Source organism: uncultured Paraglaciecola sp., from assembly GCF_963977085.1.
Lineage (GTDB): Bacteria > Pseudomonadota > Gammaproteobacteria > Enterobacterales > Alteromonadaceae > Paraglaciecola.
The window spans coordinates 57,672-114,787 of record NZ_CAXBNC010000009.1; the positions used below are offsets into that span (position 1 = coordinate 57,672).

63 protein-coding genes and 1 tRNA gene (1 of these 64 only partly in view) are annotated in these 57,116 nt (G+C 40.5%); 30 read left to right on the forward strand and 34 right to left on the reverse strand.

Translation table 11 applies throughout. The features are described from left to right. From AAC000_RS12265 to AAC000_RS12275, 3 genes are all read left to right on the forward strand, one after another. On the forward strand, positions 1 to 151 hold the final stretch of the coding sequence (locus AAC000_RS12265) for a Rid family hydrolase (RefSeq protein WP_339723078.1). It extends 320 nt beyond the left edge of the window; the window shows 151 of its 471 coding nt (coding positions 321–471); its start codon lies off the left edge, out of view; its stop codon occupies positions 149 to 151. Positions 152 to 300: 149 nt separating this feature from the next. Beyond that, entirely contained in the window at positions 301 to 624 is a 324-nt protein-coding gene (locus tag AAC000_RS12270; protein WP_339723079.1) for a hypothetical protein, read from the forward strand. A gap of 242 nt (positions 625 to 866) precedes the next feature. Continuing rightward, the gene (locus AAC000_RS12275) at positions 867 to 1,337 is read left to right on the forward strand and encodes a Rid family detoxifying hydrolase (protein WP_339723080.1); all 471 of its coding nucleotides are present in this window, start codon (positions 867 to 869) and stop codon (positions 1,335 to 1,337) included. A gap of 15 nt (positions 1,338 to 1,352) precedes the next feature. Here the strand turns inward: AAC000_RS12275 and AAC000_RS12280 are convergent, their stop codons facing one another. After that, positions 1,353 to 1,799, reverse strand: a complete 447-nt coding sequence (locus AAC000_RS12280; protein ID WP_339723081.1) for a hypothetical protein — start codon at positions 1,797 to 1,799, stop codon at positions 1,353 to 1,355. 170 nt (positions 1,800 to 1,969) lie between these two features. Here AAC000_RS12280 and AAC000_RS12285 point away from each other — a divergent pair, with 170 nt between their 5' ends. Beyond that, positions 1,970 to 2,515: a helix-turn-helix transcriptional regulator gene (locus AAC000_RS12285; RefSeq protein ID WP_339723082.1), complete on the forward strand. Its 546-nt coding sequence runs from the start codon at positions 1,970 to 1,972 to the stop codon at positions 2,513 to 2,515. Positions 2,516 to 2,708: 193 nt separating this feature from the next. Beyond that, complete coding sequence (locus AAC000_RS12290; protein ID WP_339723083.1) at positions 2,709 to 4,559, forward strand: choice-of-anchor I family protein; 1,851 nt, start codon at positions 2,709 to 2,711, stop codon at positions 4,557 to 4,559. A 104-nt stretch (positions 4,560 to 4,663) separates the two neighbouring features. On the opposite strand, the gene AAC000_RS12295 is transcribed toward AAC000_RS12290, so the two are convergent. Next, complete coding sequence (locus AAC000_RS12295; RefSeq protein WP_339723084.1) at positions 4,664 to 5,101, reverse strand: DUF3010 family protein; 438 nt, start codon at positions 5,099 to 5,101, stop codon at positions 4,664 to 4,666. A gap of 148 nt (positions 5,102 to 5,249) precedes the next feature. Between AAC000_RS12295 and AAC000_RS12300 the strand changes: the two genes are divergently transcribed. From AAC000_RS12300 to AAC000_RS12310, 3 genes are all read left to right on the forward strand, one after another. Beyond that, positions 5,250 to 5,909 carry a glutathione S-transferase gene (locus tag AAC000_RS12300; protein ID WP_339723085.1) on the forward strand — a complete coding sequence of 220 codons (660 nt, stop codon included), beginning with the start codon at positions 5,250 to 5,252 and terminating at the stop codon, positions 5,907 to 5,909. 78 nt (positions 5,910 to 5,987) lie between these two features. Then, complete coding sequence (locus tag AAC000_RS12305) at positions 5,988 to 6,182, forward strand: CPXCG motif-containing cysteine-rich protein (protein WP_339723086.1); 195 nt, start codon at positions 5,988 to 5,990, stop codon at positions 6,180 to 6,182. A 111-nt stretch (positions 6,183 to 6,293) separates the two neighbouring features. After that, complete coding sequence (locus AAC000_RS12310) at positions 6,294 to 7,250, forward strand: hypothetical protein (protein WP_339723087.1); 957 nt, start codon at positions 6,294 to 6,296, stop codon at positions 7,248 to 7,250. A gap of 132 nt (positions 7,251 to 7,382) precedes the next feature. On the opposite strand, the gene AAC000_RS12315 is transcribed toward AAC000_RS12310, so the two are convergent. The 9 genes from AAC000_RS12315 to AAC000_RS12355 all read right to left on the reverse strand — a co-directional run bounded on the left by AAC000_RS12315 (position 7,383) and on the right by AAC000_RS12355 (position 17,928). Next, complete coding sequence (locus AAC000_RS12315; RefSeq protein WP_339723088.1) at positions 7,383 to 8,090, reverse strand: FadR/GntR family transcriptional regulator; 708 nt, start codon at positions 8,088 to 8,090, stop codon at positions 7,383 to 7,385. Between the two features lie 325 nt (positions 8,091 to 8,415). Next, complete coding sequence (gene larB, locus AAC000_RS12320) at positions 8,416 to 9,087, reverse strand: nickel pincer cofactor biosynthesis protein LarB (protein ID WP_339723089.1); 672 nt, start codon at positions 9,085 to 9,087, stop codon at positions 8,416 to 8,418. Further along, positions 9,080 to 9,880, reverse strand: coding sequence for a hypothetical protein (locus AAC000_RS12325; protein WP_339723090.1), 801 nt, complete (start codon positions 9,878 to 9,880; stop codon positions 9,080 to 9,082). Before AAC000_RS12325 ends, larB begins: the two co-directional genes overlap by 8 nt. A gap of 27 nt (positions 9,881 to 9,907) precedes the next feature. Further along, entirely contained in the window at positions 9,908 to 11,113 is a 1,206-nt protein-coding gene (locus tag AAC000_RS12330; RefSeq protein WP_339723091.1) for a LarC family nickel insertion protein, read from the reverse strand. A gap of 39 nt (positions 11,114 to 11,152) precedes the next feature. Continuing rightward, on the reverse strand, positions 11,153 to 12,442 hold the full coding sequence (locus AAC000_RS12335; RefSeq protein WP_339723092.1) for a lactate racemase domain-containing protein: 1,290 nt from the start codon (positions 12,440 to 12,442) through the stop codon (positions 11,153 to 11,155). Further along, a complete protein-coding gene (locus AAC000_RS12340) occupies positions 12,439 to 12,924 on the reverse strand; it encodes a gluconokinase (protein WP_339723093.1) in 486 nt (161 codons plus the stop codon). Before AAC000_RS12340 ends, AAC000_RS12335 begins: the two co-directional genes overlap by 4 nt. A 336-nt stretch (positions 12,925 to 13,260) precedes the next feature. After that, the gene (gene uxaC, locus AAC000_RS12345; RefSeq protein ID WP_339723094.1) at positions 13,261 to 14,694 is read right to left on the reverse strand and encodes a glucuronate isomerase; all 1,434 of its coding nucleotides are present in this window, start codon (positions 14,692 to 14,694) and stop codon (positions 13,261 to 13,263) included. Between the two features lie 51 nt (positions 14,695 to 14,745). Beyond that, complete coding sequence (locus AAC000_RS12350) at positions 14,746 to 16,230, reverse strand: mannitol dehydrogenase family protein (RefSeq protein ID WP_339723095.1); 1,485 nt, start codon at positions 16,228 to 16,230, stop codon at positions 14,746 to 14,748. Positions 16,231 to 16,530: 300 nt separating this feature from the next. Next, entirely contained in the window at positions 16,531 to 17,928 is a 1,398-nt protein-coding gene (locus AAC000_RS12355; RefSeq protein ID WP_339723096.1) for a PhoH family protein, read from the reverse strand. Between the two features lie 248 nt (positions 17,929 to 18,176). Between AAC000_RS12355 and rapA the strand changes: the two genes are divergently transcribed. Both rapA and AAC000_RS12365 read left to right on the forward strand, forming a co-directional pair. Further along, on the forward strand, positions 18,177 to 21,011 hold the full coding sequence (rapA, locus tag AAC000_RS12360; protein WP_339723097.1) for an RNA polymerase-associated protein RapA: 2,835 nt from the start codon (positions 18,177 to 18,179) through the stop codon (positions 21,009 to 21,011). 10 nt (positions 21,012 to 21,021) lie between these two features. Further along, positions 21,022 to 21,678: an RluA family pseudouridine synthase gene (locus AAC000_RS12365; protein ID WP_339723098.1), complete on the forward strand. Its 657-nt coding sequence runs from the start codon at positions 21,022 to 21,024 to the stop codon at positions 21,676 to 21,678. 18 nt (positions 21,679 to 21,696) lie between these two features. On the opposite strand, the gene AAC000_RS12370 is transcribed toward AAC000_RS12365, so the two are convergent. Next, positions 21,697 to 22,260, reverse strand: coding sequence for a GNAT family N-acetyltransferase (locus AAC000_RS12370; protein WP_339723099.1), 564 nt, complete (start codon positions 22,258 to 22,260; stop codon positions 21,697 to 21,699). A gap of 95 nt (positions 22,261 to 22,355) precedes the next feature. Here AAC000_RS12370 and AAC000_RS12375 point away from each other — a divergent pair, with 95 nt between their 5' ends. Beyond that, positions 22,356 to 23,294, forward strand: a complete 939-nt coding sequence (locus AAC000_RS12375; protein ID WP_339723100.1) for a DUF3530 family protein — start codon at positions 22,356 to 22,358, stop codon at positions 23,292 to 23,294. A 205-nt stretch (positions 23,295 to 23,499) separates the two neighbouring features. Continuing rightward, positions 23,500 to 23,766: a hypothetical protein gene (locus AAC000_RS12380; RefSeq protein ID WP_339723101.1), complete on the forward strand. Its 267-nt coding sequence runs from the start codon at positions 23,500 to 23,502 to the stop codon at positions 23,764 to 23,766. On the opposite strand, the gene AAC000_RS12385 is transcribed toward AAC000_RS12380, so the two are convergent. From AAC000_RS12385 to rppH, 6 genes are all read right to left on the reverse strand, one after another. After that, positions 23,763 to 25,028, reverse strand: a complete 1,266-nt coding sequence (locus tag AAC000_RS12385; protein WP_339723102.1) for an AmpG family muropeptide MFS transporter — start codon at positions 25,026 to 25,028, stop codon at positions 23,763 to 23,765. The two genes, AAC000_RS12380 and AAC000_RS12385, sit on opposite strands and share 4 nt — an antisense overlap. Positions 25,029 to 25,092: 64 nt before the next feature. Further along, a complete protein-coding gene (locus tag AAC000_RS12390) occupies positions 25,093 to 26,046 on the reverse strand; it encodes a GGDEF domain-containing protein (RefSeq protein ID WP_339723103.1) in 954 nt (317 codons plus the stop codon). A gap of 11 nt (positions 26,047 to 26,057) precedes the next feature. Next, a complete protein-coding gene (locus AAC000_RS12395; RefSeq protein ID WP_339723104.1) occupies positions 26,058 to 27,074 on the reverse strand; it encodes a response regulator in 1,017 nt (338 codons plus the stop codon). Between the two features lie 41 nt (positions 27,075 to 27,115). After that, positions 27,116 to 27,949, reverse strand: a complete 834-nt coding sequence (locus AAC000_RS12400; RefSeq protein ID WP_339723105.1) for a thymidylate synthase — start codon at positions 27,947 to 27,949, stop codon at positions 27,116 to 27,118. A gap of 28 nt (positions 27,950 to 27,977) precedes the next feature. Then, positions 27,978 to 30,266 (reverse strand): phosphoenolpyruvate--protein phosphotransferase, encoded by a 2,289-nt coding sequence (gene ptsP / locus AAC000_RS12405; RefSeq protein WP_339723106.1) that lies wholly within the window; start codon positions 30,264 to 30,266, stop codon positions 27,978 to 27,980. A 42-nt stretch (positions 30,267 to 30,308) separates the two neighbouring features. Beyond that, the gene (gene rppH / locus AAC000_RS12410; RefSeq protein ID WP_339723107.1) at positions 30,309 to 30,839 is read right to left on the reverse strand and encodes an RNA pyrophosphohydrolase; all 531 of its coding nucleotides are present in this window, start codon (positions 30,837 to 30,839) and stop codon (positions 30,309 to 30,311) included. Between the two features lie 103 nt (positions 30,840 to 30,942). Between rppH and mutH the strand changes: the two genes are divergently transcribed. Further along, positions 30,943 to 31,638, forward strand: a complete 696-nt coding sequence (mutH, locus tag AAC000_RS12415; protein ID WP_339723108.1) for a DNA mismatch repair endonuclease MutH — start codon at positions 30,943 to 30,945, stop codon at positions 31,636 to 31,638. A 58-nt stretch (positions 31,639 to 31,696) separates the two neighbouring features. Here the strand turns inward: mutH and AAC000_RS12420 are convergent, their stop codons facing one another. From AAC000_RS12420 to AAC000_RS12430, 3 genes are all read right to left on the reverse strand, one after another. Further along, complete coding sequence (locus AAC000_RS12420; RefSeq protein ID WP_339723109.1) at positions 31,697 to 33,127, reverse strand: aldehyde dehydrogenase family protein; 1,431 nt, start codon at positions 33,125 to 33,127, stop codon at positions 31,697 to 31,699. Between the two features lie 24 nt (positions 33,128 to 33,151). Beyond that, positions 33,152 to 34,792, reverse strand: coding sequence for an acetolactate synthase large subunit (locus AAC000_RS12425; RefSeq protein ID WP_339723110.1), 1,641 nt, complete (start codon positions 34,790 to 34,792; stop codon positions 33,152 to 33,154). A gap of 258 nt (positions 34,793 to 35,050) precedes the next feature. Then, positions 35,051 to 36,061 (reverse strand): CYTH domain-containing protein, encoded by a 1,011-nt coding sequence (locus AAC000_RS12430; RefSeq protein ID WP_339723111.1) that lies wholly within the window; start codon positions 36,059 to 36,061, stop codon positions 35,051 to 35,053. Positions 36,062 to 36,326: 265 nt separating this feature from the next. Here AAC000_RS12430 and AAC000_RS12435 point away from each other — a divergent pair, with 265 nt between their 5' ends. The 9 genes from AAC000_RS12435 (at position 36,327) to rpoS (ending at position 43,102) form a co-directional block, all read left to right on the forward strand. Next, on the forward strand, positions 36,327 to 36,872 hold the full coding sequence (locus tag AAC000_RS12435; protein ID WP_339723112.1) for a TIGR04211 family SH3 domain-containing protein: 546 nt from the start codon (positions 36,327 to 36,329) through the stop codon (positions 36,870 to 36,872). Positions 36,873 to 37,008: 136 nt separating this feature from the next. Beyond that, positions 37,009 to 37,287, forward strand: coding sequence for a cell division protein FtsB (gene ftsB, locus AAC000_RS12440; RefSeq protein ID WP_339723113.1), 279 nt, complete (start codon positions 37,009 to 37,011; stop codon positions 37,285 to 37,287). 5 nt (positions 37,288 to 37,292) lie between these two features. Continuing rightward, positions 37,293 to 38,006, forward strand: coding sequence for a 2-C-methyl-D-erythritol 4-phosphate cytidylyltransferase (gene ispD / locus AAC000_RS12445; RefSeq protein WP_339723114.1), 714 nt, complete (start codon positions 37,293 to 37,295; stop codon positions 38,004 to 38,006). A gap of 21 nt (positions 38,007 to 38,027) precedes the next feature. Beyond that, positions 38,028 to 38,528: a 2-C-methyl-D-erythritol 2,4-cyclodiphosphate synthase gene (gene ispF, locus AAC000_RS12450; protein ID WP_339723115.1), complete on the forward strand. Its 501-nt coding sequence runs from the start codon at positions 38,028 to 38,030 to the stop codon at positions 38,526 to 38,528. Next, complete coding sequence (truD, locus tag AAC000_RS12455; RefSeq protein WP_339723116.1) at positions 38,519 to 39,562, forward strand: tRNA pseudouridine(13) synthase TruD; 1,044 nt, start codon at positions 38,519 to 38,521, stop codon at positions 39,560 to 39,562. The genes ispF and truD overlap by 10 nt, the downstream gene beginning before the upstream one ends. Positions 39,563 to 39,618: 56 nt before the next feature. Beyond that, on the forward strand, positions 39,619 to 40,257 hold the full coding sequence (locus tag AAC000_RS12460) for a protein-L-isoaspartate(D-aspartate) O-methyltransferase (protein WP_339723117.1): 639 nt from the start codon (positions 39,619 to 39,621) through the stop codon (positions 40,255 to 40,257). Next, on the forward strand, positions 40,254 to 41,201 hold the full coding sequence (locus AAC000_RS12465) for a DUF368 domain-containing protein (protein WP_339723118.1): 948 nt from the start codon (positions 40,254 to 40,256) through the stop codon (positions 41,199 to 41,201). Before AAC000_RS12460 ends, AAC000_RS12465 begins: the two co-directional genes overlap by 4 nt. A 56-nt stretch (positions 41,202 to 41,257) precedes the next feature. After that, positions 41,258 to 42,052, forward strand: coding sequence for a peptidoglycan DD-metalloendopeptidase family protein (locus AAC000_RS12470; protein ID WP_339723187.1), 795 nt, complete (start codon positions 41,258 to 41,260; stop codon positions 42,050 to 42,052). 66 nt (positions 42,053 to 42,118) lie between these two features. Beyond that, the gene (rpoS, locus tag AAC000_RS12475) at positions 42,119 to 43,102 is read left to right on the forward strand and encodes an RNA polymerase sigma factor RpoS (RefSeq protein ID WP_339723119.1); all 984 of its coding nucleotides are present in this window, start codon (positions 42,119 to 42,121) and stop codon (positions 43,100 to 43,102) included. A 97-nt stretch (positions 43,103 to 43,199) separates the two neighbouring features. Here rpoS and tpx read toward each other — a convergent pair whose 3' ends face one another. Beyond that, positions 43,200 to 43,694, reverse strand: coding sequence for a thiol peroxidase (gene tpx, locus AAC000_RS12480; RefSeq protein ID WP_339723120.1), 495 nt, complete (start codon positions 43,692 to 43,694; stop codon positions 43,200 to 43,202). A gap of 126 nt (positions 43,695 to 43,820) precedes the next feature. On the opposite strand from tpx, the gene AAC000_RS12485 reads away from it, so the two are divergent. Continuing rightward, positions 43,821 to 44,348 (forward strand): hypothetical protein, encoded by a 528-nt coding sequence (locus AAC000_RS12485; protein WP_339723121.1) that lies wholly within the window; start codon positions 43,821 to 43,823, stop codon positions 44,346 to 44,348. Here AAC000_RS12485 and folA read toward each other — a convergent pair. The 4 genes from folA to rplU form a co-directional block, all read right to left on the reverse strand. Further along, positions 44,323 to 44,844, reverse strand: coding sequence for a type 3 dihydrofolate reductase (folA, locus tag AAC000_RS12490; protein WP_339723122.1), 522 nt, complete (start codon positions 44,842 to 44,844; stop codon positions 44,323 to 44,325). The genes AAC000_RS12485 and folA overlap by 26 nt on opposite strands. A gap of 103 nt (positions 44,845 to 44,947) precedes the next feature. Next, on the reverse strand, positions 44,948 to 46,105 hold the full coding sequence (gene cgtA, locus AAC000_RS12495) for an Obg family GTPase CgtA (protein ID WP_339723123.1): 1,158 nt from the start codon (positions 46,103 to 46,105) through the stop codon (positions 44,948 to 44,950). A gap of 144 nt (positions 46,106 to 46,249) precedes the next feature. Continuing rightward, entirely contained in the window at positions 46,250 to 46,504 is a 255-nt protein-coding gene (gene rpmA, locus AAC000_RS12500; RefSeq protein WP_007622901.1) for a 50S ribosomal protein L27, read from the reverse strand. Positions 46,505 to 46,519: 15 nt separating this feature from the next. Beyond that, entirely contained in the window at positions 46,520 to 46,831 is a 312-nt protein-coding gene (gene rplU, locus AAC000_RS12505) for a 50S ribosomal protein L21 (RefSeq protein ID WP_339723124.1), read from the reverse strand. A gap of 253 nt (positions 46,832 to 47,084) precedes the next feature. On the opposite strand from rplU, the gene ispB reads away from it, so the two are divergent. After that, a complete protein-coding gene (gene ispB, locus AAC000_RS12510) occupies positions 47,085 to 48,056 on the forward strand; it encodes an octaprenyl diphosphate synthase (protein WP_339723125.1) in 972 nt (323 codons plus the stop codon). Between the two features lie 104 nt (positions 48,057 to 48,160). Here the strand turns inward: ispB and AAC000_RS12515 are convergent, their stop codons facing one another. From AAC000_RS12515 to AAC000_RS12525, 3 genes are read right to left on the reverse strand one after another with little or no spacing between them, the layout of a single operon-like run. Beyond that, entirely contained in the window at positions 48,161 to 49,111 is a 951-nt protein-coding gene (locus tag AAC000_RS12515; protein WP_339723126.1) for a hypothetical protein, read from the reverse strand. 25 nt (positions 49,112 to 49,136) lie between these two features. Further along, entirely contained in the window at positions 49,137 to 49,628 is a 492-nt protein-coding gene (locus AAC000_RS12520; RefSeq protein ID WP_339723127.1) for a hypothetical protein, read from the reverse strand. Next, entirely contained in the window at positions 49,621 to 50,187 is a 567-nt protein-coding gene (locus tag AAC000_RS12525) for an RNA polymerase sigma factor (protein WP_339723128.1), read from the reverse strand. Before AAC000_RS12525 ends, AAC000_RS12520 begins: the two co-directional genes overlap by 8 nt. 99 nt (positions 50,188 to 50,286) lie before the next feature. On the opposite strand from AAC000_RS12525, the gene AAC000_RS12530 reads away from it, so the two are divergent. After that, positions 50,287 to 50,922 carry an MOSC domain-containing protein gene (locus tag AAC000_RS12530; RefSeq protein WP_339723129.1) on the forward strand — a complete coding sequence of 212 codons (636 nt, stop codon included), beginning with the start codon at positions 50,287 to 50,289 and terminating at the stop codon, positions 50,920 to 50,922. A 15-nt stretch (positions 50,923 to 50,937) separates the two neighbouring features. Next, positions 50,938 to 51,468, forward strand: coding sequence for a DUF5655 domain-containing protein (locus AAC000_RS12535; RefSeq protein WP_339723130.1), 531 nt, complete (start codon positions 50,938 to 50,940; stop codon positions 51,466 to 51,468). 68 nt (positions 51,469 to 51,536) lie between these two features. Here AAC000_RS12535 and rplI read toward each other — a convergent pair whose 3' ends face one another. Genes rplI through rpsF form a run of 3 tightly spaced genes read right to left on the reverse strand, consistent with a single transcriptional unit; the run spans position 51,537 to position 52,652 of the window. Beyond that, positions 51,537 to 51,989 carry a 50S ribosomal protein L9 gene (gene rplI, locus AAC000_RS12540; RefSeq protein ID WP_339723131.1) on the reverse strand — a complete coding sequence of 151 codons (453 nt, stop codon included), beginning with the start codon at positions 51,987 to 51,989 and terminating at the stop codon, positions 51,537 to 51,539. Positions 51,990 to 52,005: 16 nt separating this feature from the next. Beyond that, positions 52,006 to 52,233 (reverse strand): 30S ribosomal protein S18, encoded by a 228-nt coding sequence (gene rpsR, locus AAC000_RS12545; protein WP_158966663.1) that lies wholly within the window; start codon positions 52,231 to 52,233, stop codon positions 52,006 to 52,008. Then, positions 52,233 to 52,652: a 30S ribosomal protein S6 gene (rpsF, locus tag AAC000_RS12550; RefSeq protein WP_339723132.1), complete on the reverse strand. Its 420-nt coding sequence runs from the start codon at positions 52,650 to 52,652 to the stop codon at positions 52,233 to 52,235. Before rpsF ends, rpsR begins: the two co-directional genes overlap by 1 nt. A gap of 530 nt (positions 52,653 to 53,182) precedes the next feature. Between rpsF and vapB the strand changes: the two genes are divergently transcribed. Together vapB and AAC000_RS12560 are read left to right on the forward strand one after the other, a co-directional pair. After that, positions 53,183 to 53,410, forward strand: a complete 228-nt coding sequence (vapB, locus tag AAC000_RS12555; protein WP_339723133.1) for a type II toxin-antitoxin system VapB family antitoxin — start codon at positions 53,183 to 53,185, stop codon at positions 53,408 to 53,410. After that, the gene (locus AAC000_RS12560; protein ID WP_339723134.1) at positions 53,407 to 53,826 is read left to right on the forward strand and encodes a type II toxin-antitoxin system VapC family toxin; all 420 of its coding nucleotides are present in this window, start codon (positions 53,407 to 53,409) and stop codon (positions 53,824 to 53,826) included. Before vapB ends, AAC000_RS12560 begins: the two co-directional genes overlap by 4 nt. Before the next feature lie 204 nt (positions 53,827 to 54,030). Here AAC000_RS12560 and AAC000_RS12565 read toward each other — a convergent pair. Then, a tRNA-Arg gene (locus tag AAC000_RS12565) sits at positions 54,031 to 54,107 on the reverse strand. 145 nt (positions 54,108 to 54,252) lie between these two features. Here AAC000_RS12565 and AAC000_RS12570 point away from each other — a divergent pair. Together AAC000_RS12570 and AAC000_RS12575 are read left to right on the forward strand one after the other, a co-directional pair. Further along, complete coding sequence (locus AAC000_RS12570) at positions 54,253 to 54,708, forward strand: GNAT family N-acetyltransferase (RefSeq protein WP_339723135.1); 456 nt, start codon at positions 54,253 to 54,255, stop codon at positions 54,706 to 54,708. Between the two features lie 331 nt (positions 54,709 to 55,039). Then, a complete protein-coding gene (locus AAC000_RS12575; protein ID WP_339723136.1) occupies positions 55,040 to 55,837 on the forward strand; it encodes a hypothetical protein in 798 nt (265 codons plus the stop codon). Between the two features lie 89 nt (positions 55,838 to 55,926). On the opposite strand, the gene AAC000_RS12580 is transcribed toward AAC000_RS12575, so the two are convergent. Further along, complete coding sequence (locus AAC000_RS12580; RefSeq protein WP_339723137.1) at positions 55,927 to 56,814, reverse strand: MipA/OmpV family protein; 888 nt, start codon at positions 56,812 to 56,814, stop codon at positions 55,927 to 55,929. Positions 56,815 to 57,116 lie beyond the last annotated feature (302 nt).

Genomic DNA, 57,116 nt, shown 5'->3' on the forward strand with positions numbered 1-57,116 from the left:
AGCGGATATAAAAGATTGGCCTATTTTTAATGAAGTCTATAAAAGCTACTTCTCCAAACACTTTCCTGCTCGCAGCGCTTTTGCAACTAACGGTTTAGGCCTAAATGCACGACTTGAGTTAGAATGTATTGCCGCGTTTAGTAGTCAATAATGACTGCTCAGATATATTTGATTCAATAAGGATGTGTATTTAAATACTCGTATTAAATTGTGATTAAGAGGCATTCCTCCTAGATTTTTTGCTCGCTTTAGATAGATGATAAGCATTAAGGAATTCATCATTTTAGGTAGTAGCACATTATGGAAAATATTATTGCTTGGTTCTTCAGAGTCACTAACATTCAATTGATTATGATTATGTGTGTGACCTATTTAATATTTCCCTTGTATTTGTTACCCAATATTATTAATACCGGCAACATGGAGCCACTCGTCTTACTCTTTTGGTATAATCATGACACCCTCTATCAGATGTTAACGAGTTATGGCGAAGCTACTCGTGGCAGATATATCATTGGATTATTTACTGCTGATCTGGCCTATCCCATTTATTACGGCACTTTATTAACAATGATATTTGCTTTGGTCTATAAAAAACTCGCGATCCCATTTTCTAAAAAATGATTCTTATTCCTTATTCTGTGGTACTTTTTGATTTAACTGAAAACTCCCTTTTAATGTACTTACTGAGTACTTACCCTAATAAGCACCTAAAAATTGCAAATTTAGCCGGCTATGCCACAGCTACAAAGTGGAGTGTTATGGGGTTCATCGCTACGTTCATAGTTTATATAGTGGTTTACGGTATAACTAGCAGGAAAAGGAAAAGTAAAACTACAACTAATAACATCTGATAAGGAGCCATAATGAAACACTCAAATGTGCGAACAACCCCATACTTATTTGCTGTGTTGATCAGCATCTTTTTTTCGCAACAAACCATTGCGGAGCCCATAGAATATTTTTCGTCACAACGAAATATTGATAACCATTACCCATTTTCAAATGCGGTTCGGGTGGGTGATTTGTTATTTTTATCAGGTGAAATTGGCACCCAGCCTAATTCCAGTAAACTGATTGAAGGCGGCATCCAAAATGAAACTAAACAAACCATGGAGAATATTCAGGCGAGTTTAGCTAAACATAATTTAACCATGAATAACTTAGTAAAATGCACAGTAATGTTGGCAGACATAAAGGATTGGCCCGCCTTTAATCAAGTATACAAAGACTTTTTCCCAAAACATTTTCCAGCTCGTAGTGCTTTTGCTACAAACGGTTTAGCATTGAACGCGCGAGTTGAAGTGGAATGTATTGGAGCCTTTGGCGCCAAATAGACTTCGCTACACTTCTCAGGGGTGCTCAACTACTTCACCCTTAATCATAATAAAATAGCGCCAGTCTGTATTTGATACCCTCCAATGCATCTCAGCGCCCATACTGATATTTGGAATAGATGAACTCATAACCTGAACCTCGTCAACATTGGTTTGTTTTTGACTAATCGAGACGGCGTAAAAAGTCGACTCAAGATCTGATTTAAGGGCTATCTCAAGAGTCCGTATGTCTTGAACTCCTATTTCAATTTTGGCCTCTTCATTTGGTTTAACTAGTAAAGTCGGTTGATGTATCAAATCACTACGCTTTATCAATTCAACCATTTCAACGCTAGCAATATCACCTTTGGGAAGTTGATATATTTTTACTTGATAACTAATCATCTCTTGAGCCAATACAGGCGATATTGAAAAGATCGTTAGCGACAGAATAGGCAAGAAGGTTTTAGTCAAAAATTCCATTATTTGCTCCTTTGATTTGAGTGTCTCAAAGCATAAAGTTTTTTGTCAGCATTTAAAGCTAAGTAACTAATATTCAAGATATTCATATTAATGAATATTTGATTGCCCCTATTCATTTCGACGAATTTCGGGAATAATTTAATCAATGAAAATGACAATAATTAGGCGATATGGAAATAGGTGAGTTTATTCGGAATGCAAGGAAGTCGAAAGACTGGACACAGGCTTTTGCAGCTCGCGAGATTGGTATTCAACAATCTTATTTATCTAAAATAGAGAATAGCCAATTGGTTCCCTCGCTGGATGTTTTGGAAAAAATCCAATTAGCATATGGTTTGCCAGATTCTAGTTTTAAGTCATTTTTCAATGAAACAGCACCTAAACCCTCGTTGAAAAAAAGCTACTTTTTCACTTTTATTGTAGGTTTTTTCATTTTAAGCAGTGGCTTTCTAGAATTATTTTTTCATCAAACCTATTACACCTACAAAGCTGAAAACTTGAACACATCCAATGTTGTGAGTTTTCATGTTACAGACCAGTATCTAGGTGAAAGCTACCATGAAGTATTTGCCAAAATTCCCTACCAATACTCGTTAATTGGAGCACGAAACATTCCCCGTGCCGAAAACAATTGGTTAAAAGCCATAGGGCTTTTATTAGCTTCGTTTGCAATATGCGCGGTTGTACGAGACAACTGGTCATATGTTATCAAATGACAAAAGTAAACGGATAGTGGTAATTTTCTGAACCAACAAGTTCCAAAATAGTTAATGTAGAAGCACTTGGCTTGACTAACCATTCATATAAACGACTTTTGAATGTCATAAAGCTGTCATTTCTCTTTCACATTAATGTCATCGCACTTTCATATGCTGCATCTAATCAAAACAGCATATAAAGGAAAAAGTGATGCAAGTAGTGAAGTGTTCTAAGTTTTCTGCCCTTGCCTTGGCAATGAGCTTATCTCTAACGGGTTGTTTCTTAGAAGGTGATGATGGCGAACCTGGCGCGATTGGTACTCAAGGTGAAGTGGGTACTCCTGGTGTAGATGGCGTTAATGGCAGTGATGGTCAAGACGCCAATGCAGGTATCAGCCTGAGTTTAGTGGGGCGAATTCAACTTAACCCCAGCGATCCAGAAGGTGCTGCGGAAATTGTGCAGTTTCACCCTGCCTCCAACACTATCTATGCAATCAATAGTGCCGCAGATGAGCCAACCATTGAAGTGATTGATGCCTCATCTTTGACCTCTGACGCTTTGTCTAATCCTTTATCGAACGAAAATCTAACATCTACGGCATTAGTCTTACCTACTGAGCTAAATGGCGTAGCTTTAGCTGGCCCCACCAGCGTGGCAGTTTCTGGAAACTGGATGGCTGTGGCCGTTCCTGCCGCAGATAAAGCCACCAATGGTTTAGTATTGTTTTATAGCGGCCTTGATACCTCCTCGCCCACTTTTGTAAAAGCAGTGGAAGTAGGTAATTTACCCGATATGGTCACTTTTACACCGGACGCCAGCAAAGTATTAACGGCGAATGAAGGTGAGCCCAGTGGAGATTACAATATTGACCCAGAAGGATCGATATCAGTTATTACTATTGCAAATGGCACACCCAGCGACACAGCAACCACTATTAGTTTTTCTGACTACAATGGCAAACAAGCTGAACTTGAAGCACAGGGCATGCACTTCCCTAATCCATCAGGTCGCACTATCAATGGCACGTTAATCAGCACTACAGTGGCCCAAGACTTAGAGCCAGAATACATCACCACTACTAACGACCTTGCCTATGTCACATTACAAGAAAACAACGGTTTAGCCATTGTTGATTTAACCGACAATAGTGTAAAAGTCATAGGCCTTGGTTTTAAAGATTGGAGTGATTTTCAGATTGATGCCATGGAAGATGGCACTGTAAGTTTTGGTCAATATGACGATCTGTACGGTATGTACATGCCTGATACTATTGCCTCATATCAGTGGAAAGACGCTAACTTTTTATTGACCGCAAACGAAGGTGATGCACGGGAATACTTCTTTGACACCTTAAATGTCGACGGCGAACAAGACGAAGATTTATGCGACGCGGCCGGTGGACAAGACTTTGACGAAGATGACGGCTGTTTGTCTTACACTGACGAAACCCAAGGGCGACGTCTTGACTATGCGCCAGGCTCGAACCTTGAAACTATCGCCGGTGATGATCCAGAAGACTTTGACTTTACTGCTTACCCACTTGGGCGCTTAACAGTGACCACAGCATTGGGTGACAGTGACAATGATAGCGAATATGAAGCGCTATACGCCTACGGCGCGCGTTCATTTACTATCTGGGACAGTAACGGCTTAGTGGTATTTGATTCGGGTGATGACTTTGAGCGTATTACAGCATCGATTCATGGCAATGAGTTTAATAACAATAACGATGAAAATGAAGGTGATTCACGTTCTGCTAACAAAGGGCCTGAGCCAGAAGCATTAACCGTTGGCCAAGTAGGTGATAAAACCTATGCATTTATTGGAATGGAACGTTTGGGTGGGATCTTTGTTTATGATGTTACTAACCCTTATGACGCTAAGTTTGTTGATTATGTGATTAACCGTGACCTTACCGAAGGTGGTGACATAATAGGTGACAGCGCCCCTGAAGGCATGGTGTTTGTTGACGCAACTAACAGCCCAACAGGCAACGCTTTGGTCATTATTGGTAATGAAGTGAGCGGTACAGTGTCGGTTTGGCAAATTACTGAGAACTAAATGTTAGCTAGTTTAGGCTAGTTTTTACTGCACTAAAAAGCGGCGTTATTTCTGTAAATAACGCCGCTTTTTAATCTTTGTTGTTGTCTAAAATAACGCGGCCCTTAGAGGGCATATTTATCTTTCATCAAATAGGCATACGCCGTATTAAACGCTACTTCTTGGAACATTTTCAACCCAGTTTCAGGCATAGGTACGAGTACTGGGTTACGCTTTAACGATTCTTTTATCGCAGTAGGTGACAATACAACCACTTCTACATCACTCAACAATTCTAATGCCGCTTCTAATTTAAAACCAACTGCGCCACCTGCAAATTTACCTTTCATGGGACGCTGTCGAATAACAATCTCGTCAATTTTGTAGTCTTTCACTAATTGCCCAAAAGTTTTTTGAAAATAACGTAAATCTTTGGCCTTTGCATCCTTGGGCAAGGTTAATTTACGGGTACGGCAATCTGGAATTTGAAACACTTCATCTGCCAAAGACAACAAACACACATTTGCATCATTACCACTTAATTCAACACCGATTACACGCATAACTCTCTACCCTTAAATTTGAATGTGAGGATTATAACTTAAATCCAAATAATCAGTGATAGCAAACCATCAATAAAACGATGTTGAGTCAATTACTGAGTTGTACCAACATACAACAGCCCTAAATATCGAATACTAAGGAATAAAAATGTTAACTCTGTATGGTTTTGATGTCAGCAACTACTTCAATATGATAAAACTGGCACTAGCAATAAAAGGGATTGACTATAAAACCGTCATTCTCTATCCCAATCAATCAGCAGAATACTTAAGTAAAAGTCCAATGGGTAAAGTCCCAGCCCTAGAGACCGAAGATGGAATTTTGACTGAAACCAATGTCATTCTCGAATATCTAGACGAAGCTTATCCAGACAAACCTTTATATCCAGGCAATACCTTTGAAAAAGCCAAGATTAGAGAATTAGTCAAAATGGCAGAGTTATATTTAGAGCTACCCGCCAGACGTTGTCACTCAGAGGCGTTTTTTGGACAAAAAGTCGATGAGCTGACAAAAAAAGAAGTGAAACGCGCTTTATATAAAGGTATCGAAGGGTTGGCGCGCTGCGCTCAATTCAATCCTTATCTGGCAGGCGAGCAATTAACGGCGGCAGATATAGTGTTTCTTTATAGTGCTGACTTAGCAGCAGCGGTTGCTAAAAAATTATTTGCTATAGATTTACTTGAAATGGCACCAGGTGCGAAACAACTATTAAGTCAATTAAATCAACGAGAAGATGTGATAAAAATTGCTGACGATAGAAAACTCGCGAATGTCGCATTTCAAAAATATCTCGCCAGTCACAGTTAAGGTTTCAGCAAGGGGCCACTAATGAGCTATTATTGTATTAGCTAGTAATTGAATCATAGCTTTTTTAAGGAAGAAAAAATGAGCCTAACCGCATATGCAGAATTTAGTTGCCCTTATTGTATGGTCACCAACAACATTGAAATTGATGAGGACAACGATTTAAATCAGCAACAAATTGTCGACTGCCGAATTTGTTGTTCACCTATTGAAATAGTGGTTACTGCTGGTATTCATGACAAGTTCAATATTATTGCAACTACTGACAGTGAATAACCAAAAGGTGGATTAATAAACCAATTCAAAGTCACCAAGGCAACTTGTTGTTTTTGTTTACTTGGTGATAACCTAAAGGTGTTTGATTGCCTATAAGATAACTTCGTAATTATGATCGGAATAGTTCGCAACTCAATTAAAATATTAACAATGGCGTTGTTGACAGTTCATCTTTCTGGCATTGCCCAACAGTTAGCCTTTAATAAGTCAAAACAAGATAACCAGTTAATTTTTAATTACAGCTGGTCTGATAATCAAGAAGTCAGCAGAGACTTAAGCTTCACATTACCAGCTCGACAACTGAATCGACAAAATCATAAAAAATTCATTCCTGAACTTGCCCAACAATATGTCTATATTGAATTGCACAAAGCGGCACGTAAAATCGACCCTAGAGAAGCCAGAGTACAAATTCAGCGTCGAGGCAACGATATTAGTATTCTAGTTAGCAGCAGATCAGACAAACTTTTACAAAGGTGGCAACGGTCAATGCAGCAAAGTAAAACAAAGGCACTCGAGCAATATCTACGTGATAATTATTACAGTCAGTTTCGTTCACATTTAGGCCAAGAAGGCATCAAACCTGATCACTTGCGTTATATTAAAGAAAACCAAGCCGCTTTGCTGCCAATAGCACAGGCTGTGTATGACAAACTGCCTAGCAACAGTGAGACCCGTGCTTACGTAAACTTAGTGCTCAGTTGGGTACAGAGTATCCCCTATAATGAGTTAAAAAATCGAGTGACGTCTAACGGAGCGGGTTACTTACCCCCACTGTCTGTGGTGGCCAATAACCATGGCGACTGCGACAGTAAAACCGTATTGATGGCAAGCCTCATTCGTTCATTATTGCCAGACGTAAAAATGACCATGGTTTACCTACCTAATCATGCATTGTTAGGTGTGGTTTTGCCATTTAGAACTGACGAACAAACCTTAGATATAAACGGTTTGGACTATTTATTAATGGAGCCAACCGGCCCTGCCAAAATCCCCCTAGGTGAGATAGCCACCAGCAGTGCCCGTGATATAGCAGGCAATATGTATAGTCTTGAAGAAATTTTATAAAAGACTGCTCTTACAAATAGAAATTAACCTTCTTAAAGACTCGGCCATTTTATGTATAAGCAATGCTGTTTTTCTAGTTTCAAACTTCGCTACTCCCACAACAACCTTTATATTTGGCTAGGATTTACGCTACTATTTTTCAAAATGTCTTGCGGCATTTACCGTCGCGTTATCAATATGATTTTTCATTGCCACCAGAGCTCTTTCTGGGTTTCTCTGGGCTAAGGCACTGGCTATTTTTTTATGATCATCTATCGAAGGATGTACGCCTTCTTCTCGAATGACTTTCAAAAAAGAATCACTTAAGACAGACTTATTTCTTAAATCCCATAACCATTTAACCGATTGATACATGGCACTATTTTGTGAAGCTTCTGCTATCAGCATATGAAACTCTCCATCGGCTTTTTCAGAAGAATTAGGTTGTTTTTCTTCCACTTCCATTTCTTTAATAAGTTGATTTAAACGCTGAATTTGTTCATCAGTAATTCTTTGCGCAGCTAAAGCGCAAATTTCAGGCTCTAGTGCATAACGCATTTCTAATATATCAAACGGGCCTATGCCTTTATCAGTCAGCTGAAGCGTGGGTACACTTTTTTTGTCTGACACATAAATACCCGATCCGCTGCGTATTTCGATTATTCCTGAAATCTCAAGGGCAATCATAGCTTCACGAATGGTTGGACGACTGACACCTAACTTTTCAGCTAATGCACGTTCAGCCGGAAATCGGTCCCCTGGGTTGTACACTTCTGCTTCAATTAAACTTCGTAATTGCTCAGCAATTTTTACATAAAGCCTATCTGTGGTAATTACTTGAAATTGATCAAGTCCTTTCATTTTCGATCTCTCCAACTCTGATTGGCAGATAGTATCAGCCGTTTTCTTATCGCATATTACAACAACTCTAGTAAATTCACCTTACCAGTTTACCAATACTGCAGTCACCTTAGCTTTCGTTGGTTCTAATACAACTATCCCCTAATACAGCAGTTAACCTAACGCTGATTTACATCAATTATTATTGATGCATATAATTGGCCTTACCAGTAACTTGGGGTTTGAGGGGAACGAATATTTATCCTAAATGTTGTGTGGCCATGACCACAAAATCCATCCCCATGAAAGATACTCAAAATCAAGTCTAAAAGAACGACACCTATTATCAGGATCGGATTTTCACAGGAGCAAATTGTTTCATTATTTTTATGGCCGCATTGGCCGCACCAAAACCGTTATCGATATTGACTGTTAATATTCCAGGTGAACAGGATGACAAGGCGCTGTCTAGGGCGACCTTACCACCAGCAGACACGCCATAACCAACAGAGGTAGGAACAGCAATAACAGGGGCGCTAACAAGGCCTGCCAGCACACTGAATAACGCCCCTTCCATTCCAGCTAATGCAATAATGATGTTATGTTGCCTGATGTCGTCTATTTTATCTAATAAACGCCACAAACCCGCTACCCCAAGATCTGCATAAATAGGGGCCTCAAAACCATTAAAGTGTAAGGTGCGTTGTGCCTCTTTTGCGACAGCTAAATCTGATGTGCCAGCGGAGACAATGCACACTCCAGTTTGTTTCGCTGTCTGCTGGTCAACATTAAGCATGGCAGTTTGAGAAACTTCATCATAATCAAGATGTTGGCTTAACTCTGCAGGTAAGGATTTCCATAGTGTGGGAGCCAATCGGGTTAGCAGTACTGCTGTGTTATGCTTCAAATTAAAGTGAATAATGTCACACAAATCACCCAAGTTTTTATTCACACAAAAAATCGCTTCCGCTACACCGGTACGAGACTTTCGGTCTTTATCCCAAACAAAATTATCCATGGGCAACACCATTAATAAATGCAGACCCTTTTTGATAGGTTCTAATGCCTGAAAATATGCGCCCTTCCTGTTCGCACAGACTGCTTAGAGTATTTGATAAACCTCGAAAAAGCGTATTCTCTGGTAACACATCTATTTCTAGAAAGGTTCCTTGATGAGTAATTCGGCAACGAATATTTTTCATCTCGGGTAGTAGTTGTCGTGTTTTTTCTTCCATTTGATTAATAAACCCCAAATCATCTGCATTAATCTTTATCCCAGTTTCCACACGACTAGCTAAACAAGGCTGTGCTGGCAATACATGCAACTGATTCAAACCATAGTGTTTTGCTATGGCGTATATTGTGGTTTTATCTATACCCACTTGTACATAAGGGTGTTTAACATTTTGTTCTTTGGCCGCCTCTAATCCCGGACGATAATCCGCTAGATCATCTAAATTAGTACCTGAAAAAACCACACCTTGGCTATGCTCAGAAATTCTCGTATACAAGTTACTTTTGCAAAAATAACAACGATTAACCGGGTTGTTGATATAGTTAGGGTCATCAAATTCGCGGGCATTGATAATCTGTAAATCCCATTGATAACGTTTGGCATGCTCTTTCACTCGCTCCAAGGCAGCTTCTGGCACCGCTGGAGAGAAGGCATGTACTGTCTTAACCTTAGCTTTAGAAAAACGGTTAGCAATATAAGCCAATAACATGCTGTCAATGCCACCACTCACTGCGATAGAAAAACGCTCAAACTGATTAAAGTAAGCAACCAGCTCTTTGACTTTTATGGATGTCATAATTAATACCTAATGATAGTGACTTAGCTAAGACGACTCTATCTTGTTTTTTTTCATTCGGCGCTTTTGTAAGGTCGTGATTGAGGCTAACTGATCATGCTCTATTTTTATGGTTTGACTGCCATCTGGGCGTGTCACACTTTTGTAGGCATCGCCATCAATATCGTGAAGCTCTCTATTCAAATACCGTCTAGTTTCAAAACGATAACGCAAACCAATAGTAGTGGTTTGTAGAAAACAATAATCAATAATTGTTTGATAATATTCACTGTTAGCTAAAATACGAATTAATTCTACAGCTCTATTTTTTTTGCCTCTGGCAGTCTGCACCACCACATCAACAACACCTTGGTAGGCTCTAATCAAATCAACCGATAACGCCAACTCTTCAGCGGTCATATCATCCACGTCAAACTCTATTAGCACCACTGTCTCTTGTTGTTCATCAGTCTTTTTTTGTTTATCAAATGTCATAACACGTAAAATGTTCGGCATACCGGGAAAAACTTTCGTTCCCAGACCATAACCTGTGGCCCTTAAAACCCCTTGTTGTGGCTGAGTTATTAATGCTTTATCAGACAAATAACGTAAAATTGCAGCCCCAGTTGGGGTAATACGCTCCCCTTGAATGCCATCATCAAAAAAATCGAATCCCATTAATATTTCAGCTGTTGCTGGGGCAGGAACCGGAATAAGGCCATGTTGAGTTTGGACTAAACCACCACCCAAAGGTAACTTTGAAATACTCCAAGAACATTGGGAAAGCGTACTTAAGATAGTGGCGCTTGCTACAACATCCATCAAAGAATCCCAATCGGCTAACTCATGAAAGTGCACATCCTCTAGGGTCTTGCTATGAATTTTAGCTTCTGCCTTGGCAATAATAGTGAATATGTCAATCGCCACTTCAACAACCTTGGCCTCAAGGGAACTCTGCCTCAGCAACTGACATAGATACTGATAGGTTGTATGATGATGACTGTGTTCGTGGTGATGAGTATGTTTTTCAGCGGCCAGTGATTCCAACTGAAAACGCAAGCCACTTATGCCAGAGTTTAATCCTTGGAATAATTTTGCTGTGCCTGCCTCTTCAGGTAACACCATTGCAACGGCTTCAAGCACTTCAGATTGCAACTCCTCAAAGGTATCCAAGATTGCTGCGATAAACATATCACCAGCAATCCCCCCCACTATATCAAGATGAATATGTAAATTTTTACACTGAAAAGCCATAAAATTGCTACCACTGGGAATGAATGTAAGAACAACAAACTATTGATTATTAAAGTTGTCTTTTGTTGCCCATAAACCTAATGCAGGATTACTGACATAAAACACCTCTTCTCCATCTTCGAGGGTATTCCAGCCATTTTCCATCTTTTCAATGGGGTAACGTTTAAGCATGTCTTTGTAGTGGCAATATTGATAATTCACGGATTCAATTTCTGCTTTAGTGACACCGTCATCAGGACAATAGGTCACCTTAAAACGATTGTCTGCAGTGCCATGAATCAAATGTGCTGCCGCTGACAGATTATTTTCAAGTTCAGGGTTTTCATTAACCGCAGCCAAGGTTTCATCTGTGGTTTTATAGCCGTATTTTCGTATTAATTGATCAATTTCAATATCTTCACCAAAACGATGTAGGCCTGGCGCCAATATAATCAATTCGCCATCATCCGCCATGGCCATGCGTGTGCGATAAATCGCTTTGTTACCCAACCAAGTAGTTTTAAATTCAGCGGGCTCTAAAAATACTATGGCTTTTTGAATCGGTTTATCTAATAGATTTAAGTTCAGCTGTTGACTTAATTTACAGGCCTCTACATAGGTGTCATCTTGATTTCCACAAAAAACCCCTTGCAGCGCTAGCTCTCCATTTTTCTTGCCTAGTACAGTCAAAATAAATTCTATAGGCAAGTGGCGAAGGTAAGTGTCAAAACCTTCGTTTAACGCTTTGCGAACCGGCGTATAGGTGCGTCCCATTATACGTTCCATGCCATAAACCGCGCCTAAAAAATGCGATTTATGAATAGTGTCTTCTCCACCTGTGCCTACTAATATATTTTTAGTGTAATTGGCCATGCCAATCACTTCATGGGGCACTATTTGCCCAACGGAAATAATCAGATCCCACTTTTTATCTAGCAGTAATTTATTAACTGCAACTTCCATTGAACAGTTAAGCTTATCGTCAGATAACTCAGCGATGCGAGCTGCGGATATCTCACCAAGCTTGACTACATCGGTACGCCAAAAATGCGGTAAAAACAATTCCTTTGGAATTTCAGTACCAAACATGCCATCAATTTCTTTGTCCGACATAGGCTCATGGGTACCTAAAGCCGGTAAAAAGAAGATTTCTGCTTGGTCTTTTAATTGCTGGTATAGGTAAGCAGTAATAAACCCTGCCTTTGAGTAAAATCGGGTAATGTCAGGTGGCAGAATTAAGATGCGCTTTGCTTTGGATGCTTTTTGCGCAATAAAGTCATCGATTATATGTCTTAAATTGTCATCAGATAAAGTGTTCTCTGTGTCAACACAATGTATTGGATAAGTCATAAGTTCACTTCCTTTAAAATTTGAGTCAGCATTGCGTCTAAAGGATGGGCAATTGAAACGGTTATGGCATCCACAGGAGGCTCTAATGTTTGTAATTGACTATCCAACAAGGTGTCTGGCATAAAATGCGATTCTCGAGAGGTTAAGCGAGAATGCAATAGAGCTTTGTCTCCTTCTAAATAGACAAACTTGACTACATCTGTAGTGGTTGATGACAAATAGTCACGATAAATTTGTTTCAATGCTGAACAAGCCAATACAGCACCACCGGCTCTTTCCCACTCTTTAATCTTATCCGCCAACAATGTTAACCAAGGCTTACGATCTGCATCCGTTAATGGGATACCATTTGCCATCTTTTTAATATTTTCCGGAAAATGGTAATCATCTGCATCATAAAAGGGTATACATAATTTTTCACTGAGCATTTTCCCTACTGTGGACTTACCACAACCACTTACGCCCATTACAATATAGATCATACACACTCTCTCATTCGTTATTACTGTTGTTCTCAGCAATAAAACTAGTACAAACCCAAAAAACTTAAGTAAAGCCCACTGTTCGCCAAAATATAGCTGACTGCCACTAATTTAAATAACATGACTAGAGATAAAGGCATTAATGGTCGAAGCATTTTTATCAAGGGTGTTTTGACCACCACACTTTGAAAAACCTAAAAAGAACACATGTCTTAGTGCTCGTCTAGCACTACGCCACTAAAGCGAATTTTCAAGCTTAAGAAAATAAACACTTAGACTCTTCCTTCACTATTTCTGTCCACTAGCAGTATGTATATCGAATGATTCTCAAACCGATTAAATCAAACAGTTTTGATAACCTTCTTTTGCCAATCGATAAGATAAATCATGGGCTAATTCAAATGCGGCACTTTCTGTCATGCGGTGCTCGGCCACTAGCTGAGCCAAAAATCTGCAATCAATTCTTCTTGCGACATCATGCCTTGCCGGAATCGATAAAAATGCGCGGGTATCATCGTTAAAACCAACAGTATTATAAAAACCCGCTGTTTCTGTGACTTGATGACGATATCGCAACATCCCTTCAGGCGAGTCGTTAAACCACCATGCGGGACCCAGTTTTAAACAAGGGTAATGTCCGGCAAGCGGTGCAAGTTCACGGGTATAATTATCTTCATCAAGGGTAAAGAGGATAATACGTAACTCTTTTTCATTACCGTATTTAGATAAGAGTGGTTTGAGACTGTTCACATATTCAGTGCCCACCGGAATATCGCAGCCTTTATCGGCACCAAAACGTTGAAAAACCGCTGTATTATGATTTCTGTGTACCCCTGGGTGAATTTGCATCACCATGCCATCTTCTAAGCTCATTCCGGCCATTTCAGTTAACATTTGACCACGAAATAGCTCTTGCTCTTGAGCCGAGGCTTCACCAGCGATGATCTTTTGAAATAACGCTTCGCAAGCAACTGCAGATAAATCGGCAGTTAAGGGTGTAGCATGGCCGTGATCAGTCGCAGTTGCCCCGTGATTTCTAAAAAATTCGCGGCGGTTACGTAATGCATTTAAGTAGCCCTGCCATGAATACACATCTTCGCCCGTTAAGGTGCCAAGTGTTTGCATGTTTTTGCTGAAATTTCTAATTTGTGGATCAACTACATCATCGGGCCTAAATGTAGTGATGACCGTTTTATCCAGCCCAGTACCTTTTAATTTGGCATGATGGCTTAATGTATCTGTTGCCCCTTCTGTAGTGGCTAACAACTCAATATTAAAACGTTTTAGTAGCGCTCTAGGGCGAAAGGCGTCAGTGGCTAAGGCTTGATTGATAGTATCAAAAATATACTCAGCATTGGCTTCATTTAATTCGATTTCAAAACCAAATACTTCACAAAATACATAGTCCATCCAGCCCCTCGATGGCGTGCCTTGAAATAAATGATAATGTCGGGCAAACACCTTCCATATTTTTAAGTAATCAGTTTCACTATTACTTCCATCAAAGGCGCGAATTCCAAGGCTTTCTAAGGTTATTCCTTGGCTATATAACATCCGAAACACATAGTGATCGGGAATGATTAGCAGCTCAGTGGCATTATTAAAACAATCATTTTCAGCAAACCACCGGGGATCAGTATGGCCATGAGGGCTAATAATAGGTAAGTCTTTAACACTATTGTACAAAGCACGACTAATGTCTCGTTCAACAGAATTACTGCTAAATAAACGGTCAGGATGTAAGGTGAAAAGGTTATCTGCTCGGCTCATAGCGTTCTCATTTAATAATTCTAAAAATTGTCCGTTCGTTTAACGTCAATATTAAGCGTTGAAAGGACTTTCCTTAAAAGTGCTAGCTATCTCAGCATAGGCTTTTTGGATAGGGGTAATAAAGCTGACATTATTTTTTAACGAGTCAGGTAGAAGTCCATCAATCTCTAAAAAATTGCTCACATCTTCGTTACTATTTCCTTGAAACTGACTCACAGCTGTCAATAATTCTGTCGCTCTAGGATCATGTACCGCTTGTTTTTTCACATAACTGACACGAATAAAATGTATCCAAGCAGCCACCACCATAGATAAGGACTGGATACTTCTATCCGCCCCAATATTATTTTGAATTGGCGCCAAGGTGCGCACCGGAATTTTGATTGAGCCATCACAGGCAATCTGGCTGAGCAAATGTTTAATTTTAGGGTTTTCAAAGCGCGCCAGAATAGCGCGAGAATAATCCTGCAAATTGAGTCCTGTGGGGGCGTCTATGGTAGGAATAATTTCGTTATCCACTAGTGCCACTAAAAAGCTTTTAATCTTTTCATCTGAAATAGCTTGGTAAACAGTGTCGTATCCGCTCAATAATCCAATATAAGCAAGTGCTGAATGTAAGCCATTCAAAATTCTAAGCTTGGCATTTTCAAAAGATTCAACATCAGGTGTAAAAATAACGCCAACTTTTTCCCATTCTGGGCGTTCCATATTAGGACAGGCTTCGATCACCCACTGAGCAAACATCTCTCTTTGAACAGGTGCCTCATCAATTAAGCCGAGCTTATTTTTAATTAGGTCCACAGTATCCTGTTCGGTTTTAGGAGTAATACTGTCGACCATGGTATTCGGAAAGTGGATTTCTTTATCAATCCACTGCGCTAAATTCTCAGAGATTTTACTAGCGAATTGAATAACCGCAGATTTTAGTTTTCGGCCGTTTTCAGGCAAGTTGTCGCAGGCAATGACATGAAAGGGCTTAATACCTTTTTTAAAGCGCAAGTTAAGTGCAGCAACTATTAATCCAATTGCAGAGCCCGGTTGTTCGATTGACGCTAGATCGTTAATGATTTCTGGCAGTGTCTCATCTAGAACCCCCTGAGCATTTAAACAATAACCTTTCTCAGTGACCGTTAAAGAAACAATTTTAGTTGTTTCAGCTGCCATACGCTCTAAAACGAGTGACGCTTGTGTCTTGACCACTAACACTTCTTTAATTGCGCCTACCACTTGGAAACTGTCTTCTACATCTAAAATAGCCGTGGTGTACAAACAATCTTGTTTGTTTAACTGAGCTTGTAATGCTTGGTTACGAAAACTAACAGCACATATTCCCCAATCACCTCCCCCTTGCAGGTTCAATAATTGCTCGGTATACATTGCTTGATGAGAGCGATGAAAAGCGCCCAAACCTAAATGAACAATACCAATGTTAACCTCATCTCGCTTATAGGAGGGATAAATAACATCTGTACTATTATTTACACAATCTTCAGATTGCAAAAATATTTGGTTCAATTGCCTGGGGCTATCTTGCATATACTGCCTGCTATTTAATAATGTTATAGAGGAGCAAATAACCTTGCTCAATAATAATACGGGATGGTACAACCAAAAAGACAATAGCGTCAAGTGGCCTTACCAATATTGCGTAGTGATTAGATACGGTAGAAAAATATTCAAAATACATGAAAAGCAAGTACGAATAGTGAGGTGCTGAAGACTGAACTCGGAATAAGTAACCCAGTAGTTATTCCGAGTTCAGGTTAATCTTTAAAAATTAATAACATCATTGTCATAGTGAACATGACTTTACTGCTAAAAATAGTAAAACGATGCCTAAAGTTGCTCTTCAGCAAACTCTGCCAACCTACTGCGCACGACACCATCTAAATTGATTGTGGCGCTGCCAGAGAAATTCTTAAATTTCTCAACTATGTAGGTTAAACCTGATGTGACTGCGCTTAAGTAATTACTGTCTATTTGTGCCAAATTACCACTACAAATTAACTTAGTTCCCTCTCCACAGCGGGTGATAATGGTTTTTAGTTGCGAAGCTGTAAGATTTTGTGACTCATCGAGGATCACAATGGCATTTTGAATACTGCGACCACGCATAAAATTGACTGATTTAAACTGAATATTGGCTTTTTCCATGATGTAACTCATTGAGCCTTTCGCGTTTTCATCATTTTTATGCAGCACTTCTAAACTATCAGTAATGGCAGAAAGCCAAGGCGCCATTTTTTCTTCTTCGGTACCGGGCAAAAAGCCAATTGATTCAGCTATTTCAGGGGTGCTTCTGGTGACAATAATTTTGTCGTACATATTTCTCTCAACGACCATTTCAAGTGCTGCAGCCAAAGCTAAAAGTGTCTTACCGCTACCAGCAGGCCCAGTTAAGATCACTAAATCAATATGGGGATCAAGTAATGAGTGCAATCCCATTGCCTGACCAATATTTTTGGGTGTAATGCCCCAAGCTTTACGCCCCATGAGTCGTTCGAAACCTAGGTCTAAAATCTCCAAATGCTCACTATTGACGGACTCAACTAAACCAGCAAAATGTTGGCTTTCATCTAATAAATATTCGTTTACATAGGCTTCTGGTAATACTTTACGATCAATAGTATGAATAGTGTCTCGGCCTTCTGTTCGACTATCTACAGATTTCACTTCATCCCAAAAATTTCCCGTAAACTGATGAAACCCTTTCGACAAATATTTGATGTCTGTGACCATTTGGTCGGTACGATAATCTTCAACATGAGCCAAACCAGCTCCCTTTGCTTTTAATCGCATGTTGATATCTTTAGTGACCAATACCACCTGTTTCGAATGTTGCGCTTTTTGTAAATACAGCGCGCTATTAATAATGCGGTTATCGTTTTCGTTACTGGTAAAAACTTGTTGTGAGACAGGCATGCCATGATCAACAAAAATAGAAAGGCTACCAGTAGGAGCTGAGTCTCCAGCACCCATTCCTTGCATTGACACACCCTGCATTAGTTCTTCAGGTGTGGCTTCGTGAAGTAAATCCTCCATTGCTCGAATCGAAACACGGGCATCTCTTGCCACATCTTTTTTGCTGTCTTTAATGTAGTCCAGCTCTTCAAGCACAGTCATAGGAACAACAACGTCATTTTCTTTAAAGGACAAAAAGGCGAGTGGTTCATGGAGGAGAATATTGGTGTCTAAAACGTAAATCTTTGAACTTAGTGCTTTTTTTCTTGGCATCCGGCGCTCCTGAAGGACTTAGATAAAGAACCTGCCAGTTAAATCATGCTGTCGCTCTAGTAGTAAACACTTGTGCTCAAACAAACTTAACTACAGGTTTACGAGCCCACAATAAAACACTTTCTCTAGACAATCATCTACTTTTAAACAGTACTAGATAAATTTTTTGCTACAATGCGCGCCCTTCACGGCGGGACCGTCGTGAGGCGAGTATCAAAAGCAGCAATTCAATAAGTAAGGACAAGACCATGGCTAAGCAACAAATTTTTGCCTTAGGGCAACGCTGGCTCAGTGATACAGAGACTGATTTAGGTCTAGGTACCATTGTACAAATTGAATCACGCACAGTGACAGTATTATTCCCTGCAACCGGCGAAAGCCGCGTCTATGCTGTCCAAACTGCTCCATTGACTAGAATTGAGTTTGTGATTGGCGATGCTGTAAAAAGTCACGAAGGCTGGGAGTTGTTGGTTGAACAAGTTCAAGAAAAACATGGTCAACTTATTTATATTGGACATCGAATTGATAACCACCAAGCTGTCACCTTAAAAGAAACCTTCATTGATCACCATTTCCAACTCAATCAGCCAGAACAGAGATTATTAAATGGCCAGTTCGACGACCCCAAATGGTTTGATTTACGTGAACAATGCCTTTCTCATCAATTTGATCACAGCACCTCTGCGTTGCTTGGTTTTGTAGGAGCAAGAGTCGATCTAATACCCCATCAATTACATATTGCCTCAGAAGTGGGTAGACGCCACGCCCCGAGAGTTTTATTGGCTGACGAAGTAGGCCTTGGTAAAACCATTGAAGCGGCGCTAATTATCCATCAGCAATTGTTAACTGCTAGAGCACAACGGGTATTAATTGTAGTGCCATCGAGTTTAGTACATCAATGGTTAGTAGAAATGTTACGCCGAGTAAACTTAGCGTTTTCGGTATTTGATGAAGAGCGCTGCGAAGCGATGTCTGAAGACTCAGGCAATCCATTTGAAGCAGAGCAACTGATCATCTGCAGTCTAGATTTTTTAACCCACAATAGCCGTTATTATCAACAAGCGTTAGAGGCTCAGTGGGACTTAATGGTGGTAGATGAGGCCCACCATTTAATTTGGTCCGAGGGCCAACCTTCACAGCAGTACCAAGTAATAGAAGGGTTAGCGAATGTCACTAAAGGGGTATTACTTCTTACTGCGACGCCTGACCAACTCGGCCATGAAAGCCACTTTGCTAGACTTCGCTTACTCGATCCGGCACGTTTTCATAACTATCAAAGTTTTGTGGCTGAAGAAAGGCAATATAGTCAATTGGCGAACGCCATTGGTCCCTTGCTTAGCGGTGCAAAACTTAGCGATGACAATATACAAGCGATCAGCCAGTTTGCAGACGCTGATATGTTACAAGACATCAATGTTTCCAGCCAAGAGACAAAAACCAAACTCTTGCACACTTTATTAGATCGCCATGGTACAGGGCGGTTGTTATTTAGAAACAGTCGAGCTGGCGTGAGTGGTTTTCCAAGTAGACAATTATATGCATACTCATTAATTCAACCCATTGAATATTCTTCGCTGCTGTCGGAAGATCCAAACAACCTACAATTACAATTAACCCCAGAAAGACATTCAGATGTAGTCAATACTTGGGTAAATATTGACCCTAGAGTCGATTGGTTTATTAGCCAATTAAAATCATTAAAGGGTGAAAAAGTCCTAACGATTTGTGCCAATGCCAGCACAGCATTGCAATTATCTGAGGCTTTGCGTGTTAGAGCAGGCACCCGTTCAACCGTATTTCATGAAGGGATGGGTATTGTTGAGCGCGACAGAGCGGCCAATTATTTTGCTCAGTCTGAAGATGGCGCTCAAGTGTTAATTTGTAGTGAAATAGGCAGTGAAGGACGTAATTTCCAATTTGCGCATCACTTGATTTTGTTTGATTTACCTTTAGTGCCGGATCTTTTAGAGCAACGTATAGGCCGTCTGGATCGTATCGGACAAAAACACGACGTCTGTATTCATGTGCCTTATTTTGATATGACAGCTCAACAAGTGTTACTCGATTGGTATCATCAGGGATTGGGCGCGTTTGAACATACTTGCCCAACTGGTATGACTGTTTATGAAGAAACCCAAGAATTGCTGCATGCTTGCATCCAAGCACCCAAAGATATTCAACAATCAGAGCTGTTAATCAATCAAACAGCCAGTTTGCACCGAGCCCTCAAACTAAAACTTGAACAAGGTAGAGACAAATTACTGGAACTTAATTCATCAGGTAAAGGGCGAATAGATGCTCTTTTAGAGCAAATATTGCAAGCGGAACAATCTCCTAAGCTTGAACTCTTCATGACTCGTTTATTTGATGCCATTGGCTTGTTACAAGATGACCATGGTGAAAGTTGTTATCTATTGCGACCTACCGAAACTATGATTAGCCCTCTTCCGGGTTTGGACGAAGAAGGTATGACTGTTACCTATGAGCGCACCACTGCAACACTATTGGAGCACGTGACTTTCTTGAGTTGGGATCACCCCATGATTCATCATGCGATGGATATGTTGACCACAGACATCATAGGAAAAAGCTCGATTGCTTTTTGTCGAGATAAAAGCAAGCCCGCTGGTGCGTATTGGCTAGAATGCCTTTTTGTCCTTTCGGCAAAAGCCGCTCATGGTTTACAACTGTCACGATTTTTACCACCAACACCGATTAAGATATGTATTGATGCCAATTTAAAATTGGTACACCAACAATTCATTCAATTAGAACCGGTATTACCGAAAATGGGTAATCAACTAGTCAGTGCATTAAAAACCCAGTTGGAGAAATGTTTAGATAATGCACAGCAGCAAGCCGAGCAGCAATTACAATTGGTAAAAACTAAGCGCATCAGCCAGATGCAAGAATTGTTAGGTGCCGAACTGAGCCGGTTGCAAAGCCTACAAAAAGCGAATCCCGCTATCCGGGATGAAGAAATTACCCATGTAGCGAATCAAATTGAAAGTCTAGAAAAAATCATGGGCGAAGCTAAGTTAAATCTCGAAGCCGTCAGGTTAATTGTGAACAATCCCAAATAGGCACTGACAGATGGCCCTGATTAATTACAGCCCCCCAACGAGTCCTTACATGGACATCATTTCACAGGATGACGATATAGTAGTACTTAATAAACCCAGCGGTTTGTTAAGTGTCCCAGGCAAAGCTAAAGAGCATGCTGATAGTTTACAAACTCGTGTACAGAGAGTGTTTCCCACGGCAACAGTAGTTCATCGATTAGACATGGCGACTTCTGGCATAATGGTGATGGCCTTAAACAAGCCTGCCCATAGGCATATTTCCAAACAGTTTGAATTACGTGAAACGGCTAAAACCTATCAAGCCATTGTGTTTGGCACAGTACAACAAGACGCAGGAGAGATAAATCTACCTCTTATTTGCGATTGGCCAAACCGTCCAAAACAAATGGTAGACCATGAACGAGGTAAAAAGGCCCTCACTCACTGGCGAGTACTTGAACGAAATAGTCACTCTACTAGAGTGGAACTCAAACCTGTTACGGGTCGTTCACACCAACTCAGAGTACATATGTTAAGTATGCAACATCCTATTATAGGAGACCGACTGTATGCCCACGACCAAGCATTAAGTATGGCAAATAGGCTAAACTTGCATGCTATGTTTCTGAGCTTTAGACATCCGGTCACCGAACAAAAGTTACATTTTGAGTCACCCGTGCCTTTTTAAAAAACTACATCCGCGGTTTTATTTTTTAAGTTGTTCGTTGCGCAATAGCCCAAACATATTCATGTCATGAAAATCACTATTCCAGTAGCATTTTCCACGCAAAGTTCCTTCAAAACGAAACCCCAAACTTTTCACTAATGTTTCTGACGGCTTATTGCTAGGTAAAATAAGTGCCTCTACACGATGCACATAGAAATGAAAACTGTCGGCAAAGATAAAATTTAAAATACTGGCCACCGCTTCAGTTGCGTACCCCTTACCCCAATTATCCTTGGATAACTCGTAACCTAGCACTGCACTGTGATCAAACTCGTTCCAATTGGTAAAACCGCAGGTACCTAAACACTCACCAGTGGATTTATCACGTATAGCCCAACGTATCCCTGTATTACTAGCAAACCTAGCGTCAAAATACTCTATCAGTCGGTCCGCTTCATCAATAGTTTTGAAGCGCTCTACATCATAATGTTCGACAACTTTAGGATCGGAAAATATGGCAAACAAAGACTCGCGGTCCTGTGCTGTGAGCCTATTGAGTAATAAGCGCGGAGTTTCAATTGTTGGAAATGCTAAAATAGTCACCCAACCTCACATAAAAAATGGCAGTTATGCCATTATTAACGAAATAATGTTGAGTGCAAAATTAAAGTACTACTTAATAGTTTCCGATAAGCTATGTGAGTTACTTATTCAGAGTCATTATCGTTATTAAATTTCTGTTATTATTCGTTCTCGCTGCACTGTGTTCCCAAAGTTTTGCGGCCCCTGATAAACAATTACTAAGAAGATTGGATATTCAGCGTGGGTTATTTGCTGACACTTACCAAAGTTTCGAAATAGACGAGCAGTCGGTCATTTACGTGTTGCAAGAAAACACAACAGCCATTACGCGTGGTGTAGCGTTGTTGGTTGCAGATACCGGCATTCCCATAGTGGGCTCTGAAGGATTCGCAGCATTAGCCAATGAACTCAACAAAATTGGTTGGGTCACAATTTTGCTCCCTGCTCCAGACTCTGGTTTTATGCCTACAATTCAACAAGAGTCTATCGCGATAGAAGAAAATGAGGACATAGCGGCGGAAATAGAAACCATTTCTCCCCCCGAAACACCAGAGCCTAATCCTGCTGAATTACCAGAGACTTTAGATATCAGTAAATCTGCAGTCACCATAATAGACAATCTCGCATTTTTACAACACGAACAACAATTGGTTGCTCTGTTACAGGCTGCCACTGAAAAAGCCCAAGAATACCCAGGCTTCTTATTAGTCATCAGCAAAGGTACAAGTGCCGCGTGGTTAAGTAAAATTTATACAGAGAAAACATTAGAAAATCCTGACGCATTTGTGGCTATCAGCCCTTTTTGGCCAGACAGAAAACATAATCAACGCCTTCCATTTTGGATTGCCAACACCCCAATGCCGGTATTAGACCTGTTTAGTGGTTGGGATAACGGATGGGCACAAATGACTGTTGCACAAAGAAAAATAGCAGCAATCAAAGCACTAAAACTGCAATATCGACAAAGAGAATTGCTCGGTTTTAATACGTCATTGCATCAAAGTGATTACATTAGTAAAGAAATTTATGGCTGGATAAGCCGCATGGGTTGGTAGTTGATCCGAGTTGTTAGGCCTCAAAGTTACCCTATTCACCATGTACAAATTTTAAAAAAAACGTCTATTCGCTGTAAAAATAAAAATTCTAGCTATACTTGAGTACAATTGTCACCTTCAAATAAGACGGTTTATATTTGTGTCCACAGTGAGTAATTTCGTACATCGTAAGTCCAAACAACTGGCATATTTTGTCCGGGGATTTTTGCAAAACAAAATTCCTTATTCAGAGTTGGATTTGTTTTTTTGGGATACCATGGAAGAATGGACACAAATTAAAAAAGGTAAACACCTACCTTACGAGAACACTGAACACGTGTTTTGGCACTTATTACATCAAGTACATTATTGGCCTAAAAGGGCACTAACTGAAGATCTCTATTTAAGAGGTGAGCTAGAGACCTGCTTAGACTGCCTAGAAAGTGAAGGTAACTATCCAATGCCTCTTGACTGTATTGGCATCAGACCCTAGTTAGTCTGCTCTACATCTGCTGTAACTTCCTGCTTACTATTCCAAGGTGCAATTTTAAGTAACATCAACATACCTGGCAACGCACAAACAAAACAAATAATAAAAAACTGCGTATATCCAACAGACTCTATTATAAACCCCGTAGCTGCACTCACAAAAGTACGAGGAATAACCGCGATACTAGAAAATAACGCAAACTGAGTGGCGGTGAAATTTTTATTGGTAGATTTTGCCATGTAGGCAATGAGTGCTACTGAACCTAGGCCAACACCTAAGTATTCAAAACCGCTCGCAATTGCTAATACAAAATGATTGTATCCAACAACGGAGAGCAACACATAACCCAATATGGATACCAATTGAAAGACACCAAAAATCCATAAACTTCGGTTAATGCCTAACTTAACCATGGCTAGGCCACCCAAGACCGTTCCGACAGTCGCGCCAATTGTCTTGGATATTTTTGCTATAGAACCAATTTCCACAGTTGAAAAACCCATATCCATGAAAAATGGCGTTTCCAAGGCCGTAGCCATACTGTCCCCAAGCTTATATAAGATAAGAAAAAGCAACATCCACACAGCTTGTTGCCAACCATCTCGTTGAAAAAACTCTTTGAAAGGCTCGATAACGGCAATACGCATTGTTTGCGGCTCGTCACCGGGTTTGGATGATTCTTTAATCATAAGAGTAGTAATTAAGCCTACTAGCATAAAAACAGCAATACTCAAATGCGCCACTGACCAAGGAAAAAAGCCCGCTAATATCATCGCCAATGAACCGGGCACAAATGACGACAAACGGTAGGCTTGTGCGTAAAAAGCATTACCAGCGCCTAATTCATCATCGGGCAATATTTCTCGTCGGTAAGCATCTATTACAATATCTTGGCTTGCGCTGAAAAAAGAAATAGCCGAAACAATCAAGATGATGTGACTAAGTTCAGTAGCAGGATCAAATAAAGATAAAGCACTCATTAGCGCAATTAACATAATTTGTGTGACAAACATCCAGCCGCGACGCCGTCCAAAAAATGGCAACACAAATCGGTCCATTACAGGTGACCACAAAAACTTCCAAGTGTAAGGAAACAAAACCAGATTGATCAATCCTATTGTTGACAGATCAACCTCAGCAGATCGAAGCCAAGCAGGCACAAACTGAATAAGTAAATAAAGAGGTAAGCCAGAAGAAAACCCTGTTGTGATGCATATTAACATGCGTTTATTAAGGATGGCTTCTTTGAAGGTTTTGTTAGACATTAAAACACGCTTTTGTTATTAGTTTTTATTTAAGACGCATGCAATTAGTAGACACTTTATAGATTTACACTGCAAGTACAACTCGATTTCTACCGGACTCTTTTGCTTTGTACAAAGCTTTATCGGCTGAGTCCAACCATTGTGTACTGTCTTTGTGAGTTTTCACAAAACCAGCAATGCCAATACTGACAGTAAATGAAATATTTATCTCATCATATTCCACTACACATTTTTCAACTAAACGGCGAATCCGTTCGGAAACGAATTCTACATTAGCAACAGGGGTATCTGGTAAAAGAATCGCAAATTCTTCACCTCCATAACGACCCGCTATATCAGTTTCACGAGTGGCTTTTTTAATAATGCCAGCCAAAGCTTTAATCACTTCATCCCCTGCTGGATGACCATAAGTATCATTGACCTTTTTAAAGTGGTCTATGTCCAACATAATCAGTGTCGATGGATTATCACTGCGAAGAGATCTTTTGAATTCCATAACAAACTGTTCTTCCCAGAAACGTCTGTTATAAAGTCCTGTCAAACCGTCTACTCTGCCAAGCTCTTCTAACTGAGCGTTGAGCATTTGCATATCCAATCGAGTTACTGCTTCATCTGTCACGTCATATATGACCAAACATACCTGCTCCACTTCTCCGGTCAATGACGCCAATGGAAAAATCGTAATATTTTGGTACATATGGTTTGCTTGAGACGTGATAGGCCGATTACAGTCAAAATGAAATAAGTAGGGCCGTTGTTCCCAAATAATAAAAACCGGACTTTTTAAAGAAAACGCAGGTGCGGCTTTACGAGTAAACCACTGTTGATCAATTTCTGGAAAAAACTCGAAAATATTTTTATCTTGGATCATCCCCGGCACTATGCTGCTGTGGTTCTCCATAAACTGGTTCCATACCTGCACATTAAACTCTTTATCCAGCACCACAATCCCCACTTCAATCGAACCAAGGAGATCATGTTTCCAATGCATTTCCGCCAGACTATTGTCTACTGCCATAAAATTGGACCTTAATTATGTGAGGTTACAAGTTTATCGAATACCAAATCGATAGATTTGTTAGGAAATAACAACAATAAATCAAAGTGTATGTTCTGGCTCTTAATCGAATAGGCAATTTCGATAGCTAACATATCCTCTTTTCTATGGGTGGTATTTTTTAAGATATCATCCAAATCACAGTGTCTACCCAAAATGATGGGATGGTTATGGCTAAATACTGAATGCAGCTGCTCCGAAAGTGCTCTTAGGCAAGCACCAATCAAAATATTTGAGACATCCATCAATGCCTCCAGCTCTAAGGATTGACTATTTGTATCGTCTGAGTATTTTAATAATTTAACCATATTACTAAAATTAGAGTCGTTGAAAATCACCAAGGCTTCACCATTAATACCGGCACTAATAAAACCTTGAGAAACAGCAGATACACTTTCATTTCGTTGTATATCAGCTATCGCCATATGTAGTTCAGTATTGGTAATCAAATTGACATTCGGAATAGGTAAATCTATAAACTCACCTAACAACTTAGCAAGGCTTTCACCAGCTTGCCCCATGGCCACATTGGCCATTTCGCGGTAAGCATCCAGTTTTTCTACTTGAGAACTTTTTGTGGTGGGTATTACGTCTTCAGCACGTTTCGTGGCTGAAGCTTCACCTGAATAGAGGCCAAATTGAGTTAGGATTTCTACTAGCTTAGCATTGTCAGTCGGCTTGCGAATAAACTCTAACGCACCCAATGCTAACATTCGCTGCCGAGCCTCTGGCTGTACGTCCCCAGAAACCACTATCACCATAGTGGGTAAATCTTCATCCTTGATTGCTTGCATGGTCTGGTAGCCATCCATCACAGGCATGTTTAAATCAAGAAACATAACATCCGCTTTACCAGCTCGGATCAACTCCAATGCTTGCTGTCCATGTTCTGCAAAATTTATTTCAACGTCCCATCCATCTGGAATTGATCTTTGCATTTGTTTACGTGCAAAACTCGAATCATCACAAATAAGTACAGGAGTAGTCATAAGGGCATTATCACCTGATTTTGGTCTGCCTAACGCAAAATTTAAATGGCCACCGGCGCTTTTATGTGGTCATGTGCCTGATAGTCTTGTAATTCGAAATCATTGATTTCAAAAGCAAAGATATCAGTAATACTAGGATTGATTTTCATTTTCGGCAAGGCATATGGTTGCCGAGTTAGCTGTAAATTAGCTTGTTCCAAATGGTTTAAATATAAATGAGCATCACCTAAGGTATGAATAAAATCCCCAAGTTCAAGTTCACAAACTTGCGCCAACATCATAGTCAATAAAGCATAACTAGCAATATTGAATGGCACCCCCAAAAATATATCACCGCTGCGTTGGTATAACTGACAAGATAACTTTCCTTCCAAAACATAAAACTGGAACATAGTATGACAGGGAGGTAGAGCTTGCCTGCCTTGTTCTGCATTTTCTTTCGGCGAAAAAGAGGTATCGGGTAATACAGCTGGGTTCCAAGCACTGACAATTAGTCGTCTTGAATCTGGGTTATTTTTGATTTGCTCAACTAATTCGCTGATCTGATCAATAACTTGTCCATCCGCACCTTCCCAGCTACGCCACTGTTTACCATAAACTGGCCCCAACTCACCGGCATCTGTGGCCCAGCCGTCCCATATTTTCACATTGTTTTCAGTCAGGTAAGCGATATTTGTTTCACCTTTTAAAAACCACAACAATTCGTGAATAATGGATCGCAAGTGACACTTTTTAGTCGTAACCAAAGGAAAACCTGCGTTTAGGTCAAAACGCATCTGATAACCAAACACGCTGAGTGTGCCTGTTCCGGTACGATCTTCTTTCTTAACACCTGTATCTAATACATGTCGCATTAGCTGTAAATATTGCTGCATTCTTCTTAATCTCTTAATACTTTAAAATTTATATACCGGCGCGCATTAAACCGCCTAGACCAACTGATTCAAGATAAAGGTTTATTTCTTCACGTACGTCTTTAGGATTATTTAAAGTTAAAACTTTAGCCAACAATTGCTCAGCACTGCCGCGATGAATATTGCGAATGACCCACTTTACTTTCAGTAAATTGTGATTGTTCATACTCAGTTTTCGATACCCCATTGCCAGCAATAACACTACACCACCTGGTTCTCCTGCTAATTCACCGCATACGGTGACAGGTACTTGCAGTAAGTCAGAATGTTTGGCAATAGTATGTAAAGCACTGAGCACCGCAGGATGATAACTGTCATACAAATCAGCTACACGTGCATTATTGCGGTCTACTGCTAATAAGTATTGGGTTAAGTCGTTACTGCCCACAGAGAAAAAATCAACAATTTTAGATAGCTGTGGTAATTGATATAGCACAGCCGGCACTTCCAACATCACCCCTATTTTAGGCATATGTAGGATTTCGCCCTGTTCGTTGGCCTCTTCTTCAACTTCATGAAACGCTTGCCGAATAAGGCGTTTAGCTTCACTCACTTCACTTACAGAGGTGATCATTGGTAACATAATGCTTAAATTCTGCAGACCAATACTGGCTCTTAGCATTGCTCGAATTTGAACGAGTAAAATTTCCGGATGATCTAAGGTTAAACGAATTCCACGCCAACCAAGAAAAGGATTCTCTTCAGAAATAGGGAAATAAGGTAAAGGTTTATCGCCCCCTACATCTAAGGTACGCATGGTAAAAGGTTTATTGGGTTCAGCTTCGAGTAAGCCTCGGTATAACTCTACTTGCTCATGTTCTGTAGGGAAACGTTCGCGCATCATAAAGGGTATTTCGGTACGGAACAGGCCAACACCATCGGAATACGGATTATCATTTTTTTCTGTTTCCAGTGACAAACCTGCATTCGTAAACAATCGCATTTCGCAATTGTCGGTAGTGATGGCGGGCAACGAATCTTCAGAGTGGATACGCTCAGATAATAATTGCTCTTCAAGCAATAGCTGGTCAAATTCTCGCCTAATGGTGACATTGGGCGAAACAATTACATCTCCAGTGTAGCCGTCGAGTAAAATTTCTTTATCGTGCAATAAAGCAATGGGTACATTGCTCAGCCCCATGACTGCTGGCACACCCATAGCTCTTGCCATAATAGCCGCATGGGAGTTATTTGAACCACGCATAGACACTATGGCCACGAGTTTTTCTTTGGGAAACTCTGCCAACATTACAGCAGTCACTTCTTCAGCAATCAAAATGGCGTGTTCAGGGATCTCACGTTTTTCATCTTTGACTGCTGTCATCCCTAATATATTAGCCAACACCCTATTGCCCATATCTTCGACATCTACAGCACGTTCACGCATGTAAGGATCGTTCATGGCTTGGAATTGACGAATATAGTTTTCTACCACCATTTTTAATGACGTCGCGGCATCCCATCCAGATTTAATTTCTTTCTCAACGTCGCGCCCTAAGCTGTTTGCATCGAGTAAGTGATAATAAAGCTGAAAAATGGCACGCACATCGTCCGGTACTTCACCTTGCATACGCTCTGATAATACAGCCATATCTGCTTGGGTTTGTTTTACCGCATGACGATAATTTTGTACTTGCACGTCATGATTTTCGCTGCGCTTAGGCACATGACTGTGAATGCTCACCATCATGTTTTGTAAATAACCCACACCACTGGCTAACCCTGAAGAGCCAGGCACACCTTTTAGAGACTTTTGCCAGTCTTTGGGAATATTGTCTTGCAAAAGATTAATCGACCCGCGCGCTTTAGCGTTGGCAATTTCTACGGCCAATTGCATCGCAAGTGTGACTAAGAAAGCCTCTTCGTCTTCACTAAAGCGTCTTTTTCGCTTTTGTTGCAGGGTTAATACCCCCAAGACTTTGCGCTGATGAATGATCGGCGCACCTAAGAAGGCGTGGTAATTGTCTTCTTGTACTTCTGGATAGTGTTTAAAGCGAGGGTGTCTTTGCGCATCGCTTATATTAAGCGGTTCTTCACGTTGCCCTATTAAACCAACCAAACCTTCAGAAAAACCAACAGAAACTTGGCCTACAGCAGCTTTAGCTAACCCTTTAGTTGCCACCAACATAAAATGTTGCTGCTCGTAATCAGCTAAATAAATACTACATGAGTCGACTTTTAACGCTTCTATTAATCTATTTGCCAAACAGCTCAACGCATCATCAAATACAGGAATTTGATTCACTTCTTGAACGATACGTTTAAGCGTAGTTAGCATAAGACTGGTTTGTCTCTCATATTCATCTGGTTAATTAAGAAATTATGCCTTTCTGCGCCGCTTTGACTTTTGATAGCCACCTTGATTTTGCGCTACACTCTCTGGCATAGCGGTTGGTGAAAACTCTTTCATCACGCGACGATATACATCCCGCTTGAATGACACAACATTGCGCACAGGGTACCAAAAGCTTACCCAACGCCAGTCGTCAAATTCAGGATGGCCTGATTGTAATAAATCCACATCCTCTTCTTTACAGACAAGTTGCAGTAAAAACCATTTCTGCTTTTGTCCGATACAAACAGGATTACTTCCCTGCCTAACCAATCGTTTAGGCAGTTTGTAACGCAACCAATTTTTGGTGACCCCCAGAATTTTTACATGTTCCGGTTTTAAACCTACTTCTTCATGGAGTTCGCGATACATTGTTTGTTCGGCAGTTTCACCTTCATCGATTCCGCCTTGCGGAAACTGCCAAGAATGTTGCCCATAACGTCTTGCCCAAAAAACCTGGCCTAACGCATTGCAAATCACTATACCAACATTGGCGCGGAATCCTTCGGCATCAATCACTTAGACTCCCGAGAACTCAATTCTTTTAATGTCATGCATTCTTCCATAAACTACGGTGCATTCAAAGGAATAAAAAAAGTATTCCACAAGTAAAAGTGTCCAAATGAAAATATTCCACATTCCCAAAGCTGAACCTAAATCTATCCAAGAACTGATGCAAAGAGCAGAAGCGCTAGCAGGGCTCACCCTAGGTGAAGTTGCCGAATTGGCTCATGTAAAAGTACCTAAAAACTTCAAACGAGAAAAAGGTTGGACGGGTCAACTAATAGAGCTCTGCCTTGGCGCCAGCGCAGGCTCAAAAACCCAGCAAGACTTTGCAAAATTGGGGATTGAGTTGAAAACCATACCCATAGATGCAAACGGCACTCCTTTGGAAACAACCTATGTCTGTTTTGCGCCGCTTACCGACATAGCGGGCATAGAATGGCAAACAAGCAGCGTTAAAAATAAGATTCAACAAGTGCTATGGGTGCCTATTGATGGAAGAAGAGAAGTCGCGCCTCAAGATAGATGTATAGCGACCCCCTTTTTATGGTCGCCAAACAAAGAACAGGACGATCAATTACGTACCGACTGGGAAGAATTAATGGAAATGATCGCCCTTGGCCAAATAGAAAAGATTACCGCGAGACACGGACAATACCTGCAATTACGCCCTAAAGCCGCAAATGGCAGTGCCTTAACTAAGGCTTTTGGTCAAAATGGGCAAGTCATTCACACTCGCCCTAGGGGATTTTATTTGCGAAAAGAGTTTACCGGGAAAATCCTTAAAACCTTTTTCAAAAACGAGCAATATTAGCGATAAGCAAGCACTTTGCGCTCACACTTATCGCCAAAGAGTGAATTGTTATCATTAATTAGCTTGGGGTTCTTAACACCATTAATCTAACCTCGGTCATATCTTCCATGGCAAAGGTTATACCTTCACGGCCTAAACCTGATTCTTTGACTCCGCCATAGGGCATATTATCGACTCGCCAACTGGGCACATCACCTATGACTACACCACCTACGTCGAGCTCGTCCCAAGCTTTATGCGCTTTATAGATATCCCTTGTAAATACCCCAGCTTGCAAGCCAAACTGACTGTTATTGACTTCTTGCAATGCCGCATCAAAATCACTGAACGAGCTGATGATAGAAACAGGCCCAAAAGCTTCTTCGGTATTAATGACTGCATCTTTAGGCACGTTTTCAAGCAAAGCGGCTTGCAACATATTACCTTCTCGTTGCCCTCCACATAATAGTGTAGCCCCCGCCGCTACTGCGTCTTGCACCCAACCTTCTAATCGGGTTGCTTCTGATTCAGAAATCATTGGCCCTATAAAAGTATCTTCATTAAGAGGATCGCCATGTACTAAATTCGCGACTTTGTTGGTATAGCGAGTTTTAAATTCTTGATAAATAGACTCGTGCACAATCACTCTTTGTACGCTAATACAACTTTGACCAGACTGATAATAAGCACCAAAGACAATACGTTCGATGGCATCGTCTAAATCTGAATCTGCATCGACCACACAAGCGGCATTACCACCGAGTTCTAGAATCACTGGCTTTTTACCCGCTTTTGCCTTTAGCTCCCAGCCCACTTGAGGAGAGCCAGTAAAACTAAGTAGCTTAAATCTTTCATCAGTAGTAAATAAATCAGCGCCATCGCGGCTACATGGCAAAATGGAAAATGCTCCTTTAGGTAAGTCAGTTTCGGCCAATATCTCACCAATAATTAGCGCACCTAATGGTGTTCTACTGGCCGGTTTAAGCACAAAAGCACAACCTGTTGCTATCGCAGGAGCGACTTTATGAGCCGCTAAATTGAGAGGAAAGTTAAAAGGTGAAATAAAAGAACATGGGCCAATTGGCACTCGTTTATACATGCCTGTATATCCTTTGGCACGAGGCGTAATTTCAAGATTAAGCACTTCACCATGCATACGTACAGATTCTTCTGCAGCAATTTTGAAGGTATCTATTAAACGTGTTACTTCACCACGAGAATCTTTAATTGGTTTGCCTGCTTCAATACATAAAGCATAAGCCAATTCATCAAAGCGCTCTTCAAAACGTTTAACACAATGGTTGAGAATATTTTGGCGCTCGAAGGGAGCCATCTTATTCAATAGAGGTTGACTGGCTTCGGCTGCTGCAATAGCTTGATCAATTACCTTCGCATCGGCAAGAGCAGCACTAGTAGCCACTTCATTGGTGTATTTATTGGTTATCGCCAAATCCTGATTGGCAAAAACAGCTTCATTAGCCAGATAATAAGGGTAAGCTTTAGCTAACATAAAAACTCCTTGGTTGAATCTGCATTAAATAGCGGCACTGCGCTGGCGTAGTGTTTGATTTAAGGTTTTATCATTTAACGAATAATCTACTGGCACATCTATTAGATGCACACCAGGCTCCGCTAAACATTTTTGTACCTGTGGCAGTAACTCATCGGCTGCGGCAATACGCCAACCTTTACCACCATAACTTTCCACATACTTAACAAAGTCGGGATTGCCATAATCCAAACCAAAATTTTCAAATTCCATGTTGGCTTGTTTCCATTTGATCATCCCATAAGCATCGTCACGCAAGATAATCACGACTATGTGTAACTTGAGACGTACTGCGGTTTCTAATTCTTGACTGTTCATCATAAAGCCACCGTCGCCACAAACCGAGATAACAGGCTTATTAGGATGTACCATCTTAGCAGCCATAGCTGAAGGTAAACCTGCTCCCATAGTAGCCAGGGCATTGTCTAGCAATAAAGTATTGGGCAGTGCCGCAGGGTAATTACGTGCAAACCAAATTTTGTACACACCGTTGTCTAGGGTCACTATGCCATCATCTGGCATGGCCTTACGAATATCCCGAACAAAACGTTCAGGTAAAATGGGGAAACGGTCATCGTTTTCACTTTCAGCTTTATGTTCAAGGTAAGCATTATGCGCTTTAAGGAAGAAACTAAAGTCCCAGCTAGATTGGGCTGTCATTTGTTCCTTCATTTGCCAAATTGTATTGGCTATGTCACCAATCACTTCGAGTTGTGGAAAATAAACAGGGTCAACCGCTGCTGGCTCAAAGTTTATGTGGATAACCTGACGCCCATCATTTTTCATAAAGAAAGGTGGTTTTTCTACCACATCGTGGCCAACATTAATGATCAAATCGGCACTATCAATTACGCGGTGAACAAAATCCCCAGCTGAAAGCGCTGTGTTGCCCATAAACAACTCATCACTTTCGTTAAGTACACCTTTACCCATTTGCGTGGTGACATAAGGAATGCCAGTTTTAACAACTAATTCTTTGAGCATTTTGGAGGTTAATTTACGATTAGCTGCAGCGCCAATTAGCAGCAATGGAGACTTCGCTGCTTCTATCATTTCCACCGCTTTATTAATGGCCTTATACTCGGCAATAGGGCGTCGACTCACGCTAGGTGACAATAGGTGTGCCTTAGTAATTTCAGCAGCTATGTCTTCCGGTAATTCAATGTGCGTGGCACCTGGTCGCTCATCATGGGCTAATCTAAATGCTTCACGCACTGCGGAAGGGATCCGATCGCCACTCACCAATTGGGTAGTATATTTGGTTATAGGACGCATCATATCAACAGCGTCAATTACCTGAAATCGCCCTTGTTTACTGGTTTTAACTGGCTTTTGTCCGGTTATCATTAACATAGGCATCGCCCCTAATTGTGCATAGGCAGCAGGCGTCACAAGATTGGTGGCTCCAGGACCAAGGGTCGATAAACAAACACCAACCTTACCGGTTAATCGACCATAAGTTGCGGCCATAAAGCCCGCTCCTTGTTCATGGCGAGTCAATATTAGTTTGATAGGTGATTCCCGCAATGATTCCAATAAGTCGAGATTCTCCTCACCCGGGATACCAAAAATATATTCCACACCTTCAGCTTCAAGGGCTTTTACAAATAAATCAGACGCTTTCATGGGCGCTCCTATAAAGTTTGTAGGGTTAATAACCCACAACAATTTAGCAGTGAGGGTTAACAAAAAGTAAGGTCATGCCTTTTTTTTATGTTTGTATAATCTGTTTGTTGCTAGTGCTGGTAAAGCATAAAAAACCGATTGGCTAAATCATTTTTTATATAGAAAAAAACTTTACAATTCATTAACCCTTAAAAATAAGCCATAAATCAGTCTTTTACTGTGTTTATTTTATTTACTGTATGACTAAACCTTAGAAGACTAGGATTGTTCTACTAGACATTGAACAATATCGAGTTGCAACTGGGTTGTTTGCGGTTGAGTCAGTAAGCGGTGCGCTTCATTTTTGTTGTTTTGCTTCAATACTAACGACCAATTCCTGCTTAGATTGTCTACTTTCGCGAGAATAGTTTCTATCTCTGCGCTAGGAAAATACTCCTTAAACTTCACTAAACAAGTCGTTAATTCATCAAGTATATGTTTGATATGAGCGGCTAATTCTTCACTGTATTGGCGCCTTATCTCAACAGACTGTGTTTGAAAACCCTGCAGCAGTGTTGATAACAACTGAGAAAATTCTTCTGCAGTGGTCTGAGTGTTTTTTATGGGTTGTGGAAATTGCCTTAAGGTCTTATCTGGAGAACCGTCCAGCAAACGATAACCTCGAGCCGCCTTGCTGTCAGTGCCAATAGAGGTGGGCATTAATCTAACAATAGTTTCCGCTATATCAAAGAGTACCTTGGTATCGCCTTTTTTAAGCTCCAGTTCAACTTCACAGATTGGAAGACTCTTACCGTCCGACGTTACTTCACCGAGATCCCACACTAACTCCACAATGTCCCCTTGAGAAAATTCAAGTAAGTAGACTTTTCGTTGAAAATGGGTTGTAAAAAGTGTGTCTAGTCTAGCCTGTAAATCCTCGACATCTAAGGTTTTAGGCCATGCTGACAAAGGAAACAAATGAAGATCAGGGATAGTGACACTTTGCTTTTTTGATTCATCGAGCGGCACATTGTATTCGGGGCGTTGATGTAATCCTCCTAGAGACTTTCCAGCTGTTTTTAAGGTTTGTTCGTACTTTTGGTTATTGCCTCTAATCCTCAAGCCAATATCGTGCTGTCGTAACCTTCGATCTGGCGTATCAAAATAATGATTGGTCAATACCAGAGTTTGTTGGGTAACGCTGGCATTGAGCAGTGGCAGCAACTTAGTTTCAATAACCTCACCAGCCTCTTCATTGGTGAGTAATTTGAGTTCAATTTCGTATTCCATAAAACCTTTTTCGACTAATAAAAGTCAGCATCTATATTTTCGCCTTACCTTAGCTGTTCAAATCCTAGTATACAATAACGAACTGTCGCAAAAGCGCATCAGTCCTACAACTCTATTGGTTTAAAAGTAAATAGACCCTTGCCTTTCTTTTAGTCAGGCAATACCATTTACTGCATATTTTTAGGAGTACGTTTTTTTGATGATACGCAAACAAATAATTTTACTTTTTTTATGCATCACTTGCAGTCTTATAGGTACACAATCTTTGGCTCAAGAACCCAATGATAGCGATGGTGAGATTCGCTATATCTCTGACGATTTGTTTACTTATCTGCATGCCGGACCTGGGCGTAATTTCCGAATTTTAGGCTCTGTTATAGCGGGCACCCGTGTAACAATGCTTCAAGAAGATAAAGAGAATAACTTCATTGAAATAATTGATGATAAACAAAGAACCGGCTGGGTTGATGCTGACTTTATTAGTGTCAGTAGCAGTGTGAGAGCATTGGTGCCTGGGCTTCAACAACAAGTAAAAGATACTCAACAAACAATTCAGCAACAGCGCCAGAGTAACGATTTACTTAATCAGCAAATTGCCGATCTCACCTCTCAAAATACCAATTTAAAGAATAAGTTAAGTGATGCTGAGAAAGAAAATGCAAAAATCACGCAAACTCTCGCGGATTATGACCAAACTGCACAAATGGAATGGTTCACTCGCGGTGGAATTGTTGCCGTTATTAGTTTGCTTCTAGGGATAATCCTTACCTACTTACCCAAGAAGAGACGTAGAAACGATAATTGGATGTAATATCTAAAGATTGAGTAAAAACTAGCCTTAGGATTGCTAATTCACAGAGAGGGCTCACAAGGTGTTTGATACCACTAGCCCTGCCCTAAAAACCTCTGCATAATAGGGCAATGGCGACGAATTGGAGAGAAAAACGATGAAATGGGTGGTGGCAGTTTTGTTCACACTATTTTGTTTGCTCCAATATCGTTTATGGTTTGGTAAAAATAGCGTGCCCGACTTTATGATTTTAAAAAAAGAAGTCGCCTTACAAGTCATTCAAAACGCGAATTTAAGGCAACGCAATAGTTTATTAAAAGCTGATATCCATGATTTAAAAATTGGCTTGGAAGCGGCTGAAGAACGCGCTAGAAATGAATTAGGCCTAATTAAAAAAGGCGAAACATTTTATCGTATTTTGCCCTCTTCCGATTAATTCTTATGTCTTCACTTCCTCAGTATTCTGTTGTTGTACCTGCCGCTGGCATTGGTAAACGTATGCGAGCAGATTGTCCGAAGCAATATCTACATATTGCTGGCAAAACAATCATTGAACATACTCTCACTAATTTACTGGGACATAGCCAAGTAAAACGTGTGATTGTAGTGTTGCATGCAAAGGACAAATCATTTGCCGAATTGCCCATAGCTAGCCACCCTAAGGTTGAGGTTGTTGAAGGCGGACAAGAACGCTGTGATTCAGTATTGGCTGGGCTGAATTATTTACCTGAGGATGAAGACTGGGTGCTAGTGCATGACGCCGCTCGTCCATGTTTAGCAAAATCCGATTTAACTGCGCTATTACAATTAGCAACGCAAGGCAGTAGCGGTGGGATCTTAGCCACTCCAGTTCGCGATACCATGAAACGTGCGGTTGCCCTGAAAATGAACGATCAACATTTTATCAACTATACCGAATCACGAGAAAATTTGTGGCATGCATTAACTCCACAGTTTTTTAACTGTGTCACATTACGCCGAGCTTTAAATGCCGCGACTAAAGAAAATGTTCAGATCACTGATGAAGCATCAGCTATGGAACATCTAGGCGAAAAAGTAATATTAGTTGAGGGGCGAGCCTCAAATATCAAAATAACCCAACCTGAAGATTTGTTATTAGCAGAATTTTACCTGACTCAACAGCAAAAAGAGTAATGAAAGGAAGTTGACTGAAGTATGAGTATTAGAATTGGCCATGGTTATGATGTGCACAAATTTGGCGGATCCGGTCCTATCGTCATAGCAGGGGTTTCAATTGACCATGTTATGGGTTTGATTGCCCACTCTGATGGCGATGTGTTATTACATGCATTATGTGATGCTTTGTTAGGGGCGTTAGCGTTAGGAGATATTGGTAAACATTTTCCAGATACCGATCCACAACTAGCCGGAATAGACAGCCGCGAGTTACTTCGCCACGTATACAAGCTCATTACAGACAAACACTATCAGCTCGGTAACTTAGATCTCACTATAGTTGCACAAGCCCCAAAAATGGCACCTCATATTGATTTAATGCGCGCCAATATTGCTGCTGACTTGAATGCCGACATTAATCAAATAAACGTTAAGGCTACCACTACCGAAAAGTTAGGTTTTGCGGGACGCAAAGAAGGTATTGCTGCATATGCAGTGGTGCTATTAACTCGGCAGTCAGATAATACCCCATGCAAATAGATCACTGGCGCCACCAATACCCCAAACTCGGCATATCTGGAGAACTTAAATCTACTGCTGAAGACTTTCAAGTCATCGAAATTTTAGGTTATGAACCTATTGGTGAGGGTGAACATATCTATTTGTGGGTACGTAAAACGGGACTAAACACGGCTTATTTAGCAGAACAAATTGCCAAATTTACCCAATTACCATTAAGAGCAGTCACTTATGCAGGACGCAAAGACAAACACGCCCAGACAGAACAATGGTTTAGTGTACATCTTCCCGGTAAAGGTGAATTCGATTGGACTAGGTTTAATGAACCAGGGGCTGAAATACTAAAATCGATACGCCATAATAAAAAGCTTAGAACAGGCGTGTTAAAAGGTAATCGATTTAATATTACCCTTAGACAACTTAGCTCAACATCGGGTATTGATGAACGACTGCAACAAATAAAACAAAACGGCGTACCTAATTATTATGGCTCACAGCGATTTGGAAGCACCCAACATGATCCACGAGGCGGCAATTTAGTTTTAGCTGATAAGATGATCAACGGCGAAACTATCCGCAACCGAAACAAACGTTCAATGGCCATTTCTGCTCTGCGTTCATGGTTGTTTAATGAAATGCTGAATAGCAGATTACAAAATGATTGTTTTGATAAACCTTTAAATGGCGATGTGATGCAATTGGCGGGCAGTCATAGTTTTTTCTGTGCAACTCAGATAGATAACAATATTAATCAACGAATAGCACAGCGAGATATATACTTGTCAGCGCCGTTGTGGGGCAAAGGTCAATTAGCCAGCCAAGGCGAAGCGTTGCAGTATGAAAATGAACTAGCACAACAATACCTAACTATCGCCAAAACACTCGAGGACTTAGGCTTGAAGCAAGAAAGAAGGGCCATTAACTTATTTCCAAATGATCTTGAATGGTCATTGGCAAATGATACATTAAACCTAAGCTTCTCACTTCCAGCTGGAACTTTTGCTACTTCAGTAGTGCGAGAATTGATCGATGTGCAGGATAACCACCTTGCCTAGACTTATGAAACGGACCATAAAGATTTACACCCAATAATAATAAAAATAGGCATGAAATGAGAATTACATCACGCAAAGGTGAAAGCCTTGCTCAACTTTTACATAAAGAAGGTATCAGCAATACCAAAGTGCTGACCGCTATAGCCAAAACGCCTAGAGAGCTTTTTTTGCCTGATGCCCTAAAACACAAAGCTTATCAAAATACCGCTTTGCCTATAGGTCAAGGACAAACTATTTCCCAGCCTTACATTGTCGCCCGCATGACTGAGTTATTATTAGAGTCCGACAACCAAGCACAAACAGTATTGGAAATAGGCACAGGTTCAGGCTATCAAACGGCGGTATTGGCGCAATTATTCACTAGTGTTTATTCCGTAGAAAGAATTAAAACCTTACAATTTCAAGCCAAACGACGCATGAATCAGTTGGACTTACATAACGTTAAAATGAAACATGGAGACGGTTGGTTGGGCTGGAACAGTAAAGGCCCATACGATGCCATTATAGTTACCGCAGCGGCTAAATCTATGCCAGAACAGTTATTACAGCAACTCAACGAGGGTGGCCGTTTAATCATCCCGGTGGGTGAAGAAAATCAACAGTTACATTGCATCACTAAACGAAATGATGAATTTGAATCAAAAATTATCGAAGCGGTTAGATTTGTGCCTTTAGTGGCCGGAGACATTATTTGAAAACATCATCTAGAACAAAATCCAGTTATGTAGGTGTAGCCGCAAGAGGTATTTTAATGGGGGCTGCAGATGCGGTGCCAGGTGTATCTGGTGGCACTATTGCCTTTATGACTGGCATTTATGAAGAACTTATTTTTTCCCTTAAACAATGTGGCGTCAGTGCAGTGAAAATATTGTTTCAAGAGGGCATAAAATCCACTTGGCAACATATTAATGGTGGCTTTCTACTGGCACTATTTAGTGGCATTATCATCAGCATTTTAACCCTCTCCCGAGTGGTTTTATATCTTCTAAATACTCATCCAATTTTATTGTGGTCATTCTTTTTTGGGTTAATATTGGCGGCTGTTTGGTCTGTCATTCGACATATAGATAAATGGGAAGTAGGCGTTATCGCTACTTTTATAATGGGTTCAGTGGCGGCGTATTTCATTACGACTATCAGCCCTACAACTATCGAAACATCGCCTTTAATTGTCTTCTTATCAGGAATGATAGCTATCTGCGCAATGATATTACCGGGTATCTCTGGTAGCTTTATATTGCTGCTACTGGGTATGTATGCCCCCATGTTAACTGCAGTCAAAGACCTACAACTAGTAACGTTATGTATATTTGCAGGGGGGTGCGTGGCCGGCTTATTAAGTTTTTCCCATGTCCTAAGTTGGATGTTTAAGCATTACAAGGTGATGACCTTAGCCTTATTAGGTGGCTTTATGTTGGGTTCTTTAAACAAGGTTTGGCCTTGGAAACAAACCATTGAATCAGTTATTGATCGCCACGGAAAAGAGATACCTCTCGTTCAAAACAATGTATTACCACAGGCATTTGAATCACTTTATTCACAACCAGCCTATATGTGGTATGCCATTATGTTAATGATAGTGGGAATGGCGATGGTTATCGTGCTAGAAAAAATAGGACAGAAACCAGCAGATCTTTGATGGAAGTCAGCAAACAGAAAACAGTGTTCTTCAAATACATAGCGATATATGTCGGTATGTTATTTTGCTGCCTAATCAATATCAGCTGCTCAAACCGCAGTCAACCAGCCCCCGTTTCAGAGCTTTATCAAGGAAAGACCTTTAGAGATTTTGAACAACAAGCCTACTCGGCTAAAACATATCAAGTCAAAGCTGGCGAGACGTTATATTCAATTGCTTGGTATTCAGGTAACGATTATAGAGACCTAGCAAGAATAAATAAGATCCCGCCACCTTACCAAATACAACCCGGGCAACTTTTAACCCTAGTAGAATTGCCAAAGTCAATACTACGAAAGTCTAATAATAGCACTGGTCAGACCTCAAAAGTAATTGTAAATCAATCTGTTGACCCTTCTAAAAAGCAAGCGTATGGTGAAAGTGAACAAAATGTAAACAAGGATCCAATTGGATCTACTACCGGTCAATTTCCTGATCGAGTTAAAAGTTGGCATTGGCCTACATCGGAACGAGTTTCACGTGGTTTTTCGGCCAAAGAACAAGGCAACAAAGGCTTAGATTTTTCAGGAAAACTTGGGAGGCCAATTTTGGCCGCCGCCGATGGGAAAGTAGTATACACGGGCGATGCATTACGTGGTTTTGGAAAACTAGTCATTATTAAGCATTCTGACGCCTATTTAACGGCCTATGCCCATAATGACAAAATATTAGTAAAAGAACAGCAATGGGTTACGGCAGGCCAAAAAATTGCCACTATGGGTAGAAGTGGGACCGATAAGGTTAAGCTTCATTTTGAAGTCAGATACAAAGGAAAATCAATTAATCCTTTGCGCTTTCTACCTAAGAGATAATAACAATAAATAATAAAAAAATTTGAGGAGACATTGATAAAACACTACCGTTAAGGAGTTATCATTATGGGTCAAGTAAAAACAGTTATAGTAGAAGTAGACGCTTTCAGCGACATTGAAGATGCTGTAGAGAAAGAACTTGCCAAGGCTGAAAAAAAAGCCGAAGAACAGTTAGAAGACATTTTAGCCAATACAGAAGATAAACCTAAAAACCTCGATGCAACCCAATTGTATTTAGGCGAAATTGGATTTTCCCCACTTTTATCCGCAGAAGAAGAAGTTTATTTTTCACGAAGAGCCTTAAAAGGTGATGAAGCGTCCCGAAAACGTATGATAGTCAGTAATCTACGTTTAGTCGTCAAAATAGCCAGACGTTATAATAATCGTGGTTTAGCGCTACTTGATTTAATCGAAGAAGGAAACTTAGGGCTTATTCGAGCAGTCGAAAAATTTGATCCAGAACGAGGATTTAGATTTTCAACCTATGCAACTTGGTGGATTCGACAAACCATAGAGCGGGCAATCATGAACCAAACCCGCACTATTCGCTTGCCTATCCATGTCGTAAAAGAATTAAATGTCTATCTTCGCGCGGCAAGAGAACTAGCACAAAAACTCGACCATGAACCTACCGCCGAAGAAATCGCAGAGTCCCTAGACAGGCCTGTTCACGACGTGACTAAAATGTTGAGATTAAACGAAAGGATTACCTCTGTTGACACACCTATAGGTGGTGAAAACGACAAGGTATTACTGGATGTCATAGCAGATGATAGAGGCCACGGACCTGAAGAAGATCTTCAAGATTCAGACATCAAACTCAATATTATCAAATGGCTAGAAGATCTTAATCCTAAGCAACGTGAAGTACTAGCAAGACGCTTTGGACTATTAGGTTATGAACCTTCAACGCTAGAAAATGTAGGGATAGAGATTGGTCTAACGCGAGAAAGAGTGCGCCAAATTCAAGTTGAAGCCTTGCGCAGACTCAGAGATATGTTGGGCCACAAAGGTTTAGACTTAGAAGCCTTATTTAATAAACTGACCTAACTTTCCCTCATGTGACTAGATTACTTAGGAGAGTGTAGATACAAAAAAGCCTCAAATGAGGCTTTTTTAATAGTTGCAAATTTAACTTATAAAAAGGTTACAGTGCAGCAATGGCGGCTGCGTAATCAGGCTCTTCTGTCGTCTCAGCAACCTGTTCGGTGTGAACCACTGTACCCGTTTCATCAATGACCACTATGCTACGAGACAATAATCCAGCTAAAGGACCATCGCTAAAACTCACACCATAATCAACCCCAAAACTGCCTCTAAAACTTGAGCCAGTGGCTACATTTTTAATACCCTCTGCACCACAAAATCTCGCTGCAGCAAAAGGCAAATCCGCAGACACACACAACACTTTGGTGTCATCCAAATCGCTCGCTTTTTGATTAAACGTCCTAATTGATGTGGCACACACACCCGTATCAACTGAAGGGAAAATATTCAGAATAAGTTTTGAGCCTGCGTAATCTGCCAATGTAGTTTCTGACAAGTCAGTTTCTACTAACGTGAAGTTTGGCGCCTTAGTACCCACTTCAGGTAAAGTACCTATTGTGTTAAACGCGTTGCCTTGTAATGTGACTGTAGCCATTTTTCTATTCCTAAAGTATCGGAGTGATAAGAAGGTTTATTGTAGCTTAAAAATACAATCAGATAACATTCGCTAGATAGTATTTATCTAAGTATTATTGACCTAAGTTTTTACGAGATGCCATTCATGAACTCTAAAATAAGATTAATCATTTCAGCTGTGATCTCATTTGGTTTTTACTTTGTTTGGTCATATTGGGCTAACAGTATGGCCACAGATGATCAGGCATTAATTCTAAGATCTGCATTGGTGCAGGGCACACTAAGCGCCACCATTACCATTTTATTTACCTTTATCTTAGAAAAATCCGTTTCAAAATTCGGAGAAAGTTACTTATCCCTTGTGTTTATAGTGCCTATTATCTGTACTGTGCATTCCAAAACGTCTCAAAATATTGCTATTTTTAAAACCTTTAAAAATGTTTTAGATAATTCGGCCAAGTATTTAAATAATAACGTGATCCCTGGCAGTTTGTTGGCTCCCTTGTTACCTATTGCAATTCAATCCAGCATTGCTATTGGTGTTAACTGGGTCAACCAAACACCTAACTTATGGTTGACCGTTGCCCCTAGTATTTTAATGACAGCGATTTACGGATATGTGTATACCTTCACTTTATTATCAAAACCTAAACAGCCTGTTTTACAAGACTAATAAAACGGTAGTTGTAAGGGTTTAGTGGCTCTGCGTGATGAGATTCACTCTCTGTTTCTTGCCAAACATATTTAGCATTATAATCAGGAAAGTAAGTATCCCCTGCTACATCTAAATCAATTTGAGTCAAATAAAGCCTATGGCAAAAGGCTAGAAAATGCTGATAAATGGTGCCTCCACCTATTATCATCACTTCAGGATCTTCGATTTGTTGTTGAGCACAATAGTTTGCTGCAACATCAATAGCCTGTTCACAACTATTTACTACTGTGGCATCTGGCAGCGTAAAATTGACATCAGTGCTGACCACTATATTAAGTCGACCAGGCAAAGCTTTACCTATTGAGGCATAAGTTTTACGGCCCATAATAATCGGCTTACCTAAGGTGACTTTTTTAAAGTGTTTCAAATCTGCTGGCAAGTGCCAAGGCATAGCATTGTCGGCACCGATAACTCGGTTATTCGCCATAGCTGCAATCATAGAAATTTGCATCATATCGAGGAGAGTTCTTTCTAAGGAGTGTGATATTGGCAAAGTATATAAGAATAACAACGAGCCAGAAATAGCTTTCTGACCCGATTTTTCATTGAGAAATAAACTAGCCTTTAGTGTAAACCACTTCTACACCAGAATCGTCGTCATCATCGTCATCGAAGTCGTCATCATCATAGGCATCTTCAATGGCTTCTTTGTGATAAGTATCCCATTTGAATCCAGTTTCTTCTTCTATCTCAGGTGCCACTTCTTCAGGCATTGCTTCAATAAAGTCCATCGCTTTCATACACAAAGCTTGCGTACCAATTTTTTGGAACGCAGAAATTTGAAAATACTCGTCTTGCCATTCAAGCGCATCTGCAATCTGCTGACATAACTCGTTAACTTCTTCTTCAAGCATCAAATCAACTTTATTGAAAACTAACCATCGTGGCTTGGCGGCAAGTTTAGGGCTGTACTTTTCAAGCTCCGCAACAATTGCTTTAGCATTTTCGACAGGATCAGAGCCATCTGCTGGCATCAAATCCACTAAATGTAATAACACACGACAACGCTCTAGATGTTTTAAAAACTGAATACCGAGACCCGCGCCTTCAGCTGCCCCTTCGATTAGACCAGGAATATCGGCAATAACAAAACTGCGCATTGAATCCAAACGCACTACACCTAAATTCGGTACTAATGTCGTAAAAGGATAATCAGCTACTTTTGGCTTAGCTGCAGAAACACTGCGTATGAAGGTAGATTTTCCGGCATTAGGCATTCCAAGTAAGCCTACATCGGCAAGTAACATCAGTTCTAATCTGAGGTGTCTGACTTCGCCTGGCGTACCGTCAGTCTTTTGTCTTGGGGCACGATTAGTACTGGTTTTAAAACGTGCATTGCCTAAACCATGATAACCACCCTGGGCTACTTTCATGCGCTGCGTATGCTTGGTTAAATCACCTAATACTTCACCGGTTTCACTATCAGTTGCACGAGTTCCAACTGGCACTTTTATCTCTAAGTCTGCACCGCCTCTGCCAGTACAATTAGCACTCTGGCCTTTTTTACCGTGTTCAGCGCGATGAAATTTTTCAAAACGGAAATCAATCAAGGTGTTTAAGTTTTCATCTGCAACCAAATAGACACTCCCGCCATCACCACCATCGCCACCATCTGGACCACCGTCAGGCACGTATTTTTCACGGCGAAAACCGACAACACCATTACCGCCATTACCTGCATCAACACGGATATCAGCTTCATCTACAAATTTCATTACTTAATAACACCTTGAATATGACTCAATAGAATCGAGTATAGTCTGTTCGTACTAGAAATTGCAGCGCAGACTATTTTTAAGACTTAAACAAAAAACCCCGCATAAAGCGGGGCCTTTAAAAAATCTATGGGCTATTGCTAATTAAGCAACAATGCTCACAAATTTACGATTTTTAGGACCTTTCACTTCAAATTGAACTTTACCATCAGATAAAGCAAATAAAGTATGGTCTTTACCGATACCCATATTGTTACCAGCGTGGAATTTAGTACCACGTTGACGAACAATGATGTTTCCGGCTAAAACTGACTCACCACCGTAACGCTTAACACCTAGGCGTTTACTTTCTGAATCACGGCCGTTGTTAGTACTACCACCAGCTTTTTTATGTGCCATTTGTAATTACTCCTATTAAGCGCTAATACCAGTGATTTTCACTTCTGTGAACCACTGACGATGACCCATTTGGGTACGTGAATGTTTACGACGACGGAACTTAACGATTTTTACTTTATCGCCACGTCCATGCGTTACAACTTCAGCTGTAACTTTGCTACCACTTACATAAGGGGTACCAATTTTAATATCATCACCATTACTAACCATTAAGACGTCATCAAATTCAATTGACTCACCTGGAGCCACTTCGATTTTTTCTAAGCGAAGGGTTTGACCTTCAGCCACACGGTGTTGTTTACCACCACTTTGGAAAACCGCGTACATAATTAAACTCCGCACTGTGTCTCTTGACACTTATATTCAAAAACAGGCGGCGAATTGTACGTGAACAGGTAACACCAAGCAAGCCAATTTCTGAATTAATTTGGTTAAATATCAAACGGTTTACTTAAGCCCAATATTTTTCAAGCTACCAAGCCAAAGTGACACTGGATACCCCGTTAAATTTCTGTAAAATCCACCTGCAGAAAAGCACCTCGCAACTCAACTAGATTTAGAAATGGGTAAATACAGCAGCATGAAATTAGAAACGATTAATCAACTCGCTCATAAGGATATGCTGGCAGTAAACGAACTGATTCAAGAACAAGTCGATTCAGATGTATCCTTGATTAACCAATTAGGCTTTTATATTGTTAATAGTGGTGGCAAACGCTTAAGACCCCTTCTCACTGTGCTCGCCGCAAGAGCCTTAGATATTCGAACAGATCAACATCATACTTTGGCCGCTATCATAGAATTTATTCACACTGCTACTCTTCTTCACGATGACGTAGTCGACGAATCTACCATGCGCCGCGGTAAAGAAACCGCTAACGCGGTGTTTGGTAATCAAGCCAGTGTATTAGTGGGTGACTTCCTGTACACCCGCTCATTTCAAATGATGGTGAGCTTAAAACGAATGCGTGTCATGGAAATTTTATCCGATGCCACCAACGTGATAGCTGAAGGTGAAGTGCTTCAACTCATGAACTGTAACGATCCTGAAACCAGTGAAGAAAGCTATTTGCAGGTGATTTATAGTAAAACAGCGCGTTTATTTGAAGCAGCGACTTTACTTGCGGCAGTATTAACTGAGCAAAATGAAGAAATTGAACTTGCCATGCAAGCCTATGGAAAATATTTAGGTACCGCATTCCAGTTAGTCGATGACATTCTTGACTACGCTGCAGATCCCGAAGTAATGGGCAAAAATGTAGGTGATGACTTAGCCGAAGGTAAACCCACTCTGCCGTTACTTTATGCAATGTGGCATGGAACAGAACAGCAAAAAGTGCTAATAAAAGAAGCCATCGAAACAGGAAATGGCTTACAACACTTTACTGAAATAATGGCAGCAATGGAACAGACAGGCGCATTAAACTACACAAAAAAACTGGCGCTAGATGCTTCTGAGAAAGCCATTGCGTCTTTGGATAGTGTGCCAGACTCTGACTATAAAACAGCATTAATTGGGTTAGCTGAAATTGCCGTTGAGCGTGCAGCCTAAGACTTTTAAAAGCCACTGCACTATTGAGTGGGTTGAACTATATAAAACAAAAACAATGAAGTTCGAAGTTGGCTAAACCAAAATCGAACTTATTGACAACAAAGTTACTTCTTATCTAGCTTCACTCTGCCACTCACAGTGGATACATTCACTTTTGCACTGCCGCCATTAAGCGAAAACTTCAACCAGCGATTAGGCCCATATTTCGCTTTCTGCATTTTATCATCTGACAAATAATTGGTAATTTTTCCACCAGCATGGCCTTCAATATCAAACCTTGCAGAAACATCACTTTGTAAATAGAGATAAATTGAACCACCTACTGATGACGCTTCAATCTCGCCATTTCTCTGAAGATCAAGCTTCGCCTCTATCGAACCGTTTACTGTTTCCATATTCAACTGATTAACCTTACCAAGCTTCAATTCAATATCGCCATTCACTGTCTCCACATTGATATCGCCACTTTCACTGGTGACTTCAATATCGCCATTAACCGACTCGTAGGAGTCTTCTTTACCTTTTGAACTGCGGGAGTCAATCGTGCCATTTACTGTACTTATTTTTACATCGCCTTCTAAACTATTGGCAGTGATTCGACCGTTTACTGATTCTAGGCGAATTCGCCCTGCTAGTTCTTTTACTTTAATAGCACCGTTAACGGTTTCGACTCTTGCGCCACCGCGCACTTGCTCTAGTTCAACATCGGCGTTGACTGCGCTGTAAAACACTTTACTTTGACGAGGTACAAATATTTCTAATTCATCGCCATTATCTGAGCCCCAGTTATTCCAACCATAGTTATTCTTAACTTTGACCTTAATGAGTACTTCATTATTGTCTTTTTCAAAGATAAACTTTTCTGTTCTATCACCTAAAGTTCCTGCCACTTTAACTTCAGATTTATCCCATGCAATCACCTTTGCAGAACCATTTACATGCTCAATTTGCACATAAGGGTTTTTTGATACCTCTAATGAACGATTAACTTTTTCTTCAGCTAAAACAGTCCAACTCAGACATAAAAATCCGGCAAAAATTAATAACTTTTTCATTCCTATACTCCTAAAAATTCAGCGCTTAAATTTGTGACCACTTGGGTGAATGCACGCGCTCAATTAAATTAATTTGTTGTTGATGCACACTTTGCAACATCTTTAATAGCGCCATATTGTTCGGCTCATTTTCTAGCGCTGCTTTTATCGCGACTGCGGCGTCATCTAATTCGGTTAGTTGACTCTGCCAATTTTGGGTCAGGGCAGGTTGATCTTGAAAGCGAACCAATAAAGCATTTTTTTGCTTTAGATGTTGTTGGCTTAATGACGCCACCAAATCATCACCTGTCAACGAAACAGCCTGCTGATTAAGTGATAACCAGCCAATCAAGCCAAACATAGCCACAGTTGCTGCAACCAAGTACATTTTTTTGCCAACCACTGCCCGAGAAGGTTCTGAAGTATCACTGGTTAATGCCAACTCAATGCCAGGCCAAAGATCCCGATCTGGTTGTTTATTTTTGTCTAAGTCCGCTAACTGATCCGCTAACGCCTTTTCAAAATTTGTTTTACTCATATCCCATCCACTCCTTCAACAACTGCTTGGCGCGGTGAAATTGCGCTTTACTCGAACCCACTGCCATATTCGTCATAGAGGCAATTTCTTCGTGCCTATACCCCTCAATTGCATGCAGCACAAACACAATACGTGCCCTTTCAGGCAGTCTGACAACATAACTTTCAATATCAACATTACTGCACGACTCCTCAGCTTCAGTATTCATGGCAACAGAGTCCTCAATATTAAACATCTTTTGCAGCCAACCTTTTTGCTTACGTATATACGAAATCGTGATATTTGAAGTCACTGTGTGTAACCAAGTTGAAAACTTACTGTCACCTTTAAAATTGCCAATTTTTCGCCACAACTGAATAAAGACCTCTTGGGCAGCATCCTCAGCTAACATCTTTTCACCGGTCAGCCGAAAACACAGCCCATACACCTGCCCTATGTATTGCTGATACAATCGGTTATAAGCTTGTTTATCTCCGCCCTGCACCGCTTTTATTAAGTCCCACTCACTTCGTGAGGTAAACTTATGCTGGGCAGCAACGACGTTTCCTTGTGTAGTCAATCTAACGTCTTACTCTTTATTGTGTTAAAAGATTAGTCGCAGGGTAGATCACAAAGGTTTAAAGCACAAAAATAATAAATAAAATTAGTGAGAATAGTTATGAAAATCATTGGCTTATATAAGGGAAAACTCACCCATATTGGTGAAAAGCGCAGTGCAACTGGTATTGATAAACAAGCTGTCAGTACAGTAACAGTAGATGAATTAGGCATCCAAGGTGATATTCAAGCTGATAAACGTTTTCACGGCGGCCCACAAAAAGCATTACATCAGTATGCGTTAAGAAGTTATGAAAAAATAATCAAACGATATCCCTTATTACATAAACAAGCCAGGCCCGGAATGATAGGCGAAAATCTCAGTGCCAAAGGTATGCACGAACACAATGTCTGTATTGGAGATATTTACAACCTAGGTAGTGCCATTGTGCAAATTAGTTCACCTCGCATTCCTTGTTGGAAAATTGATGCTAAATTTAAACAACCAGATTTAAACCGTTTTATCAGCCAACATCGGTTAAATGGTTGGTATTACCGCGTTTTGCAAGGCGGAGAAATCACTCTCAATGATGAATTCCAGTTACAACAAAGACCAAATGCTCAAGTCACTGTTGATACTATGTTAAAGGTTATTTATGCAGAGACTGATGCACAGACTATTGAATTGGCAACCCACGCCGAAGGACTTGACCCAGAATGGCAAAGTCGGCTACAAAACAAATACCATATGACTTAAACAGTGAGGCAGGTTATGGAACAAAATTTACTTGAAAAGACCGGCAAAACATTAGAACAATGGAAGCAATTGTTGGCACAACAGCCCTTTAGTAAACATGGCGAATACATGGCATTTCTCAAAAAAGAGCATGGTATCACCCATGGTTTTGCCAATTTTATTACATTAAAGTTTCGAGAAGCGGATGCTGCCTCCACCGATGCTGATGACTTAGTTATTAACCAATATAAAGGTAAAGAAAATCTAAAACCTATATTTGATAAGTTGCATGAGGCAATTACTAGTTTAGGTGCAGATGTGGAAGTAGCCCCAAAAAAATCGGCAGTGAGTATGCGGGTAAAAAGACAATTCGCGTTAATTCAGCCTAGCACTAAAAAACGTATCGATTTAGGACTGAAGTTTAACGATAAACCTCATGGTGAACGTCTTGAAACATCTGGACCATTTGGCACTATGTGTACACATAGGGTGCAACTTACTGAGATAAACCAGGTTGATGATGAGCTGCTTGAGTGGATAAAAGAAGCCTACGAACAAGCCAATTAACACTTTTCTGCACATAAAAAAACACCGCTAAATTAGCGGTGTTTTTAGATTTTTAAATCAAGTCGCTATTAAGCTTCTTGAATAATAACCAACTTGATAGTGGTAGTCACTTCTGAGTGAATTTGCAAATCGATATCGAATTCGCCAGTTTCACGTAAAGTACCAACAGGTAATTTAACTTCAGATTTAGTCACTTCAACACCAGCAGCAGTAATTGCATTTGCTATGTCGCGTGTACCAACAGAACCAAACAACTTACCTTCATCACCAGCAGGAGAAGCAATAGTCACTTCACCCAACGCAGCGATTTTATCTGCACGAGCTTGTGCTGCAGCAAGTTGTTCAGCAATTTTTGCTTCCAACTCAGCACGACGCTGTTCAAATTTTTCTACATTTACTTTAGTAGCGGGAACTGCTTTACCTTGCGGAAACAAGAAGTTACGCGCGTAACCTGATTTTACAGTGACTTTGTCACCCAAGCCGCCTAGGTTAGCGATCTTGTCTAATAGTATGATTTCCATCTTTGCTACCTATCGATTACTTGTGAGAATCAGTATATGGAAGCAACGCTAAGAAGCGCGCACGCTTAATTGCAGTTGACAACTGACGCTGATATTTCGCGCTAGTTCCAGTGATACGACTAGGTACAATTTTACCACTTTCAGTGATGTAATTTTTTAACATAGCGATGTCTTTATAATCTATCGCAGCAACACCTTCAGCAGAAAAACGACAGAATTTACGACGTCTAAAAAAACGAGCCATTATTCATCCCCTTCTTTTTCAGGAGCTGTATCGGCAGTTTCTTCAACAGCCTCTGCAGCAGCAGGTTTTTCATAAGGTTTTTCATCACGTTTTTCACGACGTTCTTCTTTAGCCATAGGTGACTGTTCAGTAACAGCATCTTTGGTACGCATAACAAGGTTACGCAAAACAACATCATTAAAACGGAAAGCAGTTTCTAGCTCTTCAACAGCTTCAGCAGTTGCTTCAGCGTTTACTAAGACATAGTGTGCTTTATGAAGTTTATCGATTGGGTAAGCCAATTGACGACGGCCCCAATCTTCCAAGCGGTGAATAACCCCGCCTTCTTGGGTAAGAATTCCAGTATAACGCTCGATCATACCTGGAACTTGTTCACTCTGGTCAGGGTGAACCATAAATACGATTTCATAATGACGCATATATGTTGCTCCTCACGGTTGTAGCCTCGATAGCACAGTCAAACTATATAGAGACAAGGAACTAAAATTAGTGACTGATTTAAGCGGCGCGGATTGTATATAAACTGGACTTTTTGTACAAGTTTTATTTGGCTTTCAGCCGGTAATAGTGCAGTTTTTCAGGGATTTAAAAGTAATTTGCTTGCTAGCAGCGTAAAAACCCACGTTTAAACAGAATATACAAGACTGTTGAAACGTCATTCCGGTAGTCTTTTGAGCCGGAATCTGGTGGATTTATCTTAGAGGAATTCGTGTATTGAAAAAACTCAAAGCATGCGCTGCGCTTACCCGCCTCCATGCGGTTTTTGACTCGAAGGGATTCGAGTCAAAACTGGCAGGGAGGCCAGTAAGCGTAAGCGCATGCCTTTCTGGCGTAGCCATTCAAAATAAAAAGCCGACAACAGCTAGGCAACAAGTCTCATGCATATGTTTGACATATGCCAAAAGAACACTACACTTAGCATATACACGACATATGCAAGGTTTTATTTATGGCGACAGCATCACTATTTATCAATGGCAAAAGCCAAGCGGTACGGATTCCTAAAGAATTAGAGTTCGAAGGTATTAATGAGGTGGAAATCACCCGTCAAGGTGATTCTATTGTATTAACCCCAAAACGTAAGTCTTGGGGCAGTTTTGTCGATGTAAACAAAGCCGATGATGATTTTATGACGCAGCGCTCAGAGATTGTTGAAAACGGCAGGGTTAAGCTTTGAAAAAAACCTACATGTTAGATACCAATATTTGCTCCTTTATTATGCGTGAGCGCCCATTGTATTTATTAAAAGTGTTACAAGCTCATGTGGAGAATAAAGATCGCATTGTGGTGTCAGCTATCACTTATGCTGAAATGCGCTTTGGTGCCATCGGTAGGAAAGCCTCACCCAAACATAATATTATTGTTGATGAATTTATGTCTCGCGTAGATGGCATTTTGGCTTGGGATCAATATGCAGTAGAAGCAAGTACAGTCATAAAGAAAGATTTAAGTGACAAAGGCACGCCTATCGGTGCGAATGATACTGCTATAGCTGGCCACGCGATAGCAAGCGATTGCATTTTAGTGACTAACAATACTAGAGAGTTTAAACGCGTCATCGGGCTTCAGCTTGAAGACTGGACACAAGAATAAAATAGAGAAAATTAAAAGGACACGCACGTTAATTTTTGCAAAGCCATTCAAAACTCTTAGTCGGTAATGCGCCCGCCGCGTGGACGATGACTTTGATTTGATCTCGAATGAATGCTCGCCGCTTATGAGATGAATTTACTAAGGCAATATACAGAGATACCAACAGTAAAAAAGAATGAAAATTGGTTTTATAAAAAGAGAACTTGGCGCGCCCAGAGAGATTCGAACTCCCGACCAACTGGTTCGAAGCCAGTTACTCTATCCAGCTGAGCTATGGGCGCATTGCAAGTAGGCGACGGATGCTAGCACAAGCTATCGAAATTATCAGAATACTCTTGTTAATTATTGGCGGAGGCACTTAAAACTGATTAAATCGACAGACCTTGGATTTTTGTTTATTAGCCCTGTTACGCTAGAATGGAACCAATGCCAAAACTAACGACAATTCCGATGACTTTTAAATTAAAACCCGCCACCAAAGGCGATATCGATTTTCTAGTTAATTTGCGAAAACAGACCATGAGCGAACACCTTGATGTTGCGGGCTGGTTTATGGATGACACAGGACATCTAGAACGCGTATTAATCAATTTTGAAGATTGTTACCTGATCGAAACCGACCAAGAAACAATCGGGATGGTGAAATACCTCAACCACCCAGACAAAATTTTTGTGATGCAATTGCAAATTCTGGCAAAGTATCAAAGGCAAGGAATGGGTCGAAAAGTAGTTGAATATCTTATTGAATTAGCCCGCGACGATTCAAAACATGTTGAACTTCACGTACTAAAGGCCAATCCAGCCAAACTACTGTATGAACGTTTGGGTTTCGCTGTTTATGACGAAGATAAGCTCGAATTTCATATGACTACGCAACAATAACCAGTCAGCCATTAACTAGGTAGCCTATTTGGGCCAAGCTCCCTTTTCTAGTTTCGGAGAAAGGCCGCGCTACAGGTTATAACGCTTCTGAACAAATACCTTTTATGCCAATCCCATTAAATACGCCTTAATAGATTGTAAGCAATTCACAGACAGCTATCGCCGCGCAGCCGATGCTTTATTCTCTTTACAATGAAAGTAACTATTTCCTCTTAAAAATAGACTATTGAGGTGGATTGCATTTCTTTACATTCGTTATCAATTATCAACAGATATGTGCGTCTTGGGTGACTATTATCGGGTCATTAATTTAAACCAAGAAGGAAATGTAATGACTAAAAATTCTAGACTTGCTTTTGGACTCGTATGTTTGAGTTTAACCGCTTGTGACGAAAACTTATTTAATTTAGTGGGCGAACAGCATGTTCGTGTCTATCAAGACGACCAAGCAATCAGTTGCGCCGATACTGGGACAATCTCTGTAAAAACCCATGGCAAATTACTGATTGATGAAAACATCGAATTACACTGCTCGCAAAAGGGCAATGATGGTATGTCCTACACGCAATCATGTGGTTCTGAAACTGGATCAATTAATATTTTCACCATTCACCATAAAGATTTAGATACCGCAGAATCTTTAGGATTTTCAAGGCTATCCACTCTTCCTGATGCTCAATTTGATACGAAATGTGAATTTAAAGTGATATCCGATGCAAAAAAATACGCTTTAATTAATCAGCTCAAAGACCAATCCAGCAATTGGCAAACGAACAAAACAGCAGAATATAAATTTCAATACAATGTGAAATACAGTGACTGCGCCACCTTTGCGCCGACTCCCATAGTCACCATTACCGTCATTAATGATGAAATCAGCACTGTATATGACATCGAAAACGAAACGTTCCTTACCGACATTACTGATTACAAAACCATTGATGAGTTGTATAGCGAGCTTGACCTTCTATTAAAACTGACTCCCTTAGAGGCTGGCTTAAGTCCAAGTGCACTTAACAAATTACCAATTTTTGGTGCAACTGGTTTACCTGAACAATACTTTATCGATTCTGGTGGTGAAGCTTGTGATGCAGCTAACTATATAATGAGTGATCTTGAATTGTTGTAATATGGATTGACTAGACAAAAAATGAATTAAATGGCGCTGTAATTTTCTTAAAATTGCAGCGCTTTTGCATTAATGTATAAACGTCGACTCTATCGACCAGACACTCTTTCTTCACTCTGCAATAGCGTCCATACCAAGCCTAAACCAATTGAATAGGTGTTTGTTTCCAAGAACAACGGGCTGTCTTCATTTGCTGCACCTTCGTGCATCGAGGTGCTTCCACCGACGAACATCCTGATATTTTCTGTGGCATTGAAGGATACACTGACCAATAACCGAGTACCTAAATAGCCGCCTTTTGCATCATATGCTTGACGTTGCTCTGTGACAAAGTCTTGGTCCACTTGATAAAAATAATCCTGTAACTTTTCACTTGCCCATGTTGGCGACACACTTATGGATAAAGCTGTCTTATCGCTCAGCCACCCTTTTTGTCTATACCTAAAATCGGGTTGAAAAACATATCCCCGATGATCCATTCCAGAAAAGTCAGTGGAAAACACCCCACGGGTTTGCAAGTTTAAGAAAAGTTCGCCGCGACCATGCTGCTCAAATTCAAATTTCGATAAACGCATTTTGATCTGGGGTCCCAGTTCAAAAATAAAATCTAAATCTGGCATACCTGCCCGAGCTAAATTGTCATCTGAATTTGCACCAAATGAAGCCGACAACGATAAATCTAATTCATACCAACTTTTATCAACCGCAACTGCCCGAGCGATAGAGCCATCACCAATACGCAAGGTTTTGCCTCGATAAACAAAATAGGGAGAGGGAATGACATTCGTCTGGCTTTGATTAGCCGCGGGATACTCGGGCGAATTAAAAGCTGCCGCAAATATACCCGCCTCCCAAACCGGACGCATATCATCTTCTAGGGAAATTTCCTCTTGTGCCTTGATGTTGGCGCTCATTGCAACTAACAATATTACTACCCAATATTTGGCTAAATAAAGCCGATTATTTATTGCTACCAAAATTAATCCTTATATAAAGCACTGCCAACATTGTTCGGATAAGTACTCTGGGACATCGAGAAAAGATCCCAGTTGTCGAGTCTTATAAAATGTATTCGGTATCCTATGTCAAATTTATGCTAGAAAACATCGCATTTATTTCACTTTTTTATAAAAAAAGCCTTGAGATCACTTCTGCTAACCCCATCTCTGGACGCAGAACAAAGTTCTATTACAAAGAATTCTAAGCAGGCGATGCGTCTTCTGCTTAATCATCGCCTTTAAATAGAAGGCACAAAATATCATTAACATTGGAATTTTCA

Excerpts from the sequence above, each read along its gene's own strand:
- AAC000_RS12270 (WP_339723079.1), top strand. The coding sequence starts at position 301 with ATGGAAAATATTATTGCTTGGTTCTTCAGAGTCACTAACATTCAATTG.
- AAC000_RS12275 (WP_339723080.1), top strand. The coding sequence starts at position 867 with ATGAAACACTCAAATGTGCGAACAACCCCATACTTATTTGCTGTGTTG.
- AAC000_RS12280 (WP_339723081.1), bottom strand. The coding sequence starts at position 1,799 with ATGGAATTTTTGACTAAAACCTTCTTGCCTATTCTGTCGCTAACGATC.
- AAC000_RS12285 (WP_339723082.1), top strand. The coding sequence starts at position 1,970 with ATGGAAATAGGTGAGTTTATTCGGAATGCAAGGAAGTCGAAAGACTGG.
- AAC000_RS12290 (WP_339723083.1), top strand. The coding sequence starts at position 2,709 with ATGCAAGTAGTGAAGTGTTCTAAGTTTTCTGCCCTTGCCTTGGCAATG.
- AAC000_RS12295 (WP_339723084.1), bottom strand. The coding sequence starts at position 5,101 with ATGCGTGTAATCGGTGTTGAATTAAGTGGTAATGATGCAAATGTGTGT.
- AAC000_RS12300 (WP_339723085.1), top strand. The coding sequence starts at position 5,250 with ATGTTAACTCTGTATGGTTTTGATGTCAGCAACTACTTCAATATGATA.
- AAC000_RS12305 (WP_339723086.1), top strand. The coding sequence starts at position 5,988 with ATGAGCCTAACCGCATATGCAGAATTTAGTTGCCCTTATTGTATGGTC.
- AAC000_RS12310 (WP_339723087.1), top strand. The coding sequence starts at position 6,294 with ATGATCGGAATAGTTCGCAACTCAATTAAAATATTAACAATGGCGTTG.
- AAC000_RS12315 (WP_339723088.1), bottom strand. The coding sequence starts at position 8,090 with ATGAAAGGACTTGATCAATTTCAAGTAATTACCACAGATAGGCTTTAT.
- larB (WP_339723089.1), bottom strand. The coding sequence starts at position 9,087 with ATGGATAATTTTGTTTGGGATAAAGACCGAAAGTCTCGTACCGGTGTA.
- AAC000_RS12325 (WP_339723090.1), bottom strand. The coding sequence starts at position 9,880 with ATGACATCCATAAAAGTCAAAGAGCTGGTTGCTTACTTTAATCAGTTT.
- AAC000_RS12330 (WP_339723091.1), bottom strand. The coding sequence starts at position 11,113 with ATGGCTTTTCAGTGTAAAAATTTACATATTCATCTTGATATAGTGGGG.
- AAC000_RS12335 (WP_339723092.1), bottom strand. The coding sequence starts at position 12,442 with ATGACTTATCCAATACATTGTGTTGACACAGAGAACACTTTATCTGAT.
- AAC000_RS12340 (WP_339723093.1), bottom strand. The coding sequence starts at position 12,924 with ATGATCTATATTGTAATGGGCGTAAGTGGTTGTGGTAAGTCCACAGTA.
- uxaC (WP_339723094.1), bottom strand. The coding sequence starts at position 14,694 with ATGAGCCGAGCAGATAACCTTTTCACCTTACATCCTGACCGTTTATTT.
- AAC000_RS12350 (WP_339723095.1), bottom strand. The coding sequence starts at position 16,230 with ATGCAAGATAGCCCCAGGCAATTGAACCAAATATTTTTGCAATCTGAA.
- AAC000_RS12355 (WP_339723096.1), bottom strand. The coding sequence starts at position 17,928 with ATGCCAAGAAAAAAAGCACTAAGTTCAAAGATTTACGTTTTAGACACC.
- rapA (WP_339723097.1), top strand. The coding sequence starts at position 18,177 with ATGGCTAAGCAACAAATTTTTGCCTTAGGGCAACGCTGGCTCAGTGAT.
- AAC000_RS12365 (WP_339723098.1), top strand. The coding sequence starts at position 21,022 with ATGGCCCTGATTAATTACAGCCCCCCAACGAGTCCTTACATGGACATC.
- AAC000_RS12385 (WP_339723102.1), bottom strand. The coding sequence starts at position 25,028 with ATGTCTAACAAAACCTTCAAAGAAGCCATCCTTAATAAACGCATGTTA.
- AAC000_RS12390 (WP_339723103.1), bottom strand. The coding sequence starts at position 26,046 with ATGGCAGTAGACAATAGTCTGGCGGAAATGCATTGGAAACATGATCTC.
- AAC000_RS12395 (WP_339723104.1), bottom strand. The coding sequence starts at position 27,074 with ATGACTACTCCTGTACTTATTTGTGATGATTCGAGTTTTGCACGTAAA.
- AAC000_RS12400 (WP_339723105.1), bottom strand. The coding sequence starts at position 27,949 with ATGCAGCAATATTTACAGCTAATGCGACATGTATTAGATACAGGTGTT.
- ptsP (WP_339723106.1), bottom strand. The coding sequence starts at position 30,266 with ATGCTAACTACGCTTAAACGTATCGTTCAAGAAGTGAATCAAATTCCT.
- mutH (WP_339723108.1), top strand. The coding sequence starts at position 30,943 with ATGAAAATATTCCACATTCCCAAAGCTGAACCTAAATCTATCCAAGAA.
- AAC000_RS12420 (WP_339723109.1), bottom strand. The coding sequence starts at position 33,127 with ATGTTAGCTAAAGCTTACCCTTATTATCTGGCTAATGAAGCTGTTTTT.
- AAC000_RS12425 (WP_339723110.1), bottom strand. The coding sequence starts at position 34,792 with ATGAAAGCGTCTGATTTATTTGTAAAAGCCCTTGAAGCTGAAGGTGTG.
- AAC000_RS12430 (WP_339723111.1), bottom strand. The coding sequence starts at position 36,061 with ATGGAATACGAAATTGAACTCAAATTACTCACCAATGAAGAGGCTGGT.
- ftsB (WP_339723113.1), top strand. The coding sequence starts at position 37,009 with ATGAAATGGGTGGTGGCAGTTTTGTTCACACTATTTTGTTTGCTCCAA.
- ispD (WP_339723114.1), top strand. The coding sequence starts at position 37,293 with ATGTCTTCACTTCCTCAGTATTCTGTTGTTGTACCTGCCGCTGGCATT.
- ispF (WP_339723115.1), top strand. The coding sequence starts at position 38,028 with ATGAGTATTAGAATTGGCCATGGTTATGATGTGCACAAATTTGGCGGA.
- truD (WP_339723116.1), top strand. The coding sequence starts at position 38,519 with ATGCAAATAGATCACTGGCGCCACCAATACCCCAAACTCGGCATATCT.
- AAC000_RS12460 (WP_339723117.1), top strand. The coding sequence starts at position 39,619 with ATGAGAATTACATCACGCAAAGGTGAAAGCCTTGCTCAACTTTTACAT.
- AAC000_RS12470 (WP_339723187.1), top strand. The coding sequence starts at position 41,258 with ATGTTATTTTGCTGCCTAATCAATATCAGCTGCTCAAACCGCAGTCAA.
- rpoS (WP_339723119.1), top strand. The coding sequence starts at position 42,119 with ATGGGTCAAGTAAAAACAGTTATAGTAGAAGTAGACGCTTTCAGCGAC.
- tpx (WP_339723120.1), bottom strand. The coding sequence starts at position 43,694 with ATGGCTACAGTCACATTACAAGGCAACGCGTTTAACACAATAGGTACT.
- AAC000_RS12485 (WP_339723121.1), top strand. The coding sequence starts at position 43,821 with ATGAACTCTAAAATAAGATTAATCATTTCAGCTGTGATCTCATTTGGT.
- folA (WP_339723122.1), bottom strand. The coding sequence starts at position 44,844 with ATGATGCAAATTTCTATGATTGCAGCTATGGCGAATAACCGAGTTATC.
- cgtA (WP_339723123.1), bottom strand. The coding sequence starts at position 46,105 with ATGAAATTTGTAGATGAAGCTGATATCCGTGTTGATGCAGGTAATGGC.
- rpmA (WP_007622901.1), bottom strand. The coding sequence starts at position 46,504 with ATGGCACATAAAAAAGCTGGTGGTAGTACTAACAACGGCCGTGATTCA.
- rplU (WP_339723124.1), bottom strand. The coding sequence starts at position 46,831 with ATGTACGCGGTTTTCCAAAGTGGTGGTAAACAACACCGTGTGGCTGAA.
- ispB (WP_339723125.1), top strand. The coding sequence starts at position 47,085 with ATGAAATTAGAAACGATTAATCAACTCGCTCATAAGGATATGCTGGCA.
- AAC000_RS12515 (WP_339723126.1), bottom strand. The coding sequence starts at position 49,111 with ATGAAAAAGTTATTAATTTTTGCCGGATTTTTATGTCTGAGTTGGACT.
- AAC000_RS12520 (WP_339723127.1), bottom strand. The coding sequence starts at position 49,628 with ATGAGTAAAACAAATTTTGAAAAGGCGTTAGCGGATCAGTTAGCGGAC.
- AAC000_RS12530 (WP_339723129.1), top strand. The coding sequence starts at position 50,287 with ATGAAAATCATTGGCTTATATAAGGGAAAACTCACCCATATTGGTGAA.
- AAC000_RS12535 (WP_339723130.1), top strand. The coding sequence starts at position 50,938 with ATGGAACAAAATTTACTTGAAAAGACCGGCAAAACATTAGAACAATGG.
- rplI (WP_339723131.1), bottom strand. The coding sequence starts at position 51,989 with ATGGAAATCATACTATTAGACAAGATCGCTAACCTAGGCGGCTTGGGT.
- rpsR (WP_158966663.1), bottom strand. The coding sequence starts at position 52,233 with ATGGCTCGTTTTTTTAGACGTCGTAAATTCTGTCGTTTTTCTGCTGAA.
- rpsF (WP_339723132.1), bottom strand. The coding sequence starts at position 52,652 with ATGCGTCATTATGAAATCGTATTTATGGTTCACCCTGACCAGAGTGAA.
- vapB (WP_339723133.1), top strand. The coding sequence starts at position 53,183 with ATGGCGACAGCATCACTATTTATCAATGGCAAAAGCCAAGCGGTACGG.
- AAC000_RS12570 (WP_339723135.1), top strand. The coding sequence starts at position 54,253 with ATGCCAAAACTAACGACAATTCCGATGACTTTTAAATTAAAACCCGCC.
- AAC000_RS12575 (WP_339723136.1), top strand. The coding sequence starts at position 55,040 with ATGACTAAAAATTCTAGACTTGCTTTTGGACTCGTATGTTTGAGTTTA.